This is a genomic window from Staphylococcus gallinarum (assembly GCF_000875895.1).
Lineage (GTDB): Bacteria > Bacillota > Bacilli > Staphylococcales > Staphylococcaceae > Staphylococcus > Staphylococcus gallinarum.
In genome coordinates this window covers 1-43,867 of record NZ_JXCF01000076.1, presented here as the reverse complement: position 1 = coordinate 43,867, position 43,867 = coordinate 1, and the positions used below count along the sequence as shown (strand labels likewise).

Genomic DNA, 43,867 nt, shown 5'->3' with positions numbered 1-43,867 from the left:
GGACTAGTTGAATCAAATGTACCATCACCAATAGCAGTAAAGTTATTGACCGATACATTTGTGTAAGCACTGATTGAAAGGGCTCTAGGTGTCCAACCTGGATATACTTCGTTTTTATATGGAAATAGTGAGACAATATTTGAAAACGTGACATCTTTTGCCGTTTTAGATTTAGGGTCAGTTGTTGCTCTATGATGTCCAATGTGTCTTACCACATAGGAACGATTGTCTTTATGTGAAATGTGTCCATCAACCACAATCATAGACGCTGCAGATGAAGTTTCATGTGCTTTAATTTCAATACCACATTGGTTATTGTATGAGATGTTATTTGAAGAGAATACATTTTGCGAACCGTCATCATATTCAAAACCATTACTATTACCATGATAATTTTTGGGGTCATGCGATACATTATTTGTAATATTGATAAATCTACTATGATGTGTTGTAAAACCATCATCACCATGGCCAACTGATTCACAATTATTAATACGAATGAATTTACTTTCTAATTCCTCATTAACCCTTGCGCCGTCACCACCGTAATAGTAATCGTCACTAGCATAAGTAATATCGAACCCATGTAATAAAGCATCAATCGATTTAATATCTTCGATATAACCATACTTAACGCCTGCAAATCTAACGTTAGATGATAACGAACCACCACTAGGTGCTGGATAATTGAATTGAATACCCTGACTCACATTCTTTTCATCAAATCTTGCTTTGTTGCCGTCCACTGAATAACCTTTTGTACCAATATATTCAGCTGTGCCGTCCATATCTTTATTTGTGACTGCCAATGTTTCTCTCGGTGCGTCATCTGCAAGTTTAATAATGGTAATACCTTTACCTTCACCCGAAAGAATAGACCTACTCGGCAACTTAATACCATTCTTAATTTTGTATGTTCCCGCCGTCATATGAACATGAACATTACCCGAACCTAATGCTTTTTTAAATGCTTCGTCAGAGTTTGTTTCTCCTGTTGGGTCTGCACCGTAATCGTTCACATTAACAATGCGTTCAATCTTTTTGTTTAACTTCTCGTAATTCTCATCAAGTTTTTTCTCAATACGTGTAAAATCATAAAATAAACGGTCAGACAATACATTGAATGGTGTACCATCGACCGCTACCCTACTATCTTTTAATTCATTTATCCCATCACCATTATGACCAATAACTAATTTCCTTACTTTTGCATTTAAATAATTAAGAAAAGTTTCAACACTTACATTTTCGTAATCAATTTGTCTTGCATGGTGCGCGTGCTTTTCTTCTGTGCGATGATACGCTAAATCATCTTTAATGTACTTATAGAAATTATAAATACTCTTGAAATTTTCAATAGTTTTATATCTAAATTCTTGCCCTAATTCTATAGGTAAATCAAAATATAATTTCATATTTTTATCTCCTTTTCTATTCAATCCACGTATATGTCCCATATATATAATCAGTATCACTCCATGGAGTTGTGTCTGCTTTATTCAAAACTAGTGATAATTTCCCACTAGGTCTTAAAGAGATAATTACTGGTAAATGAGTGTTTGGCGTTCTGATATACCAAGAATGAGCTTCTTGTGTTAAATCTGATGGTAAATTTGCAATTGTCATATAATCTTTTATTTTAGATAAATTGATTCTTATTGTTTTGATTTTTAAACCAAACAATTCAAAGATTCTATATGAACAATTAAACCCGCCATCTCCTGATTCTTTAAATGCTGTATTAGGAACTCCTTCTAAAGGAGTGAACTCAATCCATTCTGTTGTACCTTTAGTCAAAGTATCTAAATCTAAAATATTATCCGTGCTAGTTTTAGGTAAGTAGATTTCACCCGAGTTATCACGACAATATCTATTGTTATAACTAATCATCTAGTGTAGTCACTCCCACTATATCGGTATAATTTTCAGGTAACGCAAATGAAACCCCTGAACCCGATTTATTGTTGTTTTTTATATCTCTCATCATCTTTTGTTGTATTTGTACGATGTCTGTTTTAGCATTGTTAAATTCAACTTCTACAGGTTGATAAGTCAAAGGATGTGAGCGTGTCGTTTTAACGACTTTCAAATCCAAGTTAAATCTTAAAGGCTCATGTACAAACCGAATCGTATTGTTATCTTTGATATCTTCATTACCTAAATAATGCGTAGATAGTTCAACAACCGGCTCATCAGATAATTGAGATTTCAGAGTCTCTAACATTTCTGATTCCTCAGTAATATTTTCATCATAAACACTTGGTGCTTGAATATGACCAAACAATTCATAGTTAGGTGATTTATATTCTGTATACGTTTTGTACTGATCGTTACCACTTAAAGTAGCAGTACATGATAAAACCACTGATTTCTCAGTGGCAACATACATTCTAGGATTTGTTTTTTTGTAATCTATACCTTTCTTGGGACCTCGGAAAATAGCTTTGACAGTGTGCGCTCCTTTAGAAGCTTTCTTTAATAATGTGATTTTTTCACTCTTTGCGGTTTTACTATAACAATCATAAGTTCCAACTTTTTCACCATCTAAATAAACATCAAGCATACCGCCTTTAGACATTTTCTTTAATGTCCAAGTGATTTCCTCACTACCAAACTTACATTCAACAGTTCCTGTGTAACTCGCTCCAATTTCCTCTGTATACCAAGTACCTTCCTTAACAAACTTGCCTGAATAAGACAAATCACCAGGTTTCTTGGCACTATAGTTTTTGGTCTCTTTATCAGTGTACTTTTTTCCAAAACCTTTGATATAAGTCTTTAATTCAGTGGTTGATACAGACGCCTGAGCTTCATTGGTGTTATACTTATACACGAGAACCTCATCTGAACGCTCGTAAAAGCTTTTCTCAGCGTAGAAATATATCTTTTTATTGTCCGCATAGTAGATATAATCAAATATTTCAGCACCACTTGTAATCATTTCTAATCCATTTTTACCGCTCGCCTCAGATACTGGTTTTTTATCTTTAAATTCACCGACAATTTCATAAGTGAAACCTAGAACATTGTCTTTAAAGATAATATCCAAATACTCTTTCAATGAATATTTAGGTGTACTCTTATCATCTTCACCTGTTGATTCATTCGCTTCATCTTTTTCAATATAATGACCTTGTATATCCATAAATACATGTTTAGCTTGAATTTCATTAGTAACAGTCCCGCCATCATACTTGATACTCGTACTTTTAATTACATAATCTTGACCATTGTAATTTAAAATGTTTTCATTCGTTGCCATATTAAAGATATCTTCTGTTGTATTTGTTTTAACCAAAGTGAGTGAAATAGAGCGATCATCGTTCTTTGAATATTCATATTTAAAAGAACCTAAGTCAAAATCAGTTACGATTTCACCAAAGGTGCCTACTTTATTTTTTAATATTAAGTTTTCCACTCTATTCACCTACCTATATATGAAGTTAAAATCAAATTCTACAGAAGGGTTTGATATCTTTTCACCTAATATCTCAATATCGTTATATCCAGGTGCAAGTGTTAACCATTGATAGTTAGTGTTTACACCTACACGTTTTTTGTCAACAATTGGATGAACACCATCAAGTATAAGTGGTTTACTTTTACTTAATGCCACTTTATATATGAACTCATCACCTGTCGTATTATTTTTTATAGTGATACCTTTTGGAGCGTCAACTTTGACAGTGATTTTTAAATAATGACGCATGATTGGATTGATAATGTCACTTGATCCATTAAACACATTACAACCTGTTGAATTAAATTTATATTTAACATCTTGAGCATAGTGACCATTTTCAAACTGCCACTTATCCGGTTTAGAAAGTGAAAAACTTTTTGTGCTCAATAATGATTCTGAATACCCTTTATAAACACTGAACTCTATTTCAAATGTTCCATATCTATCTCCAACATCAGTAATACCATTACTTACAGGAACAACTGCGTATTTCTTACCTGGCATATCTGAATGTACAACATAATATGGTTCACGTCTGTATATTATCCCTCTTAATCTTTGTTTTAATAGATTATAGTCTTTAGTGTCCAAACCTCTATAGAAAAAACGTAAAGTTAATTTAAAAGGACTGAATGAAGACGCTCCCATGAGCACTCCGTCCAGTCCTGTAACTTCTGTCGTTTCTGTTTTGATTTGTACATCTTCTTCGTCAAAATCTAAAAAAGTAAGATTGGGGATATCGGTTAAAACAGTTTCAAAATTGTTATTAAACATTCTTACCGTTTTTTCCAACATCTAGCCCCCTTTATAATGAACCTGCTGCATAAGCTTGCATGATTGTACGCTTACCTTGGTCTCGTGAAATATCTCTTTCACTATAACCTTTAGGTTGGTCTTTAATGTCTTGTGTTAGTCCTAACAATTGCATTAGTAGATTGTTTTGTTCTCTTGTTGCTTCTAATTGTTGAGCCATTAAATTCAACTCTGTACTATTATCATAACCAGTTTTACCATAACTATTTGATACTTGGTTTGGTCGTTTATTCTTACCGGGATTGACTTTACTTTGTGCATACGAAATAAGTTTCATAGCATCTGTTGCACGTGCCGGGTCAAGTGGTACGACTACCTCAGGGTGACCATCTTCTGCAAGGTTATATAAACCGTTACTGTTGATTATGCCACCAGTAGCAAATCTACGAGGTCCAGAAGGAGACCAACCGCCGTTTGGATTGAATTGACTTCTCCAATACTTATTATTAAAGAATGCCAATAATTGGTCATATCCTGATTTGATATTTGTATGACCTTTCATAGCGTAGTTCTTAAATGTTCCTTTAACATATTGAAGTAAACCTTGTGCTTCATTACCACCAGTGTTTATATCAGTATAACCATGTTGCGTAACACCAGCGTCTCCACCTGATTCGTGTTGAATCAATGACACAATGTTGTCGATATCTCCACCTGACAATTTGACTTTCATCTGTTTAGCGGCACGCTTAATATCAGGTATCCATTTAGAAGGTGATTTCTTACCGCCACCACTATGTGATTTCAACCATTTAACAGGGTCTATAGGTTTTCCGTTTTTATGCATCTCATAATGCAAGTGAGGACCTGTACTTGCACCTGTATTCCCTGAAATACCCAGTTTTGTACCTGGTTGAACTTTTTGACCGTTTTTAACAAGCCATTTGCTAAGATGACCGTATATTACATCAAGTGCTCCACCTTTAACTTGAATGTAATGACCAAAACCTTTTGGCATTTCTTTTGTATATGCTTTACCGCTAATCGTTGAATAAACTGGTTCATATATATAAGGTAAATCAATACCCGGGTGCGGCCATGAGAATGCATACCCTGGAGGCGGACCGTTTGGACTGTATGGCGTGGTAATATTATCTAAATACTTAATATATCCACCGTCACCATCGCCACCATCTAATTCTGCAAACCATCCACTAACTAAATTTTTAATACCGTTTTTCAAGCTATCGTAAGCCCAGTTGATTGTTCCACCCATTGCTTCACCTTTGATATTAGAAAAATCTACACCAAAGTGTTTAAGAGCCATTTCAACTAGCTTTCCAGGTTTAGTAGCATATTCCATTACATCGCCAATCTTCTTACCGAAAGAACTTGCTAAACTTTTAGCTGATTCTATGCCAGTACTTACTGCTTTTTTACCAGTATTCCATAAATCTCCTAATTTATCTTTGGCACTTGTAACTACATCGTTATGTTTTTCATGTTTTTCTTTCTTCGGTTTTTTACCACCACCAAGAATATCGAACATACCGCCTGTACCTGTAGATAAGTGAGGTCTTAACATTTTAGATTGAGCACCGTTATAAACCGCATCGCCTTTACGCAATGTAACACGGCGATTACTACCAGCTAGTTGTTGAATACGACCATTTCTGCGACGGATAAGTTCTTTGTGACCACCTGGACCACGAGCATTACCGATACCTTTATCATTTACTACTGCTTTAGTAGAACGTGTCAATCTTCCTTGACTATCTGTTTTGACAAGTGGGTTAGCACCTGTACCAGTTGATAACTTAGGAATCTTTTTCTTGATAAGTTTCTTATTCATAATCTTATCAGACAATGTATTGATACCATCAATCATTGCATTAAGACCTGAGATAGCCCCATTTGCTACACTCTTACCAAGATTAGTAGCAACCTTTTTAAAACCAGCTTTTGCGTTGCCAATGAATTCTTTAAGTTTTTCAAGCCATTCTTTACCTTTGTTGTACATTGCTTTGAAACCTTTAACAACACCGTCTTTAGCTCCAGTGGCTAGATCAACAACTGATTTTTTGAGGTTACGCCATTTCTTAACTACTGCGTCTCTCAGGTTCTGAGTGATATTCTTAGCAGTATTGTAAAGAGATTTGAAAATTCCTTTAACACCATTCCATAATGATTTGGCTACACTGATTACTGTATTCTTTAAGATTCTCCACAATTTGATAACCATATTTTTCAAAGCATTGGTTATATTTTGTAGATTCTTTCTCATACCTGAGAAATTTCCTCTCAATGCATTAGATAACGCCTTGGCAACATTGACTACTACTGTTTTAAGCGTTCGCCAAATTACAGAAATAGCTTTTTTCAAACCATTAAAAATTGCTCTTACTACATTAGACATTGTTCGGAATGTGTTAGGTACTATCTTTCTTATCAATGCAACTGGATTAGTTACTGCAAGCTTGATGTTCGACCAAACCGCCTTAATAAACTTCCATAGTCCGTTGAAAATAGAACGCGTAAAACTACTTGTTTTAGTGAATCCAGCTTTGACGATATTCCATATTCCGCCTATAGCCCAACTGAAGACTGCTTTAATTCCACCCATTGATTTAGATACAATACCTTTGATTAACCCAAGACCTAACTTGAACACACCGAATATTTTACCTACAAACCAGAGTTGGACTAAATTCCAAATAAACTGCAGAGCACCAAAGAATATGTTCTTTACACCTTGCCACATTAATTTGAAATTACCAGTAAATAATCCGGAGAATATTTGGATAACACCCATTATTACTTTGAGCGCTCCGCTTATAACACCTTTAATTGCTTCCCACGTTGAAATAATAATATATTTGATGATTGCCCAACCGGCACGGAATAAACCTTGAATTACAGGCATGAAAAATTGTACGGTTGCAACGATTGCACCAAACACAGCTTTAAAAACTGCGCCAATTGCCATGATTATCGGTTTAACTACTTGCCACATAACAGAAAAACCAGTTTTAATATTCGCCATCGCTTGCATAAATTGCGGACCATTCTCTGCCCAAAAACTACCTATAGATTTTCTGATTTCTCCACCAAATTGAGCAAATGCAGCACCGATTGGTCGAAGTACTGCCATTACACCTGACCAAAGTAATTTAGCACCGTTGACAATTCCTGAAAAAGCAGTGTTGACTATATTTCTGAATGTCTCCGATTTTTTATAAGCTACAACAAAAGCAGCGCCAAGGGCAACAATCGCGGCAATGATTAATGTCACCGGACTTGTTAATGCAGCGAACACACCACCGATTATACTCATTGCAGTTGCACTTCCAGCAATAGCTCCTAAACTTGCAACCAATGCTCCAAGGCCAACTAACACTGGACCAATTGCTGCAGCAATCAATGCTAGAACACCTACAAATACTTTCACAGGTTGTGGTGCATTGTTAAAAGCTTCAACAATTTTAGAAACCCAATCAGCTAATACACGAATGGCTGGAGCGAAAGAATCTCCGATACTAATCGCTAAAGATTCAAATGCTCCTCCAAGTTGTTCGAGAGATCCTTTTAAATTGTCTTTCATCTTTTTGGCTGCTTTACCACTTTCACCGTTTGAGTTTTTTAGCGACTGACTGTATTTGTCAATCTTACTCGGTCCAGCGTTTATCATGGCTAAGAAACCACTAGCTGATTCTTGCCCAACGATTTGTGACACTGTAGCAAGTTTTTGTTCTTTCGTCATACCTTTTAATCCATCTTTAAATTGACCAATCAATTTTGGCATACCTACAAACTTACCTTGCGTATCAGTTAGTGTAATTCCCATGCTCTCCATTGCTTTTTTAGCGTTTCCTGTTGGACTTGCTAATCTAGTTAGTGAAGCACGTAACGTTGTACCTGCTTGCTCACCTTTCAGACCTGCATCGGACATAACCATAATCGCTGCAGAAGTGTCTTCCATAGACATACCTAACGTATGCGCCGGAGTACCTGCGTATTTCATTGCATCTCCCATGAAATTAATGTCCGCAGCTGATTTATTTGCTGCTACTGCTAATACATCAGCAATATGACCTGAATCGCTCGCTTTCAAATTAAATTGATTAATTGTGGAAGCCATAACTCCTGTAGTCGTAGCTAAATCCGCACCCGATGCTTCTGCAGCACTGATTGCGCCCGGAATTGCATCCATTGTTTGCTTAGCAGTAAAGCCTAATGAAGCCATCTCTTTCATACCTGAAGCAACTTCAGAAGCACTTAGTGATGTTTTAGCCCCCAAATCGATTGCTTGGTCTTTCATGGCACTTAATTCTTTACCACTCGCACCAGCAATTGCACCAACTTTTGACATTTCTCCGCCAAAGTCTGCCGATTTCTTGATTGCAGCGCCAAATCCAAGTGTAACAGGTGCCGTCACATACATTGACATGCTTTGACCGACATTTTTCATACCTGCGCCAACACTTTTTAATTTCGGAGATATTCCTTTTAATTGTTGTGTCATTCTACCAAAAGGTGTACTGTTTGCTTTAGCCAGCTTTTCTTGCGAAAGGTTGTATTCACGCATGTCAGCGCTTGTTTTGTCTATTTCTCGTCCTAAGTAATCAATTTCTTCTTTTAATTTAGATACATTAGCACTCGCTTTTAATGCTTGTGAACTATTTTCTCCGTGTTGCTTAACCATTTTGGCTTCTGCTCTAACTGCAGCCTCTAATTCTTTTTTGAGATTTGCATTTGTAATACGCAAGTTTCTCAATTGATTATTATACGATTGACTAGACTTTTCAGCTCTATTGAACATACGGGTAGAGTTCATCATTTCAGATTTCATATTTCTAAATGAAGTCATAATCTGATTAGTTGTTCTTTCAACTCCCATATCACGCATGGACAATTCTACTCGCATACTTCTCACTTGTTCTTCTGCCATTTCCTCACCTACCTTTTTAATGTGCTATCGTTATCAAATTAGAAACGCATCAATGATTGATTCACACTTGTAATTAGTAGGTGCAGTTTGAAAAGCATCAATAATGCTATCCTTTTCCATAATTTCACCCCTTTCTAATTACATAAAGGCGTCTAACATACTATCCTTGTGAGTTTTCTTCTTAGCTTCACCATTCAACTCATCAAACACAAAATAAAAAGGCATGTCTAAAACGTCGTTAACGCTTTGACCGCCTTCTTTAACCATGTCTTGAATTGTAGCTTTAAGATTATTTTTGTAATCTTCCCAACTATTAACAGTTTGCTTTTTCGCCTCTGAATTAGTCACTTTCTCATCGATTCCCTTACCACTAGCAACAAAAAGCACCTGTTCGAACAGGTAGTTAATTGCATTTTCCAGTGGCAGACCATCGATAAGTGTTGACTTGGTGAATTGCTCGTCATATATCCTCACAACTAGATCAAGTAACTGATTTAATTCATTTGTACTCGTGATATTTGTTGAAGATGAAAGAAATGACACACATTCGTATACTAGGGAGAGTTTCAAAGAGGGACGAGTGTTGAATGTTTCCCACTTTGAAGGTTCACCCGATGAATCAAACTCAGTAACAATTTCTATAGTGTTACTTTTCATCTTTCAATCACTCGCTTTATTCGTTTTTAGGAATTTCACCAGTTGAGATAAATTCAATGTTTTCTTGAATAATTCTAACTGCGTCAGGAGCGTGCAAACCGTCTGTTAATTGTTCAACAGTAAATTGGTTGTTGTATAAATCGCAGATAACTTCAAACATTTCATCCATTGCTTCCATTTCTGATTTGTCTTCTAAAGCTTCAAGTTTTTTAGTAGCTTTCATCAATTTACTAAATGGAATAAATGTAGGTGTTTTATACTCTTGTGTTTCAACAGTTCCATCTTCATTAACATTTGTTACTAATTCAATACTCATTTGTTTTAATTTTGTTGTCATAATTATTTACCTCTTTTACTTAATTTTTGTTATGAGAAAAGGGGCACCCTATTTTGGGAACCCCTTATGATTTACTATTCAACTTCTTGGATTAATGCTTTGCCTTGTTTGTTCTTATCAGTGCTCAATTCTTCAATTCGTTTCTCAGAAACCTTTTTATTTGCAGGTTTAGGGAACGAATCTCCCACGTTATAAACCTTGTCTTTGTCTTGTAAATCTGTGAAAGCATGTAACACTGTAAATTTCTTTTTACTCATGGTTAGCCTCCTTCAATTATGCGCCTGCAGGTTGTTCTTCTGTTGTACTATCTTCTGTTTGAGTACCAGGATAATCAACACCAAACACTTTTTTGTATATAGCATCACGCATCTTAGTAGAACCTTTTTCATCTCGTCCTAAGATCATCGCTTTTTTACCTTCTACACCTGGAATATCAGTAGGCATAAATTCTGCTTTAGATTGGTCTTGAGAGAACTCAACACCATCCTCTTTTGTTTTACCTTCAACCTCAGGGAATGTGAATAAACCTTTAGGTAATCCAACATATTCAATTGCACCTGATTCAGTCGTTTTCTCAAAAATAACTGAAACGTATGGTGGCGTATCATCTCCAACGTAAACTGCACCATCTTCGTCTTGTAATAGACCAAATAGCTTAACTCTATCCTCTAATGGTAAGTGGTGGAAAGTTGATTCAACTTCAATCGTTCCGTTAGATACTGCCATCTCTGCTACTGTATTATCACCGTATGCTTTTTCGATTGATTGTTCTTTAGACACTGAAATCTCTTGTAAATAGTCGATATTTTCGACTGACGTAACTTCTTGCTCTTTGCCATGTACTTTATATTTGAACCCTTTAAGTCCTGTAAATGAATTGTATGATTTTGCCATTATAAAAGCCCCTCATCTATATATTTTTTGCCTCTAAACTGTTTAGAAGCTTGGTATAAATTAAAATCTTGATTATATTCAGGTTTGAATGAGTTAAACTCACCAAAACCCAACTCTTGCCACATGATTTTTGAAACACGTAAAATAAGCTCCCTACTAAGTAAGGAGCCGTTAACGTTGTTATTCTTTTGTTTTACAAACACATCTATTTGAAATAAGTAGTCGTATGTGAGTGGGTTATTATCTGCAAAGTCTGACCTCGAAGGACTAAAAATTTCATCTATCACAATTACATTACTAATAATGTCGTTTGCATTAGGATAGACAAAAAACTTGATATTCCTTCGTTCAAAATGTTTGGAGATGAGTTCGTCATTCATGAGCGCATCTTGTATTTTTATCAAAATGTCTGTCATGCCTTATCCATCTCCCTTTTGATGATGTTGTAATATTTATCGCTGTTATATCTCAATGCTGTGTTTACAAGCCCTGCACCTCTTGGTCTAAAAAACTTACCGTTTTTCAAATGATGACCATGTTCGTTGATATAAGCTAAAGTGCTATGGTTACCACGCCAATAAATATTACCTATCATTTCTGCCCCAACCTTATTCGGGTCTTTTAGGTCAGTACCGATTGCGAGTTCGCCAGTATCCCTCACTTGATTAAGTGACGTTGCTATTTTATTCCGAATAAAGTTCCCACCAGCTTGTATTGCTCGTTTCTCTGCTTTATTCATACTTGAACGACTGTACCTTTTCTGAATGTCTTTCTCTATAAGTTCTAATCCTTCGATTTTTACGCCCATATTTTCGAACCTACTATCTTAATAGTTGTTTCATCTTTCGGCGCCACATTCTTAATGTTGAACTCAGTACCTTGATACATACCGGTTTCAACAACAAAAGTGTGATACTCTTTAGGAACATATTCAGGAAAAGCATTTCGTATAATCAACGTCACATTGACTGTAGATGTTTCTAAACTATTTAATTGAACATCTTTTGTAGATGGTTCGTAAATTTCTCCCCATGATTCAAATACTTTGTCTTTTCCACCCATACCGGGATAAGGACTATCATTATTATTGTTATAGAAAGTGACAAAGTCTTTCATTGCGTCAACTCTCATACGGATAAGCCCCTCTCAATTTCTGTATGGCACCAAGCACACCATCCGGAACATCGTGATAATCAATGTCTGAATATGCGTATCGGTTTTGGAAATAATGGGAAGTAAGCAAGAATACACCGCGTTCAAAAATCGAATTGTCTTTGAAAAATTCTTCATTTCTTGTATCGTCATCAGGATAGACAGAATCTTTTATTTCTGATTCTGCCCACCTCATGTACATTTCTATCAAAGGATCTTCCATCGAGTGAGTGACATGCATATGCAACTTTAATTGTTCTAATGTCATTCATTACTCACCCCTTTATTTATTAAGCTCCCTCAGGAGTTGTTCCAGCTGGCGCTTCTGCAGGTGCGTCAGAAAAATCTGCAGTTACAAAGAAACCAGCATTAGCATCTGCTTGTTTTACGTCGAAACGGAAAGCACCCATTAAATAACGACCATAAATATTGTGTTGTTCCCAAGATAGAGAAACGTCTGAACGGTCAGCAAAGAACACGCCACGTTTAACATCACCGATAAACGCTTTAGCTTCTCCTTGAGCGCCAAGTAAATCATCACGTACCACAGTTACATTCATACCTAATACTCTGTTACCAGCAGTATTGATGATTGAATCTTGTAATAAATAACGACCATTACCATCAACTAAAGTATCTAATTGTTGATAGAATGATTGCGTACAAATAATTTGTCGGTCATATGCAGGGTCTAAATCAACATTAATAAGGTGTTTTAAATCATTCACACCTTTGATACTTTTAGCAGGAAATGATTTTAATACTCCGCCGATTTTTTCATTTAACGTATTGATTTTTTGTTCTTGAATATTAGTTGAAACTAATTGAATTAAGTTATCAGCACTATCCATGATTGCTTCTTCTGACAATGGAATAGCACCACGATAAGTTTGTACTTCCCAACCAATTTCTTTGAATTCTGGTGCTGCTAATTCAGGATTTTCTTTCAATTCTTCAACAGTTGAGAATTTAGCAGTTGCACGTAAAACAATAGGATGTTTCCCCGCAGGATTTTTAACTGATGTTTTAGTAACCAGTGTAGATAAATCCTGTACAGTTTTAATTTCATGCTCTGCAATATATGAAATAGCTTCAGGAATAATAACACCAACATCATCAGACTTAACGCTTGCGCGTGTATTACCTTTAGAAGTAATGTATTCAGCCAATCCTCTTACATATGCATCTTTCTTCTCATCAACTGCTGTGTTGATTTCAGGTTTGATTTTACTCATTCTCGTTTCTCCTTCTTGTGTTTGTGAATTAAATTCCGGTTTCCCCTCGGGTGCTGATTTATCAGGATCTAAATCTTTGTCATCACCTTTTAAATTTTTAACGTCTGCTTCTACTTTAGAAATTCGTTCATCTAATTCTTTGATTTGTTCTAACGCATTTTTTGCCTCATCCGGTTTTTCTTCCGCGATAGCTTTTTCAGCATTTTCAACTTGTTCAGCACGTAAAGCGCGTAACTCTTTAATATCTTCCATTTAAAAACCTCCAATTTTGCACATAAAAAATAGACCTACTTCAAATTAAGTAGATCTAATTGCATTTTTAATAATTTAGTTTGCTTTCTTTTTTCTTCTTGCTCACGTTTGCGAAGTTCTTCTTTTTCTTGCTCCTTGATGGCTTCAATACTTCTTAAAGCAGGGGCAACATCCGTATCGTTGTATGCCGGATACGTCACGACTGATACGTCGAATAGAGATTTGATTTTTCGTAACGTTCGTTTGAACAAACCATCTTCTCTTCTTTCGAGTGTGTCACCATCTTCATCAAGAATAAAACCAAAGCTACATTGATTAATGTTCCCAAGTCGGATATTTTCATATAAATCACGACTATAGGATGTATCAGGTAATTGACAACGGAAGTATAACCCCTCATCATCCACTTTTAGGCTTAATGTCTCCGATGTAGTACGACCTAAAACCTTACTAGGATCATGGTCAATTAAACATCTAACATCTGACAAATCGGCACTTTCTAATGCTTGTGGGCTTATAGTCTCAACAAACCCACCTAAATCATTAGATAGTGTGTTAAATCGTAAAGCATACCCTTCAACAATCATCTTTTCATTATCAACTGCTTTGATTGTTTCTGTAGAACGAAGTTCAATATTATTCAATTTTCTCACCCCTTTCTGATGCGTCAGGGTTAGGTGCTTGATTATTGGTAGAAGTTTTTCTTAATTGATAATCATCTGCTACATTTGCACTAATATGGTTAAGGTCAAAGCGCGGTACAGTACCCATACCGTCAGGAAACGGTTGTCTACCGATGTCATATCGGTATTCATCGTGTGTGATAGCGCCTTTTTCCAATTGACTGTTAAGTGTTTCAACATAACTATCCCAATCAATCATACGGAATGAACTACTATCAAATTTAAATTCTTTTGTGTACTGATCTTTATCTGATACGAGTTTAAAATTGAGCTCTGCTTCAATGGTTTTCATATATCCACCTAAACAGTTAGTTAGATAATCATTATTTACATCTTTTAATGATGTATTACTCAATTCAATACCGAATTTAGATAATGGTATTTGAAACGCCTTAGCAATCGCTTTAGTTGGTGTTTGATTCTTGTTAATAACGTCTAATAACGAGCTATCAATTTCCAATTGCTCGTAATCTAACGTTGAATCAAGTACAAGTACCTTACCAGCGTTATCTTCTCCTGCATTCGCTTTCGAAAATTCATCACGTAATTTGTTTCTAGCTTTTTGGTTCAATTTACCGTCTTTTACTTTTAATAGACCCGAGTTTTGACCACCATTAGCAAAGAATTTAGTGAAAAAGTTTTTGGTAAATCTTTGAGTTTCCATATCTTCTTCAATAGCATTTAAGACTTTCAATGCATTGATTCCGTCTAACGTAAACGGTTTGATATCAATCATATCCTCGAATTTTACTTCAATAGAATCATTATCTTGTGAGACCTCGTAATAATATTCACCTTTGTTATCTTTTTTTAAATTAACTCTGCTTGTAGCGACGTGTGTTAATTCAGAAGGTTGACCTGCTGTTCTTTCGACATAAATATAACCATGACCAGTAAGCAGTGCGTTCATCATTACAATGTACTTCAACATGTAACCATTCATATAAGGATTAGGTGTTTTGTTTAACAACAATTCAAGTCTATCTTTGTCTTTATATACTCCGTTATTCTTCACCCTTATATCAAGCTTTGCGATATCTCGACTTAGCAATGTTACTGCCGTCCACAAGTCGCTATTTCTAAGCGCTTTGTACTCGTTATAACCCATCAATGAAATTGGTATTGAAGTCGATGGAAATGCGCTTAGCAAAGCGTCATCACTCTCTACAGGTGGCAACTTACTTCTAGTTTCATAAAATATTCCCATTAGTTTTTAAACACCCCATTCCACGCTTGAATTTTTATTGTGGCGGTTGCGGTTTTTCCACCACGAGAATTATTGCAATTGTTATTAACGTTGCACCTGTTACAATAAGACCTGTCACAAGTCCCCATTGAACATAACTAGCAACGTTTAGTAATGCTAATCCAATTAAAAAAAGCAACGGAATCAAATTATTGATAAGCGCTGCTCCAATGAGTTTTAGTGTGTTCATTTATTTTTTCTCCTTATATTCTTTTCTACCATCAGAGTGAATTATCATCACTTTATCTTTAAGGAAGTACAGTTTTATAAGATTGTTTTTCATATAAATTTCCTCCTAGAATCCGAAATCATCGGATAGTATATAATCTTGTAAATCTGATTCAAATTCATATCCCATCGCTTGACTATAACCAGTTATCAAACTCACAAGTGCATCTATCTTTTGTCTATTTATTTTCTTATCTAAAATCATCATATTATTGTTGTCTGTCTTAGTAATCGCATTAGCAATCGCAAGATTTAAGTTTGGATTGTTGTTATGTTTGATTCGTTTTTCAAAAACATCTAATCTAAATTGTTTTAATACCGGTCCAATATGTTTATAGTTCTGCGGGACCTCTATCAACGGGTGCCCTGTTTCTTTTTCCATCTTAGTCACAAAGTAACTAGATTCCCAAGGGTCATAACATATCGCTTTAACATTAAGTTTATTTTCATTTATGAAATCTATTAACCAATTAACAACTTGTTCAGGATCTATAATCCCGGATTCAGCACTTGTTAATGTTGCTTTATCGGTTCGCACTAATTTTTCATAATCTATTTTATCCCTCTTAGATTTTTCTTTAATATCTTTCTTGAAACCAACAAACACGTGTGAATCGACGAAATATTTTTTATCGTCCAACGGATAAATGAAACTTAATGCGGTCAAATCCTCGCTACGCGATAAGTCGACGCCAATGTAAACATCTCGACCTTTTATATCCAATTCAGCACTTGTATAACCTTCTTGCCAATCATGTGATTGTATATACGTGTCTTTACTTGCTTGACGCCACAGATTGAATGATTTCACTAACAAGGAGTTTATTTCGCCTTTAGATATTTCCTCAGCTACTTCTCTTTGTAAGTTTCCAACGATTGTTTCTGCTATTTCATCATCTTCAAGTAAAGGATTTGATTTAATCCATGTTTCAGGGTGATGTATTTCATCCTCTGAATCTTGTTCGGCACAGAAAATAAAATAGTTTTCATTTTGTTCCTCGCCATTCAATACCTTAGTAACATATTGATATTCTTCAAAGAATGGAACTGTTAAATCTTCTCCTGCTGTACTTATATAGTACAAACTAGGATTCTTCAAAAGCGTTTGGCCACGTCTTATACCGTTATACACTTTTGTATCAGTCAATAAATGAGCCTCGTCTATAATTCCAGTACTAATTTGTTCACCCTCGAGGTTGTTAGCCTCACGACTAAACGCTTTTATAACACTTCTATCATTGGTATTCTTCAACTCATGAATACTTGGCGTTATCTTAGTCATTGATTTAGTTTTATCAGATACTTTTCTTAATGATTCCAATTGAATATGAGCATCGCCCCAAGCTAACGTTGCTTGTTTCTGTGTATGAGATACGACACCTATTGTTCTTTCGAATTTAGGTTCTTTTCCAAGCAATAAATCATGCATTGCAATACCAGCAAGGAGTAATGTCTTACCATTTTTACGTGCCATGCTTATATACGCTTTTGTAAACCGTCTATTTCCTAAATCATCCACCCAACCGAATAATGAACCTATGATAAAACATTGAAATTGTTTAAGCTCCATTCGTTTCATTGTTTTAGGGACTGGTAAAACTTCTATAAACCGAATAACCTTATTTGCTTTCTCCACATCAAAGTGATAATTCAAAACTTTCAAGTTCATGTCTTTCAAATGCCTCTCACAAGACTGTATATTCTTCTTACTCGCTAAAATCTCGCCACTTACGACTTTACGTGCATAATCTGTTGTTCTATCAATAGTCATTTAGAAAAATTCCTCAACAGGATCATCAGCTTTTTGGTTAGCAGCTTTAGGAGTGAAGATTTTCATACGCGAATCAATAGACATACCAAGTTTTGGAGCAATACTGTTCATAATATTAAATGAATCAACTTTAACCCTGTGCCAAGGGTTAACTTTTGAACCTCGTTCAGTGAATGTTACTGTTTCACCACTTCTTAATTCGATGCTTGCTCTTTGATGGTCTGAATAAGCTTGGCAATATGAGGATACAAGGGCTAAGTCTATACTTTTAACTGGTAACTCTTGTAATAGTGGATATATTCGGTTAAATTCTTCTTTCGCGGTAGCATCTAACCAATCAGGGGGCTTATTTTCTAATTCCTGTAGGTCATTCAATGCCTTTTCCGCGTTTCTCTTATTCTCTTGTTGTTCTCGCGTCAGATTTCCTTTACTTTCTTCTAGCATTTTCATATTTCTTCCCACGTTTTAACCCCCTTCAATAGATTTTTTATTTAAATTTCCCGCAATTTTATATTTTTTATTAGAATTCGGCTCAAGGAAGAGTATCGGGTCGGTATTAGTCCCACTTCAAGACGAGCCGTATAAAATTCTACCCCTTTTAAATAATTTTTTTATACAATTCAAATAGTTATAATAAATTTTAAAATTTTATTCTATACCCTACCACAATTCTTCCCAGCCAATTCGTACCTAGCAGTTAGTTGCAACGTATTCATGAGCATACATTCTACTCACTCTCTCAACCTTCACCAGCTCTTCTTTTCTTCTCTCTAATTGTCTTGTTATTATGACACTCATGACACAATGCTTCTAGGTTATCTGTATCTAATCTCTTATCGTAATCGTCTTTCACTTCTATAACGTGATCTACCACATTAGCTTTGGTGTACAAGCCATTACGCAAGCAGTTTTGGCATAAGTTGTCATCACGAAACATCACTGTTCGTCTTGTGTCTTTCCATTGTTTACTATTGTAGAATCTCACAAACATTTTATCTCTTTCATATCTTAATGAATCATAATTCTTTTTGTATTCATTCTTTAAATGTCTATGTTCATCACAATAACTTTCTTTGAAGTCAATCAACTTATTACAATTAACTTTATTACATTTCTTTAATGGAATTGTATTCACTTCTTTCATATAACAAATACAATCATTTCATTACTCAATAACATTTAAATAATCTTTCATCATATTTGTTTATTACTTTGTTATCAAAGATAGAACAAAAGATTGTATTAACAATGAACATCACAATGTTCTATCGATGAACTACAAAGATATGTTATGTTGTGTTCTTACCATTCAATGTATATGTGTTACCCACATCTATCTCTTAAACTGATTGGGTCTTATAGTGGTAAGCTATTAGGTAGTAGGATATAACTATACGGTCAATAACCCTACACCTATATAACGCACCTATTCACCGTCCACCTCATAAGCCTACTGTATTAATGTGTGTCCTTATCTTTGTGGCGTATGAATACGTGCATATAAAAAGACACACCCGCAATGGATGTGCCTTAATATGTATGTGCTATCTTCCAACCTGTAACTCAGATAGCCTATGAATACTGCCTAGGTCAGTACATAAGTTTTGTGTACTCAGGACATGCTGGTAAATGTTTCAACCAGCTTGTTTAATATAGTATTCTTTATATAACCAAATATCATACATTGTTATATGCAATCTTCTTACTTTATCATATTATCACGTACAATAGCGCCCATCAACACTCCTAATGTGCGTTTTTAATAATACGCCATGTAATCTGCCAACATCATTAACCACTTGTCACGTCGTCTACCAAGTGTACGTCTACTGATAAAAAATTCATCAGCTATATCATCCCATGTGTATTCCTCGCCATCTTCATTCCAATACTTGAGTTTCATTATCTCAAAGGTTTCATCACTCACGTTATCCAATAACTTATCAACACTAGATACAATATTGTCCAAGGCGTTATATTTCTTATCACTAAACTTCTTCAATGTCTCACGTTCAATTGGGTTGCCTGGTATATTTGATTTACTTGAACCGATATTCTCAGGATCATGGTTCTCTAATAACTCATACCCTCTGAACCTTAATTCTTTACGGTAGTGTTTTATGTTTTTGATGTACCCTTCAAGCTTCTTGATATCATGACGTTCTAATGTTTGCATCCAATACCTCCAATTACTGTTTATCAACTCTTACTACATAGCTTAATAATTCATCTGCTAACACTTTAGCTTCTTCATAATTTTCGAAAAATGTCGCCTCTGTCATTTTAGTTGTTAAAAAATAATCATTCATAGGTCCATAATGAAAAGCTGCAAAAGTTGCTCTTGAACTCTTAACATTTACAAAAGATTGATTATTTAACATTACTACATACATATTAAAAACTCCTTACAACTTCTAATCTTATTTTTACTATTACCCCACCATATATACATGCTATTTCCTTAGCATCTTCATAATTTTTAAACTTTGTTGCTATATCAAAATTATCAATCATTCTATATTCAGGTTTTCCGGAGTACGTATATGTTCTATATATAAAGTATTTCTCGTTAACCATTATTAAATACATAAGTGACCCTCCAGTTACTTCTTATCAATATATGCCTGAATATAATTCTTTAAGTACGCGTTCTCATATCTAAGCGTTGATATCAAATCACTCTTTATACTATTCGATATGATTGATATAAGTGCTATTAGTCCTAATACTATTGCTGCTATCATCCACATTATTTACTCACCTCATTTAAATGTATATGATCATATATACTGAAATCTCTAGGAGCATCCACATCATCATTTGATTGTAATCTAATAATCACTTGCTCTGTAACATATTTGCTTAACTCATACACAGTTAATATAAGTACTGTTTTAAATATTGATTCCATTTACTTAACTCCCCAATACAATTTTATTAATCTATAAGTACTGGTTAAATTATGTCTAATATTTCTTAGATACCACTTTTTGATTTTAAATTGAAATAAATTACATGTTCTTACGTAAGTTTTTTTCCCTTCAATATTCTTGTTATTTGTTATCCTTAATTTATCAGTTATAAGTATGTCATTATCAAAGTTTATTTCAAGTTTCTCTTTGTCAGTGTTTATTCTCATTCACTCACTGTCCTTTCTTATAATCTTTACCGAATAACGATTCTTTTTCTTCCTCAGTAAAAGGTTCATATTCAATTGTTCTAGTTCCTGGTGGTATCAGTGCTTTCCCGTGTTCAGACTGTTTTCGTAATCCGCCAGTAGGATAATTATTCTTTGCATTCTGTTCCAATAACGCTTTTAATTCATCACTTGTTGGTACTTTGTGTTCTTTTATACCATGTTTATTTTTCTTCACATGGTTACAATCTATCTTATACACGGTGTAGCAAATGACAGTAACAATGAACATTGTTCCTATTATTAAATCTTCCATTCACTCACTGCTCTTTCTATATATGCTAGCTTTTAATGCCATACTAATTGGGTTGTTGTTAAATTCAGAAGGTACATAATTCAATAGTCCTTTAGGTTTCTTCACTCTCTCCAAAGCCTCTTCCTTGCTCTCTGCCTCAACAACAGTAAAAGTTTCGTTCTCTCTAGCTTTGGTAACGTGAGTGAAAGGTGTGCCGGTTGAATCTGTTAATGTGCGTATTAGGTATTGCATATAATCACCAACTCACTCTTTCCATTTTCTTATTCATATATGGCAAACGGTTATAGAATTCTCTTGCTTCTGTTTTCCAATAAAAGTATTCTTTATACGACTTACCTTCATCATCGACCCATAGTACATTCCATTCACTCATACTGAATGTATCTGTAATCCCTTTAATCAGACCTATCATCCACACTCACTCCTTATTAAGTAACTCTTTAACTTTTTGTAATATGTCTTTCTTACACGTATCCTTTGTCTGTGTCTGCTGTTCCATCTTGCCTTGCATGATTACGCTCCATTTTCTTTTTGTATGCTTGTATTAGTTCTGAAAGCGTATAGTATTCCATTGCTATTTGGAAAACGTATTTGATACTTACATACTTTAATCTGTGTAAAATATCTCCTATTTCATATTTGTCAAATGTATGCTTATGTTCAATATTTTCTTGTTCACAAAATCCTATAGCTGAATCACGCTTTTTAGCCATATCCAATATATCTCCAACCACATGGTGCAATTCACTTTCTGATGGGATATTACTTACAAATATTCCCTCACAATTGACTTCCATTAACCAATCGCTTAATGCAAATGCCATCATGTCACTTAATTCATCAAGTTGTTGCTCTCTAGCTTTACCTTTATTCTGTTTCCAGTTCTTGAAAGGCTCAATTGTGTTGTACCATTCGAAAAACTCAACTACATATGCTTTATGTGTGTCTTCTGAATTCTTAGTTGGTATTCTATCGTCAAAATCCTTTTGTATTTGCAGCAACTCTTTCAATTGATCTACCGTAATTGTGTTAGTCATTTTGTTTGTCCCCCGATATTATTTTTAAAAACTCATTAAAATGTTCCGGTTTACCATTTGAAACTTCTCCGAAATGGTCATCTACTGGTAAGTCGTTATTCTTAATGAATTCTTTTACTTTATCTTCCGTATCTAAAGCCATTTACTCGTCCCCCAAATCGCTTAGTAAGTTGCTAAATTCGTTTGTACCGTCTAGTTTATCCATGTGTTCTAATACTTCTCCGTGTTTACTCATTTCTCCTCGTTCCCCTTCTCCATTAGATACATGAGCTAAATGTGAAACCTCTGGATATTCTTTCATTAATATTTCTTTTAGTGTATTCCACGCCTTAGCTTTGCGATAGACTTCTTGAACCTCTTTAATCTCTTTACTAAGGTCAAGTGGGTGTTCAGATTCTATACCTTCTAAAAACCCTGGAATGTCTTTCTCATACTCATACGCCATCTAATCACGCTCCTTAATACTTATCTATAATGATATATCCGTATTTCTTCCTACGCTTAACGACGTATCCCCAGTCTTTTAATATACTTATTAAGTGCTTTAATTCTTTGTTAGATAACTTATAAGTATTATTTTCTAGATCATAATATTGGTATCTAAAATAGATTGCTTCACCTAATCGCACATCGTTATGTTTTCTTATATGTTTCTCTAATTTGAACAATACATTTGTTAAACGTTGATAATCATATTCTTTCTTAAATCCTTTAGTCATCTTCTCCACGCTCCAACCTATCAATATAGTTAACCAACGCAATATATCTATCTACATTCGGATTAGCCTCTGCTTTTTGGCGAATGTGTTGTGTGAGGGCGTTGTAGTTAGATTCCACTACTTCTAACCTCAATACTTCACAATTAGCACGCTCTGCAAGTTCCATAGCATTCTCTGCTCTAGTTCTATATTCTTCGGTTTTGTTCCATAATTCTTGGTAGTATTTATTTCTTTCATTTACGCTATAATATTTTCGTCTATTTTCTCTTTTTAACTTTTCATTCTCCCGTTCCAACGCTTTGATTTTAATGTCCGCACCTTTTAAAGCACTATCTTTAATATCTCTTATCTGTTCCAACCTCTTTTCATTTGCTCTCAACACTGCTATATCATCAATGAGTGTGTCGCGTTCTGCTTTGTATTGTTTGCATTGTTTGTCTATTCTTTGAGCTAATGCTTTAGAAACCATCTTTATTTTCGGACTCTTTGTTTTTCTCACTCGCCATCACTTCTTTTTAAGAAACGTTCCAAACAATATTCTTCTGTATCAATCACAACACCTGTTAACTCATACGCTTTGTAAATTACATCACTTGCCGATTGCATAGCGTCATCAAAACATTCACCAGTGCCACACCATTCATCAGCTATTTGCTCTATGTTGCTTGCGTATTCAATAGCTAGAATATTGATAAACTCGTCTTTATCAGTCACCTGTTTTATATCGTCTATACCTCTCATCTACTCCACCAGCTTTCCGTCACGCCAAATACATTTAAACTCTCCATCAATGTATGCGTGAAATTCTTTACTGTATTCACTTTTCCATGTACTAATACTTGCATCTTCCCAAGTGGCAAATAAGTCGTCTGTGGTTACTTCAACTATATTTTGAAACTCTGTATCTTCCGTAATTTCATCCGCTACTTCGACTGTGAAGTAGTCATCTGAACTAAATTGATGTACACTACTAAATTCTGCACGACCCGAAGTGTTAAAATGCACGTTTTCCATTCCAGTCTCACGAGCATAGAATGTTTCACCTTTTATCCCGTTCTCCCACGCGTATTCAATCAACTGTGGTAAGTTTAGTTGTTTCTTAGTTTTGATTTTCATTCCTTAACCCCTCCAACTATTTCAAAATACTTATTGAATATTGCATCTCTTTCGAAAATGTATTGATTGTTTTTAGAACTCTTAGGATTAATACAAATCATCCACACTGGGTATTTTTGAAAACGCATAACCCCAGTAAGTAATGTGCTATTACTAAAAACCGAAAATGCTTCTGTTTGTCTTTGGATTTCCTCGACATTATCTTCTGTAATATAAATAGCTTCTAGATTTTTATTTTTAGCAATTGGATGCTCTTTTAACTTTTTTATTTTATTCCATTGTTCATTCATTCCTTAACCCCTCCATTACTTTCATGTTATGTTCTTTATCCTCTGGCAACACTGCTACAATAAAGCTGCGTGCGTTTACAGACTTTAAGAATCCTCGAAATCCATAATATTTTAATAACTGTGCCATTTCCACCGTGTTCATCCCACAAGTGTTATATTTGTATCTAATATTTATCGTGTCGGATAGGATCATGACAGTTTATATTTCTCCATTACAATGTCGTACTTCTCGACAAACTTATATCTGTCTTGATGCAATTTCTCACTCCACTGTGTATATTCGTCCATTGCTTTAAGTTGTTCAATTAATCCTTTTATTTCTCTCTGCGTCTGTTCAGTACCAGCTACTGCTTTCCAATATCTACTTGTACCAACTTCTGCGTTATAACTTGTGTTGCTATACTTTAAGAATTGCTTATATGTTCTATCAGCTCTTTGGAATAATGATTTAACAATTAAGTCTGAATTTTTTAGTAGTATGTCATTAGGTGTCATTTACTTCACATCCCAATTCTCAAACGCACGCTCGATATACCATTTAGCTTTAGCCACATCTTCTTTACCATTCTTGTGTGGACTACGTGCAAGGTACTTAATAGCATTGCCAATGTGGTAAGCTACTTTAGGGTTATAGTGCTGTGCGACCTGTTCTATAAAATCAATCACTTCTATCTCGCCATAGTTATAATGTGATGGGTGATTGACTGTGTCTTGTCGTTTACGTTGTTGTAAATCAACAGATTTACGTGCTTTTATTTTTAATTCTTCAAGACCTCTTTTTCGGGCGCTTTCTAACCACTTATTAGCAGCTGTTTGTAGTCTATATCTATTATTCGGCTCCCAATCCTCGTTATTAAAATTAAATCTCTGACCAGGTTTAGGTATACTCACACTCTCCGTTATGTCCTTCATATGCTGCTCCCAATTATCAAAATAGTTTTCATCTGTAACTGTGTATAGATTACCGACCGAATCAATCACTGCCTTATTCTTATCATCGTCATCAAACTCTAATTCAATGACTTTACCTACAACTGTTATCCCTTCGCTATATTCACTCTTACCTAAGTCATACACAATGATATATTCACCTTTGTTCAAGTCTCTGATTTTCATTTAATGCACCGCCTTTGGGAAAATGTCGTTTTCCATCAGATACACACACCACTTGTTACGTTTATGGACTTGCGGTGTTCCATCGTATAACCATGGGCGGTCTCTTCTTCTCTTTTCTTCTATGAATCTATTTCTATCTTCTTCAACTTTCTTTTTCATTTTTTCCATATATCTGAAATCAGCTACCTTCATGTCGCGAGGTACAAAGCACGCCTCTTTAAGCGTCCAGCCGTATCTAATTCTCATACGTATAAGGGCTTTAGAAATACCGTTAATTTTTGCTTGTTCGATGTATTCGTCTGGAATTTCATAAACCTTATCTTTTATTCTCATTGCATTTTCCATTAGCTATATCTCCAATCCATAATTTTTACTTTGTCGAATTCAATAAATTGTCCGTCTAGATAATCGTTTTTGTGTTTCTCCATGTCCTGCTCAATATATTCAGTTAAGTCTCTATTTTCGTTATGATCATACACAGGTATTTCCACTTGTCGTTCAAATGTTGCGTCATATCTGACTGTGATTGTTTCCATTTTCATCTAATCACCTCTTAGCTTTCTTACGTTCACGTCTCACCTTTTTCAATTCTTCATACGTAATCCATTCTTCACCTGTATATCTAGGCGCTTTACATATCCAAGTTAATTTCACATCTTGATACTTATATCTAAATAACTTTGCTTTTAACTTTGCTGTTTCAGTAGCCATGCCTTTAACGTCTATAACTTCAATTAGCTTTCCGTCATTCCATAATGCAAAGTCTGCAATGTATTCAGCCTTACGTTGTTTACCAAATTTAGGTATTAGCTCATATCTCGGTTGTATCTCGATATAGTCATAACCATCTATAATTAATCGTTGTTCTAAGTACTTGTAGTAATCACATTCAACTTTGCTATCGAACGTTATACCTTTATACTCAACTTTCTTTGCATTGTATTTACTCAAGTGTGACACTCCTATAAGAAATCAAATATATTTGTTTCTTCAATTCGGTTTAGTTTGTGTTCTGATTTAAAATTCTCTAGCTCGTTATCATTCATTCGCAGCATATCTTTTTTAAACCAAACGATATTCTCGCCATCGCCTAACGGTTTTACTGAACCAACATCTTTGCCTTTGTTATCTACCAATCTATATTCGTCCATCTGTCTGACCACTCCATCTCATTGAATATCAATTCTTTGTTATCGTCGTATGCGTCAAATGGCGTTATAAGCCTTTTATTAATCAATCTCTCTGTCGCCCAACCTAACTCAAGTAAGTTAGCTCGAATGACTGTATCGTCCTTGTACGTCTCTCTGTATAGGTATCCTAGTAAGGTTTGAAACTGTGCTATATTCATCCGTAAAACCTCTGTGATTTCTTGTAAAATTCAAGCTCAACTGTTCCTGTTTCACCGTCTTTGTTTTTAGCGACGTTAAACTCTATATCAGATTTTCCGGTTTCGTGATCTTGCATTGATTGGTCGTAATAGTCATCTCGATAAAGAAGAAATATCATGTTAGCGTCTTGTTCAATGCCTCCAGCCTCTCTCAAATCACTCATCATTGGGCGTTTATTGTTTCTAGATTCAACACCCCTACTTAATTGTGAAAGGGCGATAATGACGCACCCTGTTTCTTTAGCAATGATTTTTAAATCTCTTGATATCTTTTCTACTTCAAGCCGTCTATCTTTCATTTGCACATCAGATTGCATGAGCGTTAGATAGTCGATAAATATTACATGTGGTTTATCTGATTGCGTCATCGCTCGCTCTCTTATATCTTGCGGTGTAATTTGTGCAGTATCTTCAATTCTTAAATTGCCATGCTTTTTGATTTGGTCGATAGCATCCATTACTTTGCTTGTATCTTCATCGCTCAAACCGTCTGCTTGTTTAACCTTGTGCAATGGAATGTTTGTAATGCTAGATACAAGACGTTCAACGATATTATTTCCACCCGTTTCTAAACTAAAAAACGTTGTCGGATAACTTTTTAAAACGATATTCCACATAACATTCAATGCTAGAGCTGTTTTACCTGTACTAGGACGACCAGCCAATACATTCAACTGACCTTTTTCAAACCCCATTATCTTGTTATCAATTGATTTAATACCAGTTTTGATAAAGTCTTTAGGTTTGTCAGATAAGATGTTATCCATTACTTCCATTAAGTAATTATCTGTTGGGTTCTCTTTATCTATCTTCATATCATCCAATATCTTTAGTTGCTCCATGAGATGTTTAAAATTACTCTTACTAGGCATTGATTGATATTCTGACGCATGTCTTATTGATTCTCTTAGTACGTAGCTTTCTAGCAAATTAAGTTGGTCTTGCATAAAAAACATTTTATCTGTACCGTTTGAACTGTATATCTTGCTTAGTCTGTCTGTAGAAATGAATGTTTTATCTTCTCGGCTCTTGTAGTAGATGTCAGTTACATCAACCTTTCCTGTATCTAACGCATACTGTATAAAGCCTTGAATATATTCATCCGTAAACATTTGAGGTTTCAGCTTTAGTTTCCCTAATAGAGATGGATGGTGCATAAGATTAGAGACGATTGCTTCTTCGGTATTTAATACATCTATATTAGTCATCGTCATTCATCCACTCACTTTTCATCTTTTGCCATTTCTTTTTTAACTGCTCACGATTCTTCGCATATTCAGGATCATGTTTCATTCTGTATTCGTGTGTTTCTTCTTCGGGAATTAGTGATTCATTAACTAGTGTTGGCTTACTATCCATAACTTCTGATAATGAAGGTTTATACTTCTGTTCACGAATGTACTTTTTTGTTTTGTGTAGTGTTCTGTCATAGTCTGCATACATCATTAGTTGTTCGAGCCATAATTTAGTTTTTAAATCATCATTAGCAAAATTCATATTGAAGGCTGAATCAATTAGACTAAGTATTGTGGCTGCCTCTCTTTTAGTCATAGTCATTTGTTTAGCCCTCCTCGTTCATTAACTCGTCAAAGAAACTCTTATTATTAGATTTTTGTTTCGTTTCTTGATTAAGGTATTTATCAAACTTATTACCAAATAATGTAGTAGGTTGTAAGTATGGTTTCATATCCTCAATGTTTATCCATTCATCTGTTTTTATGTCTATTACTCTAATAAAGTCGTCTTTTGTATAACCTTCATTCATACGTGCTTTTATTAGTTTCTGATTTGCTTTTGATTTATGACTGTATCTTTTACCAGTCTTACTATTTAAATAATCAATAATTTCTTTGTAAGGAATAAAGTCGACTCTACTATCATTCTTAGTTAAATCATTATTAGTAAAGTCATTATTAGTAGTGTCCGATTTCGCGAATACCATTTTCGCGTCTTCCATTTTCACGTCTTCCATTTTTCGAACCCCATGTTTTATTGGGTATTCATGCAGTGTGTAATCATAGCCATCAAAGTCCCCGTTAGCCTTTCGACGTTTTTCTCTCGTCATATAACCTTTATCTAACAATTCATTGATAGTGGCTCTGACACTAGCTTTTCCATCTGTAGAGACTTTTTCTAATTGAGTTTGATAGATTTGCCAATCATCAGGTTTTGAAAACAAATAACTCATTATGCCTTTAGCTTTCCATGAGAGTGTTTCATCTTTGACATAGAATTTACTAGCTATAAAAAACTTCCCTGTAGTTTTTTCTGTTCTAATAATTCCCATCAACTTTTACTCCTTTCAACATTTTGTTTAATCTCTCGTCAACGTCCACCCATGAATTTTCAAGATGATACTTCTTATTGAAACTATCCATGCCCATGTCGTGTTGCTCTTTATGATGAAAGGAACATAGTCCTAATACTTTGTTATTAAAATGTTCTATCTTGCGTCTGTTGCGTCCACGACCTACCGCTTGATAATGTGCTAGCTCTGCATGTTTTCCGCAGATAACGCACTTTCTCTTGATAGTAGCCATGTATAAAAACGTTCTGTCATTCTTGATTAGATCACTTGTTTTATATCTGAGCGGGATGTTGTTCTCGAATATCCATTCAATTGCTACATCTATAATTTGACTTGCTATTTTTCTAGAACAATCAGCTAGTGATATGCGCTCATCGTAGCCATATAGAACACGTACATATTCTTGGAATACATTTCTCATATAATCTTGTGGAGTGCCTGTATGAGCTTCTATGTCGTTCACAAGAGCAAAGATTTTTCGGCGTTGCTTATCTGTTATTTTATATGGGTCAATGACTACTACATCGCATTCAACTTCAAGCCCATTGTCTAGCAATAAGAAATCTTTGTTATTAAGTGTCACACCCTCGATGACAGCAGTAATAGTGCCGTCATCTTGTTGGATGTAGTTTTTTATTACCGCCATATGACCACCTCTTAGAACGGTAAATCGTCATCTTGAATATCAATTGGTCCACCGTTAGCATTATTAAAAGGATTCTCAGACGCTTGCTGTTTAGTTTGTCCGTTCTGTTGAGATTGTTCTTTTGTATCTAAAAATTCAACACGATTCGCGATTACTCTAACAACTGAACGTTTGTTACCTTCTTTATCCTCGAAACGATCTTGTTTTAAATTGCCCTCAATGCCAATTTTGCTACCTTTACCGCAATAACTATTTAACAATTCGGCTGTTTTGCCAAAAGCTACAATATCGAAGAATGACACATCATCTTTTTTAAATGGATTATCTACTGCTAATGAGAAATTAGTTACCTGTGTTTTACCAGCTTGCTTAAGTTCCAAATCTTTTGTGATACGTCCTGTTAATACTGTTAAATTCATTATTTAGTCTCCTTATCTAATTGTTTTAGTCCTGCATCTAGTTTTGCGTTAGCGTCTGCTAAATCTTTGCCACTCAACTTGTTAATATTCTCTATACGCAACCAACGCATTGTTTTTTCTAGTGTGGCGTCTCTGCCTTTTTCTTGTGATATACGTACAAATTCAGCTATCTTATCTTCTAGTTCACTTACGTCACTTTCTCTAGCATCAGGTGCATCCTCACCTAAATATAAATAGTTTCCTAATCCAAATTGCGCCGCACATTTTACAAACGCTCTTTTCATACTTTTGTTTATGTCAAAAGTAGTTGCACTTCCTTTAGGGATCGTTTGATTTTTGTAATTTAATACAGGGAGCCACTCTCTCTTTGTAACTCCGAACAAAGTTATTTCAGCACACACCATATAACCTTCTTCCGTCTTTAAATAAGGTAAAAATATATCTTCTCTATCATTATCAATGGTTGGGAATTCTATAAATCTATGTTGAAAATTTTCATCAAGCTTTGTTAATTCTTGTTGAACGTAAGCCCAAGATAAATAATTCAATCCATTTTTCTTTTCTGTATGAGCGCTAACATCTCTACTATTTAAATCGTTAAAATGTTCTATAAAGTTCATTTTCAAACTCCTTTACCTACATGTTTCCAGGATTCATATTTAACTATCCGTGCTATTTGACTAACACTTACTCCATATTCATCAGACAATTTTTTATAGCCCAAAGATTCATATTTGTGTTTCCTTCTTATTTCAAGAACGTCATCGTAATCTATTTTTGAATTAACGTGTTCAGCCCCTAATTTTTGTTTACTCGGTAATTTCAATTTCGTAGAATACGCGTGTTTGTTATTTTCGGAGTATGTGACCCATTCTAAATTTGATAAATTATTATTCGTTTTGTTTCCGTCAATATGATTTACACACTTTTTGTTCAGTGGATTATCTATAAAATGTTTAGCTAGCAGCCTATGGACCAATTGAGTTTTAGTTTTTCCATCTATACACAAAACGACGACAAAATAACCGCATGAGTTTAATACGTTTTTTAATATTTTCCCTTTCGCGATTTTAGTTCTATCCTTATGGCGAACAACTCTTGTTTTAGACCAAACTCTTCCTTTGTTACTGATCATATAATTCGGGAAATTTTCAACATCTTTCCAAATTTCACTCATAATCTAACTCCTCATATTTATCTTCTTCTATATGTGTATGTTTAATCGCCATGTGATATGACATATCAATTGTCACTTCATCTAAACCGTTAAACTCCCTCGCTCTACTAAACTGTGTTGAGTAACTAATTTCAGGGTTACTATCACTAGGCTTATTAGTGACGTATATTGGCATTTCTCTGTGTCTGATTAAATATGTCACTGTTTCTTTTGTCATTGACGAAACACCTCTATCCGTGTATATTTAAGTTGTATATTTTATTAATCGTTTGACTGTTAAGCGCTGCAACGCTTAGCGGTCTTTTTTTCTGCATAATATGTGTTCCAAAATGCGTAACTACCAATGTAGCTTGCAATCGCAAATACGACGCTGTAATGAAAATCAAAAGTTATCATTGAAAAAATCATTGTGCTTAGTACTGCAGTTGACCATGCTAAAATGTGTCTCATGTTATCTCTCCTTTTCTAATTCGTCATTCATTATTTTTTCTATATATCCTCGTTCTAAGAGGAAATCAAAAAGCATTTGCTGAATATGTTCTGGCATAGCAATCTCTCCTTTTAAAATTAATATTCGTTCATACAATAATGTTTGGTACAATTAAGTTATCGCTACTGCGATAGTGGGTGGTGGAAAAATGGGTGTTAAAATTAAAGGTATGAAAGACTTAGAAAAGGCATTGGATAAAGCTACTAGATATAAAGATGTTCACTGTATTAACTGTGGTAAGGAATACAAAGTGGACTTAAAGAAATCTAAAGCAAAATGCCCTAAATGCAAAACCGAAATAAAATTTTCTTAGTCTTTATATGGGTAACGTTCTAACGTTGCCCTATCTTATTTTGTGTTTCCATTTAAATTTATTTATCTCTCTTAATTTGTTGTCAGTTAATTTCGTCAGACTTTCTAATTCAAACATTGCTTCTTTTAACTCCACTTGCTTGTTTTCCGTTCTAGCAACTAAACTTTTAAATTCGTTAACTAGTTTTTTCAATTCATTCACATTTGTTTCTAGTCTGAAATCTTTCTTTTTCTTTCTTTTAAGCATTCCGCTTCCTCCTATTCATTTAAAAATTTATTAATAAAATATTGTTGTCCTTTACCTGTAACTTTTGGTGTCTTGCTAATAGATGTATGACCATCTGAATGTGTGATAGATGTTTCTTTTATTTCAAAAAGCTCAAGTTCCATTGAATATTGCGTTGGCATATTGTAATCAACACCTTGGCGTTTGATTAAGAAACCATTCTGTCTTAACCATTCGAACAATCTACGTTGCCCAATATTCACACCATTTTGTTTAATGATTTTTGCTAACTCCCCAACCAATATTGATGTTTTAGTAGTTGCTACTGCATCCGCAAATATTACTTTAGGTTTGTCCTTCTCAATCTGTGTTTCTAACTGGTTAATCGTGCTATTTGCAATTTTCAATGCACGTTGCATTATCATTTCTGGACTATTCCATGCTTTTTCAACTTGTATGAAATATTGTCTTGCTCGTTTACCTGGTTCGCTTCGTTGAATCATTGCGATTTCTTTTGCAGTGTCTAGTGTAAGTACATGATCTGTTATTTTACGTCGTACATTTCTATTTCCTTCTAATCGAACTTGCTCAATTTTGAGCGGGTTAAAATCAACGCCTTCGACAAAACCATATTCAATCATTCTTGGGAACCAATCTTTATATTCTGTTTTAACTTCTAATGCTTGATGAAGTTCTCGACCACTGATTGCGATTTCTCCATTCTCTTTTTCTTGAATGTTGAACATCTCTCCGATATTCGGTTTAGTTTGTAAATCTTGCATTTGGTTACCTCCTTATTCGAAATCGTCGATAGTTAATTTTTCAATTCTCTTTTGGTATTGATATAAATAAAAACCTTTTATCAATTCATAAATTCTTGCTGCTTCTTCATATTCTTTCTCACTTAAATCAGAGTTAAGTGTCACACCGAATGCTGATAATGTTAGTTTTCTAATGTGATCATGTATTTCACTAGGGTATACTTTATAATGTTCGTGACAACCTAGCCCATGTTGATATTTCTTCAAGGATAAAGGGTGTCCTAATCCAAAGTTCTTAGCTTCAATTAAATCTTGTGTGAAATCGTACTTTTTATTGATTTCATCAAAATCTGAATGCCTAATTCTTACTTTGTTAAAGATAGAACCCGAGCTTATTGGTTTCTTTCCGTCTAACCTTTTACTTATTTCTTGTTGAACAATTTCAGCAAATTCTTGTTTAGTTAATGTTATTTGTTCCATAGTATCCTCCTTTAAATCGTTTGTTTGCTTTTCGTGTACTTCGTTGGTAAAAAAATATCCCCTATATTTTCGCCAAAGAATTCAGCTATTATAAACATTTCATTACTTTTAAATTGATGTTTTCCTGACTCTTTAAGACGGTAACCTTCTGTAGAAATATCTAGCAATTTTGCTATATCCTCTTGAGTACACTCCTTCTCTTTTCTTAGTTTTATTAAATTCCATTGCATGCTGTCACCTCCTGGTTACAAAACTAACTATACACGATTCGTGTACTTAAGTCAACACAAAAGTTTGCTTTTCGTGTATTTTTTTGTTGATTACCAATTTTTATTGGTATATACTATATGTAAGAACAAGGAGGTAGAACAATTGGAAAAAAAAGAATTAGCAAAATTTATAGGTAATAAAATTAGATTATATAGAAATAAAATGAATATGACGCAAGAACAATTAGGTAAAAAATTAGAAACTAAAAAATCTACTATTTCTAATTATGAAACTGGATATAGAACCCCACAACAAGATGATCTATTTGAAATAGCTCATGTACTTAATGTAAGTATTGACGATTTATTTCCTAAAAGACAAAAAAGTTCTAACACCATCACAACTGTGTATAATCAACTCACACCTCCACGCCAAGAAAACGTCCTAAATTACGCCAACAATCAACTAGAAGAACAGAATAAAGTAACTTCAATAGATGAATATAAAGAGGACAAACTTATTCCATTCACTGCTTATGGTGCTACTGGCGCAGGTATCGGAGAAGAACTTTACGAAGATACATTAAAAGAAGAAGTTTATTTTAAAGAAGATGACATACCTGAAAATGCTGATTTCTGTATTTTAGTGAATGGTGACTCAATGGAGCCTATGTTGAAAAAAGGGACTTATACATTTATAAAACACACAGAAACTATCAAGGATAGGACAATTGCCCTAATCGTTCTAGATGGTACTGTACTAATAAAACGTGTGGATATATATCCAGAGTACCTCAAACTAATATCATTGAACCCTAAATACGAAGATATTACAGTCGCGTCATTCAATGATATTAGAGTTATAGGTAAAGTTGTGTTGTAAATCACGTGTATTGAGGTACACGTGTGTCTGAATTTAGTTTTTTTTGATATTTAGAAATTAAATTATAAGGTGGTGATAATATGATTATTAACGATGAAGAATTTGATTTTTTACACATTAATACTGGTGGAAAAGAACTTTCGCATGAAGAATTAGAAGAAGCTAAAGAATTTCTAAAAAGCAAACAAGTTAAACAAATGATTCACAAAACTGAAGAAAGTCATCGTAGAGTTATGGAATCTAAAATAACTGATAGAACAGTAATGTAAAGGAGAAGTGTAGAATGAAAATAAATCTTACCTTAGATAATATTTATTTCGATAATGATTATCACAAAGAAAATTTGCTAGCATATCAAGCAAGATTGAAGTCTCCTGTGAAAATTGGAACTCAACATATAGTCGAAAAAATGTTGAATAATGATGAGGAACTTTTGCTAGAACTAAAAGACACAGGAGATAAGTGGGAATTTTATATAAATGACAACTATATTAGCTACGTAGAAGATAGAAGATATAAAGCGGTTGGTTATAGAATGCGAGATTTAGATCATATAGGTTTACACAAAGAACAAACTAAATCAGGATATTATAAAATCACTCCAATTATATATAGTAAAATGCCAGATTAAGCACATGGGCAGTTCCTACTGCCCTATATATTTTTATCTTTTTTAGGAGTTGATAAGTATGAAAGTAGCAATATATTGCCGTGTCTCTACTATGGAGCAAGCAAACGAAGGTTTTTCAATCGCAGAGCAAGAGAAAAAGTTAAGAGGATTTTGTGATATAAACGATTGGAATATACAGGGCATTTATGTCGATGCAGGATATTCGGGAGCGAAAAGAGATAGACCCGAATTAAACAGAATGTTAAAAAATTTAAATAAATTCGACTTAGTATTAGTTTATAAATTAGATCGTTTGACGCGTAGTGTAAGGGACTTATTGGACATATTAGACATTTTAGAAAAAAGCGAAGTAGCTTTCAGAAGTGCTACTGAAGTTTATGACACTAGTAATGCAATGGGCAGGCTGTTTGTCACTCTTGTGGGTGCTATGGCAGAATGGGAACGCACAACCATTCAAGAGCGTACATTAATGGGCAGACGAGCTGCAGCAAGTAAAGGATTAGCGAAAACAACCCCTCTATTTTGCTATGATAGAGAAGGAGATAAATTTGTCCCAAATGAATACGCTAAAGTATTGAGATTTGCAGTAGACGAAGTAAAAAAAGGGACCAGTATTAGAGAAATTACACGCAGATTAAATGATTCTAAAATCCCATCTCCACAAGGGAAAATATGGCACAAATCAGTAATTAATAGAGCTTTAATTAGTCCGGTTTCGAGAGGTCATTACGAGTTCGGTGATATTTTTGTAGAAAATACACATGAAGCAATTATTTCTGATGAAGAGTATGAACAAATTAAAAATCGTATAAGTGATAGAACTAACTCGAAAGTTGTTAAACATCACGCAGTTTTTAGAGGTAAATTAGCTTGCCCTAATTGCGACGGCAGACTATCACTTAACACTAATAAACATACACCTAAAAAAGGTGAAATATGGTATTCTAAAGCGTATTATTGTGATAAATGTAAATATAATAAAAATAGTTGGACACTTAATATTAGTGAAAGTGAAGTGTTAAAAGTTTTTCATAGTTATTTGAAGCAATTCGATTTAAACAAATACATGGTTAGAGAACAAGAAAATAAAGCTCAAATAACAGTTGATATTGATAAGGTAATGGAACAACGTAAAAGATACCATAAACTGTTCGCCAGTGGATTAATGCAAGAAGAAGAATTATTCGATTTAATTAAAGAAACGGATGTAGCAATTGCTCAATATGAAAAAGAAAAAGCAGCGACAGCTTCGAAAGAATTTGATGTTAGAAAGATTGAAAAATTCAAAGATTTATTATTAAGAGGTTGGGAAGAAATGACTGATGAAGATAAAAGTGATTTTATAAAAATGTCTATCAAAAAAATTGATTTCAAATACAAGAAAGGTATTAGAGGCAAAAGACCGAATAGCTTAACAATTAAGGATATTGAATTTTATTAATCGGGAGTATGGTTTATGTATCAAAGTATGTAGACCATACCCCCATTTATTTTATTTCAACAATCTCACTTAATTTCAATGTAAACAATCCCTCATCAATATACATTTGCAACACTTGATTATGCGTATCTACTTTGTGTACGAATCCATCTACTTTCTTAATATATCCATTTTCAAAATAACTTACTTCTGCTTGCGGGTCATGGAACATCTTCATCATTAACGTATCATTTAACTCACTTATTTGGTGGTCGCTTAACGTTGGTTTATCAATTTTATCTTGGTCTTTTATGTACTGTTCTAGGCGCTCATATTGTTCTGGCAACGTCTTAAATGCTGCCCACTTAACGATTCCTCGCCCTTGTGGAATGTTTGGGTTAAGGTATTCTCTAGGTATTTTACGGTAGTCTGTTTCATAGCAATATGGTTCCGGCATATCAGGAAATATTTTTTTCATTTATAATCACCTCATGAATAATATAGAACAAATGTTCGTATATGTAAATAAAAAAATAACCTAGTTAAGTTAATAACTAAAATGATAATATTGTAATTGAAAACATTTAGAGTTATAGAAATGATTTCAAACATCATAAGAACAAAAGGAGTTATTAATATGGAAACAAACACAAGTGATTTAATGAAGGATTTAGAAGATTATGATTTAAAATTAATAAAGAATTTAGTTAATTTAATAGTAAAGGAAGATATAACTCATATTGAGTTACTGAAAGATGTTTCTAAAAGAAAAAACCATAATATAGATAATATTGAAAACATACTAAAAGTATTTTATAACAGAGGGATTATTGAAGTGCCACTTGAAAAACCAAGTGAATTTGACTTTTTATTTAACATCAAAAAAATAGATGAATTGAAAGAAAATGGGCTGTTGTAATGATTAAATAAAAAAAGAGCAGACACGGGACATGTGCCTGCTCTCACTATATAAGTAAGGTCAATGTGTATATTATCACAAAGTTTATTTTATTTCTATATATTATAAATAAAAAACCACTCCGAAGAGTGGTAAATAGAGAAAAGGTCTGAAGTACCTTCTCAACACATTGTATTACACTTCAGTAAATAGTACAACGCTTATTTTAACTTATTACTCCCCACAAATCACCTAAACCATTTTTATGATTTGGAGGACTTGCACCATTCCATGTTCTAATTGGTAAATAGTAACGATATCCGTTCCAGTTATAACCAATCCACACATGACCATCTTGTAAACAAACTTCATCATAATTTACATAACCGCCAGGTTGGAAATTATAGCCGAATTGTGCAGTTGTAAATGGAGAACCAACTCTTGTGATAATTGGTTGATTGCCATTTGTAAATGTTGCACTCTCTGCTTTATACCATGTACCATATTTGTTTTGTTTCCAATCAGTATTTGTGGCGTTTGTAGAACCGTTAGAGCTTGGTTTTGAACTTCCTTTATCAGTTGAACCTTTTGGAATTTCACCGTTGTAATACGCTTTAATTTGACTAATGAAATAGTCTTTTGTTTTATTAACAATGTTTTGCGGCGCTCTTTGAGAGGATTTATATCCCGCATGTAGTTCCATACTTCTGTGTGGACATTCTGTAGGCGAAAACTCATTATGCAATCTGACAGTTTCCCTATTTACTGGTAATCCCCATTTTTTTAACATCCTGGCTGCTTCTTGGAATGCTGCCTGTTCATTCGCCAAAAAGTCTTTATCGCTAGCACTCATTGACTGACAAATTTCAATACCGTAGTAATTTCTATTTCCATAAGCATTTGCAGTGTGCCATGCGATGTAGCTTTCAGGTAAAGCTTGCCATACACGATTGCCACTGATATATGAATGGGCAATACCAGCTTCAAGACGTTGTTCACTGGCATTAACTAACTGATCGTGATAAGTCATTGCTGTTCCACTACCTGCATCATTGTGTAAAACAATTGCTTTAGGTTTATATCCGCGTTTACCAAGTAAATATGCACGCTTAATTGTGTCACGGTTATAAGTAAGTTTTTTGGCTTTAGCAGATGATTTAGTAGTTGTTTTTTTAACTTTTGTAGCTACCTTATTTACAACTGTTGTTTTATATTTAGGTCTGATAAACCACATAGGGAAATCGTAATTGTGAACTACTCTTGTTGCCGTTTCCCAACCTTTCCCACCTTGTTCAGGTCCAGAAGTCCATCCGCCACCTTGCCAATTATTATCTAATGATACAAATTGCATGTAGTTACCATCATAATTACCATTTAAAACGACAGCTACATGTCCATTACCACTACCATAATTACCATTGAATACAACAATGTCGCCTTCTTCTGCTTTAAAATCTTCAGTATTTTCATACACAGTGGCTAAACCATCAAAATTATTATCTGTCGGTATATTCTTAGCTTGTGCGCCCTGTAATGTTCTACCACTGATGTGTGACCAATAAAAGTTAGCTAGGTCGTAACATTGTGCTCCCCACCAACCATCATAATCTAAATATTTACCTTCTAATGACTTGAGATACGCGACTGCTTCTTTTTTAGTCTTAGTTATAGTCATCTTTGTATGCCCCCATTATCTTTCACATCGTGGAATACTGCACCATCTTTATTATCTTCTGTGGCGTTTATTGTTGGTGTTGTCCCTTGCTTTTTATCAAGTTTCTTTTGTTTCATTTCAATATTTGCTTCATGACCTTCTTTAGTCACTGGATTATCTTTATAAGCTGTATATAGTGCTACGATAGTTAATAAAATTGAACTGATACTATCTTCATCTACTGGTATAGGACTGATGTTTTTAGTCGCTAACCATTGATTAATTAATGCTAAAATTAATACGATAAATCTAACTGTTGCACCGATTGTCATTTTCATAATTTAACCTCCAAAATAAAAAGCCGACGCTATGCGCCGACCTATTTAAAAAATATATTTGCTACTATAGTAATAAGTGGTACGAGTACAACACCTGCCACACTAATCCATGCAATCAATACATCACGATTACCTTTTGCTTCTGCTGCTAAAGTCCCTTGTAAACTTTGAATATCTTTACCATGTGTTTTAACGTTGTATTCTAAGTCAGTCACTCGTGTACCAACTGTGGTCAATGAATCACTGATTTTTTCTAAGTGTTTTTCTGATTTCTCTTGAGATTCAAAAGACTTTTGTTGTAATAACGTTTGTTGATCTACCTTGTTTAATAATTGATTGTAGTTATTTGTGTGTTTACTATCTAGATCATTAATACGTTGATGTACTTTCCCTCGAGAATTTTCCCATTCGTGACGTAGCACATATTTATCTTCTGCCATGTATATCAACACCACCCAAAAATCCCACATAACCAAGCCAGGCCGTCATAACCACAAATTGTGCGGGAGTTAACCAATTAATCGCGTTATAAATAGACGCTGATGCCATGAGGAAGTGTATAATCGCACTACCTGTACCACCAATAAGCATGAAATAGTTCGATGTATTGTTTACTGAACGTTTTCCAAAAGACAAACTAGCTATTATTAAACATGTTCCAAATAGCAATAAAGCCAAGCCCCACAACCATATCGGCATCACTTCATGTAGCGCTCTATAGAAATCACTTTCACTAAGTACAGATTCTTGATTGATGAACCAATAAAGCCCTCTGATGTCTACAAAAACACCTAAACCAAACAATGATAATGTAGCTAGTTTTTGTGGTAACTCAAATTTACCTTCCATAGATTCACCTACTTTCTATATAATAAAAACCCCAAGCTTATGCTTGAGGTTCTGGGTAATCTTCACCCGTTATTTCTTTGTATTGTTCTTTAGTTATACAACCATATTCATAATAAATTTTAATTTCTACTGTTGTGTAACAATTGATATCGTAAAAATATTTTATACTTTCAAATGATGGGAACATTAGGCATTACCTCCGATTTTGTTTTCTATCTCTGTAATTTTAAGTAAAGCGTCTGCCAAAGTTTTATTGGTTGCTTCTAATTTATCTTCAAGTTCTTTTGTCTTTTTATTTCCAATCATGACTTGCAATTGTAATTGGGATACCAACATTTCCAATGCTTTAGGTTCCATTGGAGGCTTAACTTGATTTGACTCCCATTCTTCTTTAGATGTCCCTACCCATTCATTGCCATTAAAATAGAAAGGTTCATATATTCCTTCAGGTGGTGGTGTTTCCGTCCATGCTTCCTTAGGGTAATTATATTCACCTTCTTCATTTAATTCTGCTAGATACGGTGTACCATCATATAAATAAACTACTTTCATAAAATCATCTCCCTCTAATCTTTCCAAGACATTTCACCATAAGCGTAATCTGAAGATAACCACGCGCTAGAATCACCATTAACATAAAGTTTAACATTACCTGATGGTTCAATAACTAAGTAGCCACCTGCATATTTCGTTGGTATACGAACTGGAAAAGTTTGAGCACTTTTACAAAAATCACTCGGTAAGTTGGCGATTGTTTGACCAGGTACAATGTTAGATCCATTGATTCTCAAACAACGTTCTGTGACACTGCCATTTACAATCGTTCTATATGCACATTTGAACCCATTTCTATTTCCATATTCTGTGTTAGTAGCTGCACCGTTGATTAAATTAAATTCAATCCAACCTGTATCGGTCGATGTACTATCAACACGCTCCCAATCTGACCAAGTGTTATAGAAACGCTTGACCCATGTTTGCTTAGAATTATATGGTCTAAATGTAATTCTTTTGACAACATCTTCACGTTTCTCAACGCTCGTAAAACCAGCTGTCGAACTTGCTCCAGTGATTGGAACAGATGTTGTATAGAAATTGCCTGCAGGCAATTTGTATAAGTTATCTAAATTATCACCTATTGCAATAACCTGGTAACTACCATCATCATTTGTTAATTTGTATTTTTGCCAATTAAGACTATTAATATTAGTGTCTAACTGTTCCGGTGTAACGAATCCGTTATCTTCAACAGTTTGATTAAACGCTTCTACTTTGGCATCAACATGTGTAATCACTTGCTCACTTTTTGCTGTTACGCTTTGATTTACAGTATCTGCAATATTTTGAATAGCAGTTTTAGTATTGTTTGATAAAGTTGTAATATCTTCAATACTTTGTGCAACTGTTTCATCTATATCTGTCTTAGACTGTGTGATGAGTGTATTAATATCTGCTTTACCATCAATCACAATCTTATTAAGTGCATCTTTACCTTGTTGTAATACTGTTTTCATTTCTGCAACATAATCGACACCGTTAGCGATAGCTTCTTTGATATCTTTAACTTCTTGTTCGATTCGTTGTTTTAGTTGTGAAAACATGCGAATATATTCAATTTTAGTCGTTGAATTAATTTTATTAATCAGTGCGTCTGCAACTTCAAATTTAAACTCTCTAAACACCGCAACCTCGTTGTATTGAGGATTACCATCTACATTATTAACGCCAATGTAAACTTGACCAGTAACTGTTGTATTTGTACAAGCATGTAAAAAGGCACTGTCTAGCGTGATCGTGACAATGCCTTTAAATTCATCTTCAATTTCTAATTCCATTACATCTGATGCACTACCATTCGTTGATTCAAAATAAGCATATGCGGTTAAATTTTCTTTACTGATTAGTAAAGGTCCCTTATCGTTATATAATTGAAACCTTAATATTGCAGTATTTTCATCTAAATTATAAAAGCCAAACCCTAAATCAGAGATTGGCTTTAAATAAGGTTCAGATGCAAGTTTGAATAACGCTTTTTTGTCTATTCCGTTTGTCATCTTATCACTCCTCTTATTTAATTAAGCAAACAGCAACGCCGTAACCTTTTTCAGTATCAAATGGTGTAGTGATTTCTAACACACGATAGAAACCATTGTTATTATCTTTAGTACCAATCCCTTTATTAGGTTTGATATAATCATTTACACTCACTGTGTTATCAATTCGAGTGAATACTTGACCCACAAGTCCAACAACATTCCATTCTGGGCGTTCAGCACGTGATAAATATTCTTCTTCGTCATTTTCTTTAAAGTCCGGGTTAGGTATTGGCACTTCAATCTCTTCTTCATACCAATTTCCTTCATCATCGTGCCACTCTTTTTTCTCTAACTGTGTGAGCGTTACACCAAATTCATCTTTCAAGAATTTGTCTTTATGGTGGAACATTTGGTCACCAAGTATCACTCCTGCAGTACCTGAAATAACACCAATAGGTGTATCATTCGAGTTTGCCTTTCGAATATATCGACCATCTAAAGTAACGATGTAACCATTCGGTATTTCTTGACCCGATTGAGATTCGAAATACTCTGCATAGTCACCGAAGTTTTGCCCAGCTTGGATTGTACCTTTTGATTTAATATTTCCTGAAACACTTCGTATCTCTGCTGAAGTGTTTTCTCTTTTAGCCCCGCCTGTTGCATACCCCCATGCCGTAACGTAGTTATCTTCTATTGAAACGCCACGACTATTTAAAATCAATTGACCATATTTACCTTGTGTTGTTTTAGATTCAAGTGAATTGATGATACCCGAGCGCGAACCCCAAGCATGTGAGTTCATACCTGCACCTAATAACCAAGAACGGTCGGAATGCGCATATGAATCGCCTGTCGTCGCAATTACTGCCGAACGCCTTGATAGTGCACCTGAACCTGTCGAACCACCTATAAATCCCCCACGTACTGCGGTCGGTACATCTTTGTAAACTTGTTTGAACAATACTGCCCCGTTTGTATATCCTTCTTGTTGTACACCCATGATTGTCGTAGTAGTGTTATACATTTCAATTGCATTACCTGTGCCATTACCTATTAAATTTGCACCAATAATTTTGGTATCATAAACACCCGCACCACCGGCAATACCGATATTGTTAGATGAATGATGAATATTAATATTACTGAACGTAACTTTTTTAGGTCTGTTTGCACCACCGTATATTTTAATGTCGGCAATTGCATTTTTGAAACCTCTGATATTAATGTTATTCAACTGAACATTTTCCGCCATAAACTGAACTGCAATAGCTGGACTAGTTGAATCAAATGTACCATCACCAATAGCAGTAAAGTTATTGACCGATACATTTGTGTAAGCACTGATTGAAAGGGCTCTAGGTGTCCAACCTGGATATACTTCGTTTTTATAT

The 43,867-nt window shown here is 34.4% G+C and carries 71 protein-coding genes and 3 pseudogenes; 6 read left to right on the top strand and 68 right to left on the bottom strand.

Translation table 11 applies throughout. The features are described from left to right. The 54 genes and pseudogenes from SH09_RS13435 to SH09_RS16645 form a co-directional block, all read right to left on the bottom strand. Positions 1-1,415 (bottom strand): glycosyl hydrolase family 28-related protein (locus SH09_RS13435; protein WP_042740130.1); only part of this gene is annotated, 1,415 nt, incomplete at its 3' end. Positions 1,416-1,431: 16 nt separating this feature from the next. Next, a complete protein-coding gene (locus tag SH09_RS13430) occupies positions 1,432-1,890 on the bottom strand; it encodes a hypothetical protein (RefSeq protein WP_042740129.1) in 459 nt (152 codons plus the stop codon). Then, positions 1,883-3,418, bottom strand: a complete 1,536-nt coding sequence (locus SH09_RS13425; RefSeq protein WP_042740128.1) for a prophage endopeptidase tail family protein — start codon at positions 3,416-3,418, stop codon at positions 1,883-1,885. The genes SH09_RS13430 and SH09_RS13425 overlap by 8 nt, the downstream gene beginning before the upstream one ends. A 9-nt stretch (positions 3,419-3,427) precedes the next feature. Beyond that, positions 3,428-4,258, bottom strand: a complete 831-nt coding sequence (locus tag SH09_RS13420) for a phage tail domain-containing protein (RefSeq protein WP_042740127.1) — start codon at positions 4,256-4,258, stop codon at positions 3,428-3,430. 10 nt (positions 4,259-4,268) lie between these two features. After that, positions 4,269-9,164, bottom strand: a complete 4,896-nt coding sequence (locus tag SH09_RS17380; protein WP_052495465.1) for a phage tail tape measure protein — start codon at positions 9,162-9,164, stop codon at positions 4,269-4,271. A gap of 138 nt (positions 9,165-9,302) precedes the next feature. After that, on the bottom strand, positions 9,303-9,431 hold the full coding sequence (gene gpGT, locus SH09_RS17515) for a phage tail assembly chaperone GT (protein ID WP_371663751.1): 129 nt from the start codon (positions 9,429-9,431) through the stop codon (positions 9,303-9,305). A 69-nt stretch (positions 9,432-9,500) separates the two neighbouring features. Beyond that, positions 9,501-9,821, bottom strand: a pseudogene (gene gpG, locus SH09_RS17510) (phage tail assembly chaperone G); the annotation flags it as partial. A 16-nt stretch (positions 9,822-9,837) separates the two neighbouring features. After that, entirely contained in the window at positions 9,838-10,158 is a 321-nt protein-coding gene (gpG, locus tag SH09_RS13405) for a phage tail assembly chaperone G (RefSeq protein ID WP_052495464.1), read from the bottom strand. Between the two features lie 74 nt (positions 10,159-10,232). Further along, positions 10,233-10,415, bottom strand: a complete 183-nt coding sequence (locus SH09_RS13400) for a hypothetical protein (RefSeq protein WP_042740125.1) — start codon at positions 10,413-10,415, stop codon at positions 10,233-10,235. Between the two features lie 16 nt (positions 10,416-10,431). Further along, a complete protein-coding gene (locus SH09_RS13395) occupies positions 10,432-11,055 on the bottom strand; it encodes a major tail protein (RefSeq protein ID WP_119198952.1) in 624 nt (207 codons plus the stop codon). After that, a complete protein-coding gene (locus SH09_RS13390) occupies positions 11,052-11,468 on the bottom strand; it encodes a hypothetical protein (protein WP_042740123.1) in 417 nt (138 codons plus the stop codon). Before SH09_RS13390 ends, SH09_RS13395 begins: the two co-directional genes overlap by 4 nt. After that, positions 11,465-11,860, bottom strand: a complete 396-nt coding sequence (locus SH09_RS13385) for a hypothetical protein (RefSeq protein ID WP_042740122.1) — start codon at positions 11,858-11,860, stop codon at positions 11,465-11,467. Before SH09_RS13385 ends, SH09_RS13390 begins: the two co-directional genes overlap by 4 nt. Next, positions 11,851-12,183, bottom strand: coding sequence for a hypothetical protein (locus tag SH09_RS13380; RefSeq protein ID WP_042740121.1), 333 nt, complete (start codon positions 12,181-12,183; stop codon positions 11,851-11,853). Before SH09_RS13380 ends, SH09_RS13385 begins: the two co-directional genes overlap by 10 nt. Then, the gene (locus tag SH09_RS13375; protein ID WP_042740120.1) at positions 12,173-12,472 is read right to left on the bottom strand and encodes a head-tail connector protein; all 300 of its coding nucleotides are present in this window, start codon (positions 12,470-12,472) and stop codon (positions 12,173-12,175) included. Before SH09_RS13375 ends, SH09_RS13380 begins: the two co-directional genes overlap by 11 nt. Before the next feature lie 22 nt (positions 12,473-12,494). Further along, complete coding sequence (locus SH09_RS13370; protein ID WP_082039241.1) at positions 12,495-13,691, bottom strand: phage major capsid protein; 1,197 nt, start codon at positions 13,689-13,691, stop codon at positions 12,495-12,497. Positions 13,692-13,726: 35 nt separating this feature from the next. Further along, positions 13,727-14,344, bottom strand: coding sequence for an HK97 family phage prohead protease (locus tag SH09_RS13365; protein WP_371663745.1), 618 nt, complete (start codon positions 14,342-14,344; stop codon positions 13,727-13,729). Continuing rightward, on the bottom strand, positions 14,328-15,581 hold the full coding sequence (locus SH09_RS13360) for a phage portal protein (protein ID WP_052495463.1): 1,254 nt from the start codon (positions 15,579-15,581) through the stop codon (positions 14,328-14,330). The genes SH09_RS13365 and SH09_RS13360 overlap by 17 nt, the downstream gene beginning before the upstream one ends. A gap of 34 nt (positions 15,582-15,615) precedes the next feature. After that, the gene (locus tag SH09_RS13355) at positions 15,616-15,810 is read right to left on the bottom strand and encodes a hypothetical protein (protein WP_042740119.1); all 195 of its coding nucleotides are present in this window, start codon (positions 15,808-15,810) and stop codon (positions 15,616-15,618) included. A gap of 105 nt (positions 15,811-15,915) precedes the next feature. After that, the gene (locus tag SH09_RS13350; RefSeq protein ID WP_042740118.1) at positions 15,916-17,619 is read right to left on the bottom strand and encodes a terminase large subunit; all 1,704 of its coding nucleotides are present in this window, start codon (positions 17,617-17,619) and stop codon (positions 15,916-15,918) included. After that, entirely contained in the window at positions 17,620-18,081 is a 462-nt protein-coding gene (locus SH09_RS13345; protein ID WP_235307531.1) for a phage terminase small subunit P27 family, read from the bottom strand. A gap of 277 nt (positions 18,082-18,358) precedes the next feature. Further along, positions 18,359-18,763 (bottom strand): HNH endonuclease, encoded by a 405-nt coding sequence (locus SH09_RS13340; protein ID WP_042740117.1) that lies wholly within the window; start codon positions 18,761-18,763, stop codon positions 18,359-18,361. A 615-nt stretch (positions 18,764-19,378) separates the two neighbouring features. Continuing rightward, positions 19,379-19,795, bottom strand: a complete 417-nt coding sequence (locus SH09_RS13335; protein ID WP_042740116.1) for a RinA family phage transcriptional regulator — start codon at positions 19,793-19,795, stop codon at positions 19,379-19,381. Between the two features lie 13 nt (positions 19,796-19,808). Then, on the bottom strand, positions 19,809-20,012 hold the full coding sequence (locus tag SH09_RS13330; RefSeq protein WP_042740115.1) for a hypothetical protein: 204 nt from the start codon (positions 20,010-20,012) through the stop codon (positions 19,809-19,811). A gap of 1 nt (position 20,013) precedes the next feature. Beyond that, on the bottom strand, positions 20,014-20,208 hold the full coding sequence (locus tag SH09_RS13325) for a hypothetical protein (protein ID WP_042740114.1): 195 nt from the start codon (positions 20,206-20,208) through the stop codon (positions 20,014-20,016). 14 nt (positions 20,209-20,222) lie between these two features. Next, a complete protein-coding gene (locus SH09_RS17505) occupies positions 20,223-20,363 on the bottom strand; it encodes a hypothetical protein (RefSeq protein ID WP_371663749.1) in 141 nt (46 codons plus the stop codon). 5 nt (positions 20,364-20,368) lie between these two features. After that, positions 20,369-20,530 (bottom strand): transcriptional activator RinB, encoded by a 162-nt coding sequence (gene rinB / locus SH09_RS13320; RefSeq protein WP_042740113.1) that lies wholly within the window; start codon positions 20,528-20,530, stop codon positions 20,369-20,371. Positions 20,531-20,762: 232 nt separating this feature from the next. After that, positions 20,763-21,071 (bottom strand): hypothetical protein, encoded by a 309-nt coding sequence (locus tag SH09_RS13310; RefSeq protein WP_042740111.1) that lies wholly within the window; start codon positions 21,069-21,071, stop codon positions 20,763-20,765. Beyond that, the gene (locus SH09_RS13305) at positions 21,072-21,302 is read right to left on the bottom strand and encodes a DUF1381 domain-containing protein (RefSeq protein WP_042740110.1); all 231 of its coding nucleotides are present in this window, start codon (positions 21,300-21,302) and stop codon (positions 21,072-21,074) included. 4 nt (positions 21,303-21,306) lie between these two features. Continuing rightward, positions 21,307-21,483: a hypothetical protein gene (locus SH09_RS16900; RefSeq protein ID WP_042740109.1), complete on the bottom strand. Its 177-nt coding sequence runs from the start codon at positions 21,481-21,483 to the stop codon at positions 21,307-21,309. A gap of 52 nt (positions 21,484-21,535) precedes the next feature. Continuing rightward, the gene (locus SH09_RS13295) at positions 21,536-22,108 is read right to left on the bottom strand and encodes a dUTPase (protein WP_042740108.1); all 573 of its coding nucleotides are present in this window, start codon (positions 22,106-22,108) and stop codon (positions 21,536-21,538) included. Beyond that, positions 22,101-22,250, bottom strand: a complete 150-nt coding sequence (locus SH09_RS16655; RefSeq protein ID WP_158001737.1) for a hypothetical protein — start codon at positions 22,248-22,250, stop codon at positions 22,101-22,103. Before SH09_RS16655 ends, SH09_RS13295 begins: the two co-directional genes overlap by 8 nt. Beyond that, entirely contained in the window at positions 22,251-22,553 is a 303-nt protein-coding gene (locus SH09_RS13290) for a hypothetical protein (RefSeq protein WP_052495462.1), read from the bottom strand. It abuts the gene before it with no gap. A gap of 13 nt (positions 22,554-22,566) precedes the next feature. Continuing rightward, positions 22,567-22,827: a hypothetical protein gene (locus tag SH09_RS13285; RefSeq protein WP_042740107.1), complete on the bottom strand. Its 261-nt coding sequence runs from the start codon at positions 22,825-22,827 to the stop codon at positions 22,567-22,569. Next, positions 22,820-23,326: a hypothetical protein gene (locus SH09_RS13280; protein WP_042740106.1), complete on the bottom strand. Its 507-nt coding sequence runs from the start codon at positions 23,324-23,326 to the stop codon at positions 22,820-22,822. The genes SH09_RS13285 and SH09_RS13280 overlap by 8 nt, the downstream gene beginning before the upstream one ends. After that, on the bottom strand, positions 23,323-23,568 hold the full coding sequence (locus tag SH09_RS13275; RefSeq protein WP_042740105.1) for a hypothetical protein: 246 nt from the start codon (positions 23,566-23,568) through the stop codon (positions 23,323-23,325). The genes SH09_RS13280 and SH09_RS13275 overlap by 4 nt, the downstream gene beginning before the upstream one ends. After that, on the bottom strand, positions 23,569-23,943 hold the full coding sequence (locus SH09_RS15850; RefSeq protein WP_052495461.1) for a hypothetical protein: 375 nt from the start codon (positions 23,941-23,943) through the stop codon (positions 23,569-23,571). After that, positions 23,940-24,233, bottom strand: a complete 294-nt coding sequence (locus SH09_RS13265) for a hypothetical protein (RefSeq protein ID WP_042740104.1) — start codon at positions 24,231-24,233, stop codon at positions 23,940-23,942. Before SH09_RS13265 ends, SH09_RS15850 begins: the two co-directional genes overlap by 4 nt. Beyond that, complete coding sequence (locus SH09_RS16650) at positions 24,226-24,366, bottom strand: hypothetical protein (RefSeq protein WP_158001736.1); 141 nt, start codon at positions 24,364-24,366, stop codon at positions 24,226-24,228. Before SH09_RS16650 ends, SH09_RS13265 begins: the two co-directional genes overlap by 8 nt. A 56-nt stretch (positions 24,367-24,422) precedes the next feature. Continuing rightward, entirely contained in the window at positions 24,423-24,728 is a 306-nt protein-coding gene (locus SH09_RS13255; protein ID WP_042740102.1) for a DUF1140 family protein, read from the bottom strand. Beyond that, positions 24,729-25,349, bottom strand: coding sequence for a DUF3310 domain-containing protein (locus SH09_RS17500; protein WP_371861069.1), 621 nt, complete (start codon positions 25,347-25,349; stop codon positions 24,729-24,731). After that, positions 25,350-25,694, bottom strand: a complete 345-nt coding sequence (locus tag SH09_RS13245) for an SA1788 family PVL leukocidin-associated protein (RefSeq protein WP_052495460.1) — start codon at positions 25,692-25,694, stop codon at positions 25,350-25,352. Further along, the gene (locus SH09_RS13240; protein WP_042740101.1) at positions 25,694-25,891 is read right to left on the bottom strand and encodes a hypothetical protein; all 198 of its coding nucleotides are present in this window, start codon (positions 25,889-25,891) and stop codon (positions 25,694-25,696) included. Before SH09_RS13240 ends, SH09_RS13245 begins: the two co-directional genes overlap by 1 nt. Before the next feature lie 4 nt (positions 25,892-25,895). Then, positions 25,896-26,300, bottom strand: coding sequence for a DUF1064 domain-containing protein (locus tag SH09_RS13235; protein ID WP_042740100.1), 405 nt, complete (start codon positions 26,298-26,300; stop codon positions 25,896-25,898). 11 nt (positions 26,301-26,311) lie between these two features. Next, positions 26,312-26,500: a hypothetical protein gene (locus SH09_RS13230; RefSeq protein ID WP_042740099.1), complete on the bottom strand. Its 189-nt coding sequence runs from the start codon at positions 26,498-26,500 to the stop codon at positions 26,312-26,314. Continuing rightward, complete coding sequence (locus SH09_RS13225; RefSeq protein WP_042740098.1) at positions 26,479-26,697, bottom strand: hypothetical protein; 219 nt, start codon at positions 26,695-26,697, stop codon at positions 26,479-26,481. Before SH09_RS13225 ends, SH09_RS13230 begins: the two co-directional genes overlap by 22 nt. Then, positions 26,694-27,944 carry a DnaB-like helicase C-terminal domain-containing protein gene (locus tag SH09_RS13220; RefSeq protein ID WP_042740097.1) on the bottom strand — a complete coding sequence of 417 codons (1,251 nt, stop codon included), beginning with the start codon at positions 27,942-27,944 and terminating at the stop codon, positions 26,694-26,696. The genes SH09_RS13225 and SH09_RS13220 overlap by 4 nt, the downstream gene beginning before the upstream one ends. Further along, positions 27,937-28,293, bottom strand: coding sequence for a hypothetical protein (locus tag SH09_RS13215; protein ID WP_042740096.1), 357 nt, complete (start codon positions 28,291-28,293; stop codon positions 27,937-27,939). Before SH09_RS13215 ends, SH09_RS13220 begins: the two co-directional genes overlap by 8 nt. 4 nt (positions 28,294-28,297) lie before the next feature. Beyond that, a complete protein-coding gene (locus SH09_RS13210) occupies positions 28,298-29,023 on the bottom strand; it encodes a conserved phage C-terminal domain-containing protein (RefSeq protein WP_042740095.1) in 726 nt (241 codons plus the stop codon). Beyond that, entirely contained in the window at positions 29,010-29,690 is a 681-nt protein-coding gene (locus SH09_RS13205) for a putative HNHc nuclease (protein ID WP_042740094.1), read from the bottom strand. Before SH09_RS13205 ends, SH09_RS13210 begins: the two co-directional genes overlap by 14 nt. Before the next feature lie 11 nt (positions 29,691-29,701). Next, entirely contained in the window at positions 29,702-30,109 is a 408-nt protein-coding gene (locus SH09_RS13200; RefSeq protein WP_371663948.1) for a single-stranded DNA-binding protein, read from the bottom strand. Then, positions 30,109-30,729 (bottom strand): Sak single strand annealing protein, encoded by a 621-nt coding sequence (locus tag SH09_RS13195; RefSeq protein WP_042740092.1) that lies wholly within the window; start codon positions 30,727-30,729, stop codon positions 30,109-30,111. Before SH09_RS13195 ends, SH09_RS13200 begins: the two co-directional genes overlap by 1 nt. A gap of 2 nt (positions 30,730-30,731) precedes the next feature. After that, the gene (locus SH09_RS13190) at positions 30,732-31,286 is read right to left on the bottom strand and encodes an NUMOD4 domain-containing protein (RefSeq protein WP_042740091.1); all 555 of its coding nucleotides are present in this window, start codon (positions 31,284-31,286) and stop codon (positions 30,732-30,734) included. Further along, the gene (locus SH09_RS13185) at positions 31,279-31,503 is read right to left on the bottom strand and encodes a DUF2483 family protein (protein WP_042738300.1); all 225 of its coding nucleotides are present in this window, start codon (positions 31,501-31,503) and stop codon (positions 31,279-31,281) included. Before SH09_RS13185 ends, SH09_RS13190 begins: the two co-directional genes overlap by 8 nt. A gap of 59 nt (positions 31,504-31,562) precedes the next feature. Continuing rightward, the gene (locus SH09_RS16645) at positions 31,563-31,736 is read right to left on the bottom strand and encodes a hypothetical protein (RefSeq protein WP_158001735.1); all 174 of its coding nucleotides are present in this window, start codon (positions 31,734-31,736) and stop codon (positions 31,563-31,565) included. Between the two features lie 188 nt (positions 31,737-31,924). Between SH09_RS16645 and SH09_RS16640 the strand changes: the two genes are divergently transcribed. Further along, on the top strand, positions 31,925-32,089 hold the full coding sequence (locus tag SH09_RS16640; RefSeq protein ID WP_158001734.1) for a hypothetical protein: 165 nt from the start codon (positions 31,925-31,927) through the stop codon (positions 32,087-32,089). Positions 32,090-32,119: 30 nt separating this feature from the next. Here SH09_RS16640 and SH09_RS13180 read toward each other — a convergent pair whose 3' ends face one another. The 5 genes and pseudogenes from SH09_RS13180 to SH09_RS13165 all read right to left on the bottom strand — a co-directional run bounded on the left by SH09_RS13180 (position 32,120) and on the right by SH09_RS13165 (position 33,785). Then, positions 32,120-32,335, bottom strand: a complete 216-nt coding sequence (locus SH09_RS13180) for a hypothetical protein (RefSeq protein ID WP_042740090.1) — start codon at positions 32,333-32,335, stop codon at positions 32,120-32,122. A gap of 11 nt (positions 32,336-32,346) precedes the next feature. After that, positions 32,347-32,856 (bottom strand): annotated as a pseudogene (locus SH09_RS13175) (phage antirepressor KilAC domain-containing protein); the annotation flags it as partial. Between the two features lie 6 nt (positions 32,857-32,862). Further along, positions 32,863-33,060 (bottom strand): annotated as a pseudogene (locus SH09_RS17495) (antA/AntB antirepressor family protein); the annotation flags it as partial. A 48-nt stretch (positions 33,061-33,108) separates the two neighbouring features. After that, positions 33,109-33,555 carry a hypothetical protein gene (locus tag SH09_RS13170; RefSeq protein WP_042740088.1) on the bottom strand — a complete coding sequence of 149 codons (447 nt, stop codon included), beginning with the start codon at positions 33,553-33,555 and terminating at the stop codon, positions 33,109-33,111. A gap of 11 nt (positions 33,556-33,566) precedes the next feature. Continuing rightward, positions 33,567-33,785 (bottom strand): helix-turn-helix transcriptional regulator, encoded by a 219-nt coding sequence (locus tag SH09_RS13165; protein ID WP_042740087.1) that lies wholly within the window; start codon positions 33,783-33,785, stop codon positions 33,567-33,569. Positions 33,786-33,927: 142 nt separating this feature from the next. Here SH09_RS13165 and SH09_RS13160 point away from each other — a divergent pair, with 142 nt between their 5' ends. From SH09_RS13160 to SH09_RS13145, 4 genes are all read left to right on the top strand, one after another. Beyond that, entirely contained in the window at positions 33,928-34,647 is a 720-nt protein-coding gene (locus tag SH09_RS13160; RefSeq protein ID WP_042740086.1) for an XRE family transcriptional regulator, read from the top strand. Between the two features lie 80 nt (positions 34,648-34,727). After that, entirely contained in the window at positions 34,728-34,916 is a 189-nt protein-coding gene (locus SH09_RS13155) for a hypothetical protein (protein ID WP_042740085.1), read from the top strand. Between the two features lie 14 nt (positions 34,917-34,930). Next, on the top strand, positions 34,931-35,278 hold the full coding sequence (locus tag SH09_RS13150) for a hypothetical protein (protein ID WP_042740084.1): 348 nt from the start codon (positions 34,931-34,933) through the stop codon (positions 35,276-35,278). A gap of 58 nt (positions 35,279-35,336) precedes the next feature. Next, the gene (locus SH09_RS13145) at positions 35,337-36,719 is read left to right on the top strand and encodes a recombinase family protein (protein WP_042740083.1); all 1,383 of its coding nucleotides are present in this window, start codon (positions 35,337-35,339) and stop codon (positions 36,717-36,719) included. A 46-nt stretch (positions 36,720-36,765) separates the two neighbouring features. Here SH09_RS13145 and SH09_RS13140 read toward each other — a convergent pair whose 3' ends face one another. After that, positions 36,766-37,176: a YolD-like family protein gene (locus SH09_RS13140; RefSeq protein WP_042740082.1), complete on the bottom strand. Its 411-nt coding sequence runs from the start codon at positions 37,174-37,176 to the stop codon at positions 36,766-36,768. A 159-nt stretch (positions 37,177-37,335) separates the two neighbouring features. On the opposite strand from SH09_RS13140, the gene SH09_RS13135 reads away from it, so the two are divergent. Continuing rightward, positions 37,336-37,617, top strand: coding sequence for a hypothetical protein (locus SH09_RS13135; RefSeq protein ID WP_042740081.1), 282 nt, complete (start codon positions 37,336-37,338; stop codon positions 37,615-37,617). Between the two features lie 205 nt (positions 37,618-37,822). Here SH09_RS13135 and SH09_RS13130 read toward each other — a convergent pair whose 3' ends face one another. From SH09_RS13130 to SH09_RS13100, 8 genes are all read right to left on the bottom strand, one after another. Further along, positions 37,823-39,271, bottom strand: coding sequence for an SH3 domain-containing protein (locus SH09_RS13130; RefSeq protein ID WP_042740080.1), 1,449 nt, complete (start codon positions 39,269-39,271; stop codon positions 37,823-37,825). Further along, positions 39,268-39,582 carry a phage holin gene (locus tag SH09_RS13125; protein ID WP_082039243.1) on the bottom strand — a complete coding sequence of 105 codons (315 nt, stop codon included), beginning with the start codon at positions 39,580-39,582 and terminating at the stop codon, positions 39,268-39,270. The genes SH09_RS13130 and SH09_RS13125 overlap by 4 nt, the downstream gene beginning before the upstream one ends. 47 nt (positions 39,583-39,629) lie before the next feature. After that, on the bottom strand, positions 39,630-40,028 hold the full coding sequence (locus SH09_RS13120) for a hypothetical protein (RefSeq protein ID WP_042740079.1): 399 nt from the start codon (positions 40,026-40,028) through the stop codon (positions 39,630-39,632). Further along, positions 40,015-40,437, bottom strand: coding sequence for a hypothetical protein (locus tag SH09_RS13115; RefSeq protein WP_042740078.1), 423 nt, complete (start codon positions 40,435-40,437; stop codon positions 40,015-40,017). Before SH09_RS13115 ends, SH09_RS13120 begins: the two co-directional genes overlap by 14 nt. 37 nt (positions 40,438-40,474) lie before the next feature. Continuing rightward, positions 40,475-40,624, bottom strand: coding sequence for an XkdX family protein (locus SH09_RS16150; RefSeq protein ID WP_082039223.1), 150 nt, complete (start codon positions 40,622-40,624; stop codon positions 40,475-40,477). After that, positions 40,624-40,989 carry a hypothetical protein gene (locus SH09_RS15845; RefSeq protein ID WP_126542100.1) on the bottom strand — a complete coding sequence of 122 codons (366 nt, stop codon included), beginning with the start codon at positions 40,987-40,989 and terminating at the stop codon, positions 40,624-40,626. The genes SH09_RS16150 and SH09_RS15845 overlap by 1 nt, the downstream gene beginning before the upstream one ends. A gap of 14 nt (positions 40,990-41,003) precedes the next feature. Then, positions 41,004-42,491 (bottom strand): BppU family phage baseplate upper protein, encoded by a 1,488-nt coding sequence (locus SH09_RS15840; protein ID WP_052495457.1) that lies wholly within the window; start codon positions 42,489-42,491, stop codon positions 41,004-41,006. 13 nt (positions 42,492-42,504) lie between these two features. Further along, a partial coding sequence (locus tag SH09_RS13100) for a peptidase G2 autoproteolytic cleavage domain-containing protein (RefSeq protein WP_042740077.1) occupies positions 42,505-43,867 on the bottom strand: 1,363 nt, incomplete at its 5' end.

Excerpts from the sequence above, each read along its gene's own strand:
- SH09_RS13275 (WP_042740105.1), bottom strand. The coding sequence starts at position 23,568 with ATGAGAGGTATAGACGATATAAAACAGGTGACTGATAAAGACGAGTTT.
- SH09_RS13165 (WP_042740087.1), bottom strand. The coding sequence starts at position 33,785 with ATGCAATGGAATTTAATAAAACTAAGAAAAGAGAAGGAGTGTACTCAA.
- SH09_RS13185 (WP_042738300.1), bottom strand. The coding sequence starts at position 31,503 with ATGACAAAAGAAACAGTGACATATTTAATCAGACACAGAGAAATGCCA.
- SH09_RS13355 (WP_042740119.1), bottom strand. The coding sequence starts at position 15,810 with ATGAACACACTAAAACTCATTGGAGCAGCGCTTATCAATAATTTGATT.
- SH09_RS13155 (WP_042740085.1), top strand. The coding sequence starts at position 34,728 with ATGATTATTAACGATGAAGAATTTGATTTTTTACACATTAATACTGGT.
- SH09_RS13310 (WP_042740111.1), bottom strand. The coding sequence starts at position 21,071 with ATGGAAGATTTAATAATAGGAACAATGTTCATTGTTACTGTCATTTGC.
- SH09_RS13330 (WP_042740115.1), bottom strand. The coding sequence starts at position 20,012 with ATGTATGTAGTAATGTTAAATAATCAATCTTTTGTAAATGTTAAGAGT.
- SH09_RS15840 (WP_052495457.1), bottom strand. The coding sequence starts at position 42,491 with ATGACAAACGGAATAGACAAAAAAGCGTTATTCAAACTTGCATCTGAA.
- SH09_RS13285 (WP_042740107.1), bottom strand. The coding sequence starts at position 22,827 with ATGACTAAAGGATTTAAGAAAGAATATGATTATCAACGTTTAACAAAT.
- SH09_RS16900 (WP_042740109.1), bottom strand. The coding sequence starts at position 21,483 with ATGATAGGTCTGATTAAAGGGATTACAGATACATTCAGTATGAGTGAA.
- SH09_RS13335 (WP_042740116.1), bottom strand. The coding sequence starts at position 19,795 with ATGCAAACATTAGAACGTCATGATATCAAGAAGCTTGAAGGGTACATC.
- SH09_RS13430 (WP_042740129.1), bottom strand. The coding sequence starts at position 1,890 with ATGATTAGTTATAACAATAGATATTGTCGTGATAACTCGGGTGAAATC.
- SH09_RS13290 (WP_052495462.1), bottom strand. The coding sequence starts at position 22,553 with ATGGCGTATGAGTATGAGAAAGACATTCCAGGGTTTTTAGAAGGTATA.
- SH09_RS17380 (WP_052495465.1), bottom strand. The coding sequence starts at position 9,164 with ATGGCAGAAGAACAAGTGAGAAGTATGCGAGTAGAATTGTCCATGCGT.
- gpG (WP_052495464.1), bottom strand. The coding sequence starts at position 10,158 with ATGACAACAAAATTAAAACAAATGAGTATTGAATTAGTAACAAATGTT.
- SH09_RS13230 (WP_042740099.1), bottom strand. The coding sequence starts at position 26,500 with ATGGACGAATATAGATTGGTAGATAACAAAGGCAAAGATGTTGGTTCA.
- SH09_RS15850 (WP_052495461.1), bottom strand. The coding sequence starts at position 23,943 with ATGAAAATCAAAACTAAGAAACAACTAAACTTACCACAGTTGATTGAA.
- SH09_RS13120 (WP_042740079.1), bottom strand. The coding sequence starts at position 40,028 with ATGGCAGAAGATAAATATGTGCTACGTCACGAATGGGAAAATTCTCGA.
- SH09_RS13245 (WP_052495460.1), bottom strand. The coding sequence starts at position 25,694 with ATGGAAAATGCAATGAGAATAAAAGATAAGGTTTATGAAATTCCAGAC.
- SH09_RS13225 (WP_042740098.1), bottom strand. The coding sequence starts at position 26,697 with ATGAATATAGCACAGTTTCAAACCTTACTAGGATACCTATACAGAGAG.
- SH09_RS13170 (WP_042740088.1), bottom strand. The coding sequence starts at position 33,555 with ATGGAACAAATAACATTAACTAAACAAGAATTTGCTGAAATTGTTCAA.
- SH09_RS13115 (WP_042740078.1), bottom strand. The coding sequence starts at position 40,437 with ATGGAAGGTAAATTTGAGTTACCACAAAAACTAGCTACATTATCATTG.
- SH09_RS13140 (WP_042740082.1), bottom strand. The coding sequence starts at position 37,176 with ATGAAAAAAATATTTCCTGATATGCCGGAACCATATTGCTATGAAACA.
- SH09_RS13210 (WP_042740095.1), bottom strand. The coding sequence starts at position 29,023 with ATGGGAATTATTAGAACAGAAAAAACTACAGGGAAGTTTTTTATAGCT.
- SH09_RS13200 (WP_371663948.1), bottom strand. The coding sequence starts at position 30,109 with ATGAATTTAACAGTATTAACAGGACGTATCACAAAAGATTTGGAACTT.
- SH09_RS13130 (WP_042740080.1), bottom strand. The coding sequence starts at position 39,271 with ATGACTATAACTAAGACTAAAAAAGAAGCAGTCGCGTATCTCAAGTCA.
- SH09_RS16640 (WP_158001734.1), top strand. The coding sequence starts at position 31,925 with ATGGGTGTTAAAATTAAAGGTATGAAAGACTTAGAAAAGGCATTGGAT.
- SH09_RS13145 (WP_042740083.1), top strand. The coding sequence starts at position 35,337 with ATGAAAGTAGCAATATATTGCCGTGTCTCTACTATGGAGCAAGCAAAC.
- SH09_RS13385 (WP_042740122.1), bottom strand. The coding sequence starts at position 11,860 with ATGGGCGTAAAAATCGAAGGATTAGAACTTATAGAGAAAGACATTCAG.
- SH09_RS13265 (WP_042740104.1), bottom strand. The coding sequence starts at position 24,233 with ATGAATGAACAATGGAATAAAATAAAAAAGTTAAAAGAGCATCCAATT.
- SH09_RS13295 (WP_042740108.1), bottom strand. The coding sequence starts at position 22,108 with ATGACTAACACAATTACGGTAGATCAATTGAAAGAGTTGCTGCAAATA.
- SH09_RS13220 (WP_042740097.1), bottom strand. The coding sequence starts at position 27,944 with ATGACTAATATAGATGTATTAAATACCGAAGAAGCAATCGTCTCTAAT.
- SH09_RS13125 (WP_082039243.1), bottom strand. The coding sequence starts at position 39,582 with ATGACAATCGGTGCAACAGTTAGATTTATCGTATTAATTTTAGCATTA.
- SH09_RS16655 (WP_158001737.1), bottom strand. The coding sequence starts at position 22,250 with ATGGCTTTAGATACGGAAGATAAAGTAAAAGAATTCATTAAGAATAAC.
- SH09_RS13400 (WP_042740125.1), bottom strand. The coding sequence starts at position 10,415 with ATGAGTAAAAAGAAATTTACAGTGTTACATGCTTTCACAGATTTACAA.
- SH09_RS13255 (WP_042740102.1), bottom strand. The coding sequence starts at position 24,728 with ATGACACCTAATGACATACTACTAAAAAATTCAGACTTAATTGTTAAA.
- SH09_RS17500 (WP_371861069.1), bottom strand. The coding sequence starts at position 25,349 with ATGAAAATCAGAGACTTGAACAAAGGTGAATATATCATTGTGTATGAC.
- SH09_RS13180 (WP_042740090.1), bottom strand. The coding sequence starts at position 32,335 with ATGCTTAAAAGAAAGAAAAAGAAAGATTTCAGACTAGAAACAAATGTG.
- gpGT (WP_371663751.1), bottom strand. The coding sequence starts at position 9,431 with ATGGTTAAAGAAGGCGGTCAAAGCGTTAACGACGTTTTAGACATGCCT.
- SH09_RS13420 (WP_042740127.1), bottom strand. The coding sequence starts at position 4,258 with ATGTTGGAAAAAACGGTAAGAATGTTTAATAACAATTTTGAAACTGTT.
- SH09_RS13150 (WP_042740084.1), top strand. The coding sequence starts at position 34,931 with ATGAAAATAAATCTTACCTTAGATAATATTTATTTCGATAATGATTAT.
- SH09_RS13340 (WP_042740117.1), bottom strand. The coding sequence starts at position 18,763 with ATGAAAGAAGTGAATACAATTCCATTAAAGAAATGTAATAAAGTTAAT.
- SH09_RS13135 (WP_042740081.1), top strand. The coding sequence starts at position 37,336 with ATGGAAACAAACACAAGTGATTTAATGAAGGATTTAGAAGATTATGAT.
- SH09_RS13380 (WP_042740121.1), bottom strand. The coding sequence starts at position 12,183 with ATGAGAGTTGACGCAATGAAAGACTTTGTCACTTTCTATAACAATAAT.
- SH09_RS13350 (WP_042740118.1), bottom strand. The coding sequence starts at position 17,619 with ATGACTATTGATAGAACAACAGATTATGCACGTAAAGTCGTAAGTGGC.
- SH09_RS13370 (WP_082039241.1), bottom strand. The coding sequence starts at position 13,691 with ATGGAAGATATTAAAGAGTTACGCGCTTTACGTGCTGAACAAGTTGAA.
- SH09_RS17505 (WP_371663749.1), bottom strand. The coding sequence starts at position 20,363 with ATGATAGCAGCAATAGTATTAGGACTAATAGCACTTATATCAATCATA.
- SH09_RS16150 (WP_082039223.1), bottom strand. The coding sequence starts at position 40,624 with ATGTTCCCATCATTTGAAAGTATAAAATATTTTTACGATATCAATTGT.
- SH09_RS13305 (WP_042740110.1), bottom strand. The coding sequence starts at position 21,302 with ATGCAATACCTAATACGCACATTAACAGATTCAACCGGCACACCTTTC.
- SH09_RS15845 (WP_126542100.1), bottom strand. The coding sequence starts at position 40,989 with ATGAAAGTAGTTTATTTATATGATGGTACACCGTATCTAGCAGAATTA.
- rinB (WP_042740113.1), bottom strand. The coding sequence starts at position 20,530 with ATGGAATCAATATTTAAAACAGTACTTATATTAACTGTGTATGAGTTA.
- SH09_RS16645 (WP_158001735.1), bottom strand. The coding sequence starts at position 31,736 with ATGAGACACATTTTAGCATGGTCAACTGCAGTACTAAGCACAATGATT.
- SH09_RS13375 (WP_042740120.1), bottom strand. The coding sequence starts at position 12,472 with ATGACATTAGAACAATTAAAGTTGCATATGCATGTCACTCACTCGATG.
- SH09_RS13195 (WP_042740092.1), bottom strand. The coding sequence starts at position 30,729 with ATGAACTTTATAGAACATTTTAACGATTTAAATAGTAGAGATGTTAGC.
- SH09_RS13205 (WP_042740094.1), bottom strand. The coding sequence starts at position 29,690 with ATGGCGGTAATAAAAAACTACATCCAACAAGATGACGGCACTATTACT.
- SH09_RS13215 (WP_042740096.1), bottom strand. The coding sequence starts at position 28,293 with ATGACTATGACTAAAAGAGAGGCAGCCACAATACTTAGTCTAATTGAT.
- SH09_RS13360 (WP_052495463.1), bottom strand. The coding sequence starts at position 15,581 with ATGGGAATATTTTATGAAACTAGAAGTAAGTTGCCACCTGTAGAGAGT.
- SH09_RS13325 (WP_042740114.1), bottom strand. The coding sequence starts at position 20,208 with ATGTATTTAATAATGGTTAACGAGAAATACTTTATATATAGAACATAT.
- SH09_RS13240 (WP_042740101.1), bottom strand. The coding sequence starts at position 25,891 with ATGAAAATGGAAACAATCACAGTCAGATATGACGCAACATTTGAACGA.
- SH09_RS13390 (WP_042740123.1), bottom strand. The coding sequence starts at position 11,468 with ATGACAGACATTTTGATAAAAATACAAGATGCGCTCATGAATGACGAA.
- SH09_RS13190 (WP_042740091.1), bottom strand. The coding sequence starts at position 31,286 with ATGAGTGAAATTTGGAAAGATGTTGAAAATTTCCCGAATTATATGATC.